The organism is Sphingomonas gei (genome assembly GCF_004792685.1).
Taxonomy (GTDB): domain Bacteria; phylum Pseudomonadota; class Alphaproteobacteria; order Sphingomonadales; family Sphingomonadaceae; genus Sphingomonas; species Sphingomonas gei.
On record NZ_SRXT01000001.1, the window covers coordinates 852,009 to 909,679 of the forward strand.

Below are 57,671 nucleotides of genomic sequence, written 5' to 3' on the forward strand. Positions count from 1 at the left end.
GATTGGCGTGGCTGGTCAGCAGGCCTTCCTGCTCGAGCCGGGCCAGTGCCTCCCGCAACGGAATCTTGCTCACGCCGAGTTCGGTCGCCAGCGCATCTTGGCGGATCGGCAGATTATTGGGCAATTGTCCGGTCACGATCTGCTCGCGCACGATTTCAAATACACGCTCGGCAAGCGTACGTACGACGATGCTCATGGCCGCTTCTCCCTATGGAAACGCCCGTGTTCGAATGAAATGCGCGAAATCGGAAGCATTATTTGACCTGAAACCCTTCCCAGAACGAGTCCGCGCGATCGATCCAGATCGTGTTGAACCCCGTTGCGATCGCCGATCCCTCCACTGAGGGAACGATCGCCGGCTGGTCGCCAAGGCGGGTTTCGGCCTCGACGCGGCCGATGAAGCGGCTGCCGATATAGCTCTCGTGGACGAAGCGCTCGCCGACCGCCAGCTTCCCCGCCGCCGCGAGGTGCGCGAGGCGGGCGGAGGTCCCGGTGCCGCAGGGACTGCGATCGATCGCCTTGTCGCCGTAGAACACGGCGTTGCGCCCGTCTGCCCCGCCCCCGCGCGGATTGTCGGCCCACAGGATATGGCTGACTCCGCGAATGGTGGGGTCGAGCGGGTGTACCGGCTCGAACTTCACGCAAACCGCGTCGCGTATGCGTCCGCTGAGATCGATCAGCCGCGACGCGCCGAGATCGTCGAGCCCGGTATAGCCGCCCTGCGGCTCGATGATCGCGTAGTAATTGCCGCCATAGGCGACATCGATCGATAGCGGGCCGATGCCCTCGACATCCACCTGGATCCCGCGCGCCGCGACATAGGCCGGCACGTTGGTGATGCGCACCGCGGTGATCTTGTCGCCCTCGCGCGTATAAACAACGTCGATTACGCCCGCCGGGACTTCGATCCGCAGCTTGCCCGGGTCCGCTGGCTGGATCAGGCCGTGCTCGAGCCCGAAGGTGACGATGCCGATCGTGCCATGGCCGCACATCGGCAGGCAGCCCGAAGTTTCGATGAACAGGATTCCCACATCCGCATCGGGCTGGGTCGGCGGATAGAGAAACCCGCCCGACATCATGTCGTGCCCGCGCGGCTCGAAGCACAGCCCGGTGCGGATCCAGTCGAAGCGCGCGAGAAAATCCTGCCGCCTCTCGGACATCGACGCGCCCTTGAGCAACGGTGCACCGCCGGCTACCAGCCGGACCGGATTGCCGGCGGTGTGGCCGTCGATGCAGAAGAAAGTGTGCCGCATCTTGCGCGTTAGGCGGCCTGGGCGACGGTCAGGCTGGGCCGCGTCGCCGCCGCCTTCTCGACCATGGCGATCACTTCGGCGCGGCGCGCGCCTTCGAGCGGATATCGCGGCGGCAGCACCCGCTCGGAGCCGCGCCCCATCACTTGCTCGGCGAGCTTGATCGACTGGACGAGGTCATGCTCGGCATCGAGATGGAGCAAGGGCATGAACCAGCGATAGATTTCGAGCGCCTTGGCGAAATCGCCGCGCTCAAACGCTGCGACGAGCTCGACCGATTCCTTGGGAAAGGCGTTGGTTAGACCGGAGACCCAGCCCTGCGCACCGAGGAAGAGCCCCTCCAGCGCGACATCGTCGAGGCCGGCGAACAGCACGTAACGATCGCCGAAGTCGTTGCGGAAATCGGTGAAGCGCCGCGTGTCCGGCGCCGATTCCTTGACCGCGACGATGTTCTGCACCGGCCTGAGCGCTTCGAGCACTTCGTTGTCGATCACCGAACGATAGGCCGGCGGATTGTTGTAGAGCATGATCGGCAGCCCCGTCCTGTCGGCAACACCCTTGAAATGCGCCACCATCTCGTGCGGCTTGGGCACATAGACCATCGGCGGCAGCAGCATCAGGCCATCGGCGCCGGCCTTTTCGGCGGCTTGGGCATAGCTGACAGCGCGGCGCGTGTCGTATTCGGAGACCCCGGTGATCACCGGGACCCGGCCATTCACCACCTCGACGATTGCGGTAAGCACGCTGACCTTCTCGTCATGCTCGAGCGAATTGTTCTCGCCCACCGTGCCGATCGCGATAACCCCAGTGACGCCGTCACGAATCAAATCGTCCACAACGCGTTGGGTATCGGCCAGGTCGATCGACAGATCCTCCCTCAGCTGAGTCGTCACTGCAGGAAAAACGCCCTTCCAACCGATCGTCATTTCATACCCCGTTCTTGAAGTCGAATAACGTATACGATACTGATTTTTGCGTTGCAATAGAGGATAAGCGGTTGAGCCGAGTAACGATCCTAGGCGGCGGCGTGATCGGGCTGAGCTGCGCGTCAGCGCTGTTGCGAGCCGGGCATACGGTCACGGTGCTTGAACCCAGCACGGCTCGGGACGCGGCATCATGGGGAAATGCCGGGCATATCGCGACCGAACAAGTGGCGCCGCTGGCGTCGATGGCAAGCCTGCGGTCGGCGTGGGGCCGGCGCTTCGCCGCGGGCGGCGCGCTCGATTTGCCGATCCGTGAAGTGCGCGCCTGGCTGCCGTTCGCATTGCGCTTCCTCGCCGCGGCGCGGCCCGATCGCTTCCAGCTCGGCAGAGATGCGCTGCGCGCGCTTCTGGCCAAGGCACTTCCCGCGTGGCAGCGTGCGCCTTGGGCGCCGGACTTGTTGAAGACGGCAGGGCATTTCCTAGTGTGGGGAGACTCGGCCAAGGCAGCAACCGGCAAGATCGCCTGGCAGACTGCCGACATCGGCACCGCGTGCGTCCACAACGCTGCGCCGCAAGACCTTGATCGGATCCGCGGAGTGACCCGCGCTCCGATCGCGGCGGCGTTGCGCTTCGGGGGGACTGGCCAGATCACCGATCTCAACCTGCTCGCTGCCGCGCTCGAGCGAGACATCGTCAAACGCGGGGGCCAAATCCTGCGTCAGGCCGGCACGCTGACCACGGACCGAGGCACGGCGCAGGTCCCCGGGCACGACGCCGATCTGGTACTCGTTACCGCGGGCGTGCAAAGCAAATCGATGGTCGAGCGCGCCGGCCACCGCGCGCCGATCATCGCCGAGCGCGGCTATCATATCCGCGCCGCTGCAGACGAATGGCCCGCCGACCTGCCGCCGATCGTGTTCGAAGACCGATCGATGATCGTCACCCGCTATGCCGACACGGTGCAGGCCGCGAGCTTCGTCGAGCTTGCCCGACCCGATGCGCCGCCCGACCCGCGCAAATGGGAACGGCTCGAACGCCATGTCGCCGAGCTCGGCCTGCCGATGCGGCCGCCGTTCACGCGGTGGATGGGCGCGCGCCCTACCCTCCCCGATTATCTGCCGGCGATCGGCCGCTCGCGCCGCGCGACCAACCTGCTCTACGCCTTCGGACACCAGCATCTCGGCCTCACGCTCGCGCCGATCACTGCCGAGCTGGTGACCGCGCTGGCAGAAGGCTCCACGCCCAATATCGATCTCACGCCGTTCGACCTCGAACGATTCGGCGGACAAGGAGGATTCGCATGACAATCGGCGGCTCGACCATCGCAGCGGAACTGGCTGCGCTGGCCCCATGGCACTCCCCCGAGCCCCCGATCGGCAAGGGCGAGCGCAATGCCCGGCTGGCGCGCGCCCGCGAACGGCTGGCGGCGACCGGCGCCGACGCCTTGCTGGTCAACGCCGGGCCGAGCCTGCGCTATTTCACCGGCATTTCGTGGTCGCCGACCGAGCGGCTGGTCGCGATGCTGCTCCCGGTAAGTGGCAAGCCGTGGATCGTCTGCCCCGCCTTCGAGCGCGGTTCGCTCGAAGCCGAGCTGGCGATCGACGCCGAGCTATTGCTGTGGGAGGAGGATGAGAGCCCGCTTGCGCTGATCGCCGACAGCCTCGCGGCGAACGCCGTGCTCGCGCTCGATCCGCTGCTGCCGTTCCATTGGTCCGAGCCGCTGCGCGCCTCGTTCCGGGCGGTCTCCGGCGCGCTGGTCATCGACGGACTACGCATGGTCAAATCGCCGGCCGAACTCGCGTTGATGCGGCAGGCCAAGCAGATGACGCTCGAAGTCCATCGCCGCGCCGCGCGCATCCTCGCCCCCGGCATCTGCGCGAGCACGGTCAAGCGCTTCATCGACGATGCTCACCGCGCGCTGGGAGCTGGCGGTTCTAGCTTCTGCGCAGTCCAGTTCGGAACCGCGACGGCCTATCCGCACGGCCTGCCGGTCGACCAGCATCTCGAGGAAGGTCAGCTCGTACTGATCGACACCGGATGTACCGTCGACGGCTATCATTCGGACATCACTCGAACCTATGCGTTCGGCTGCGTCGAGGACGACATCCGCGCAATCTGGGACCTGGAGAAGGAAGCCCAAACCGCCGCCTTCGATGCAGTGCAACCCGGCGTTCCATGCGAGAACGTCGACGCCGCCGCGCGCCGCGTGCTCGAACGCGCCGGCCTCGGCCCGGACTATCGCCTCCCCGGCCTGCCCCACCGGACCGGGCACGGCATCGGGCTCGCCATCCACGAGCCCGCTTATCTCGTTCGTGGGGATCGCACCCCACTGGCGCCCGGCATGTGCTTCTCGAACGAGCCGATGATCGTCGTGCCCGAGCGTTACGGCATCCGGTTGGAGGACCATATGTACGTCACCGAGACCGGTGCCGCATGGTTCACCGAGCCCCAGCATTCGCTCGACCGGCCCTTCGCATGAGGTGCGCTTTTCTGTCGCTGGCCGCGGCCACCGCGCTCAGTGCCTGCGCCGGCAAGCCCGCGCCGGTCGGCCCACCGCCGACGGCGCTCAAGCTCGACTCCTTCTACGTCAAATCGACCGACGCGAACGGCATTCCGATCTCTTCGTCACTGGCAGTGCCCGACGAGGCGCTGCGGAGCGCCCGGCGCATGATGGTGGCGATGCTCGCGCGCCGTGCCGACATCGCCCGCGAGTTGGTGCGCGCCGGGCAACGGGTGATGGTGATGGGCGTGGACGAGCAGACGCTCGACGTGCCCGAGCAGCGCGACTGGAAGAAGCCGGCGATCGACGATCCGCGGCTCACCCGCTGCGAGCGCAAGCACTATGACGAGCGGATCGGCCGCCTCACCGACGCCGAATATTGGGGTCGCCGCGCCCGCGGCATGGGCGGGCTGCTGACCAGCGCCGCCACCGAGAACCTCCTCGCGATTCCCGGGACCAAATATTATGGCGAGACGATCCTGGTCCACGAATTCTCGCATGCGATCCTCTACGCGGTGCAGGCGGTCGATCCGGCGCTCTACACGCGGGTCGAACGGGCCTATGCGGCCGCGCAGGACAAAGAGCTGTGGACCGGCGAATATGGCGCAACCACGGTCCAGGAATATTGGGCAGAGGGCACCCAATTCTGGTTCAATTCGAACAAGCTCGCGGTGATCGACGGGGTCCGTATCCTGTCCGACAAGGATCTTGCGCGGCGCGACCCCGCGCTCGCGGCAGTGCTCCGCGCGGTCTATGGCGAACGACACCGGCTACCGGGGGATCCCTTCTACAAGCACCCGGCACGCGTGCCTGCAGGCCCGATCCCGACGAGCACCGCAGAGGTCTGCTGAAATAGGAAAGCCCCTCCCATTTCGGGGGGACGGAGTGCGGTCTGTACGCGGGCGAGTCTCGGCAGAGAATACTCGCCTGGCGTCACTAGCCCGCTGCTATGGAGAGGTCATCGCGGTTAATTGGACTAACGCTCCACGCCTGATAGGCGACCCTCAATGGGGGCAGGAATGTCAAAGAGCCAGCGAACTAGCTAGTTAAGTATATAGGCCCAAAGAAATTCCCACGCCGAGCCTCGGTTCCAAGTCGCCGTCGATCCCGTCCTTGTAATGTAGGATTTCATCTGCTTGCCTCAGGCGGTCGGCCCTGCCGCCCGCTCTTTGACATTGTCGGATCGATCCACGGCGTCGAGTCAACGGATCGAGTCAACCGCATGACGCCCGTGCGGCGCATGACAAGAGCGTCGGTGTCGCGTCGCAGCGCGAAGAACCGGACCGAGTCAACTTCGCCACAATTTTTATCTATATATCATAGATACTTATAAGATATCACCGCCCACAAAAAACGCCAACCGAGTCAATCTTCAACGAGTCAAGCGTCAACCGCGGGCTAGTCCTTCCCACAGGCCGCAGCCGCCACGCCGGGCGCTGCCGCCGGCACGCGGGGCTGCGGCGCCAGCACTTCCCATTCCTGTACGCCCACCCCTGCGTAGGGCCCGCTGCCCGACGCGTCGAACACCGCGCGCAGACATCGCGTCGTCACCGGCGCGAAGCGGACCGCCTGCAAAGCGCCCGGCGCGGTGCCGGATCCGCTGGCCCCCCGCACCGGCTTCCAGCCTTTATCCCAATATTCGAGGTGCCACGCGGCGGGAGGCGCAACCCCGTTTCCCGATCCCGCCGGCTGGTCGGCGAAGAACTGGATCCGCGCGCCGTCGATCGTCACCGGCTTGTCCCAACGATATTCGACCCAAGGTTGCTTGGGATTGTTGCCGTTCCACGTGCCCCACATTTCGGGCGGCAACGGATTTTCTCGCACCTTGCCGTCGTTGAGCGCGGCGATCCAATATTGCACCGGGACGAGGTTCGACGAAGCCGCCGAGGCCGCGCCGGCGATGTTGCGCGTTGGCACCGGCACGGGTTGCGGCACGCGCGTGGGAACCACCGGCCGGATCGACGCAGGGGATACGCTGTCGTCCCATTCGAGCCGGTCGATCGCGACGCTGCGGCGGAAATGCCCGCCTCCGACGGCGTCGGCGGTGTGATAGGCGATGTACCATTTGCCCTTGAATTCGACGATTCCGGCGTGCGACGTGGTCGACGAAACCGGGCGCAGCGCAACGCCGCGATAGGTCCACGGGCCGAGCGGGGATGTCGCGGTGCCCCAAGCCTGGCACGCATGATAGACTGCGGGGGTGCAGTCGCTGTCGGGTCCGGCCTTGTTGCCGGCATAGAGCAGATAGTAAACGCCCTGGCGCTTGAAGATCCACGGCGCCTCGAAAAAGCCGGTCAGCCCCTCGATCCGCCTTTCGCCGCCTTTGGGCGTGATCATGTCGCGTTCGAGCTCCATCCCGCGCAACTGCCCGAACGTGCCCCAATAGATATACACCCGGCCATCATCGTCGAGCAGCACGGTCGGGTCGATGTTCTGAATGCCGTTCGCGACCGGCAGCTTCTGCGAAATGATCGGCCCGGCAGGATGCGCATCCCTCCACGGCCCGCGCACGCTCTCCGCCACTGCGACCCCGATTGCGAACTTGTCCTTTGCGTCGCTGTTGCGCTCGATCACGGGGGCGTAGAAATAGAAGCAGCCGTCGGCGCCCTTGACGATCTGCCCGGCATAGGCCCGCGTGGGCTCGGCCCAGGCGAAGACATCTTCGGGGTGGATGAAGCCGGGAATGTGCTCCCATTTGCGCGACGCCGGATCCTTGGTCGCGAGCAGCTGCCATTCTGGCATGATGAAGTCGTTGACCTCGGGCGCCGCCTCGTCGCGTCCGGTCAGGATGTAGAGCGTTTCGCCGTCGACCAAAGGCGCCGGATCGGTGGTGTAGCTGCGGCCGTCGGCGAGGATCGGATTGCCTTGCGACGTCACCGTCTCGGGCGCCGTCTGGGCGCAGGCGGCGCCCGGCAGCATCGCTAGCGCAGCGGCGAAGGCAGGCAGTCGTTTCACGTCATTCCTCGTCGGGATAGGGACCCTTGCCGCCATCGGCGATGAGCTGGTCGACGCGGCGGTCGATCTCGGGAATGGGCACCGATCCCAATGCGAGCACCGCATCGTGAAAGGCGCGGATGTTGAACTTCGCCCCCAGCGCCTTTTCGGCACGGGCACGGGCGCGCAGGATCGCGAGCTCGCCGGTATAGTAGCTCAGCGCCTGTCCCGGCCAGGCGATGTAGCGATCGACTTCGGTCTCGATCTCATGGTCGGCCAGCGCAGTGTTGTCGTGGAAATATTGCTGCGCTTGCTCGCGGGTCCAGCCCTGCGCATGAATGCCGGTATCGACCACCAGCCGCGCCGCGCGCCACATCTGGTAGGAAAGCATGCCGAACACCTCATAAGGCGTCTGGTACATGCCCATTTCCTCGCCCAGCGCCTCGCAATAGAGCGCCCAGCCCTCGCCATAGACCGAGAGATAGGTGTCGCGGCGGAAGGCGGGAAGATCCTTGTTCTCGCCGGCGAGCGGCATCTGGAAGGCGTGGCCCGGCGCGCTTTCGTGCAGCGTCAGCGCGGGCAGCGAATATAGCGGCCGTGCGGACAGATTGTAGGTGTTGATCAGATACACGCCCGGCCCCCCCCGCCCGCCGGTGTAGAAGGGCGCGATGTCGTCGGGCACCGGGATGATCGCGAAGCGGCTGCGCGGCAGTCGGCCGAAATATTTCGAGGCCTTGCCGTCGAAGGTCTTGGCGATCCACGCGCCGCGGTCGAGCAACGCCTGGGGTGTCTTCGCATAGAATTGCGGATCGGTGCGCAGAAATTTCAGGAAGGCGGGAAGATCGCCCTTGAACCCGACCTGCTGCATCACCTCGTGCATCCGCGCGAGAATCTTGCCGACTTCGGCAAGGCCGATCGCGTGTACCTGCTCGGGAGTCTGGTTCAGCGTGGTATATTCGGCGACCTTCGATTGGTAATAAGCCCGGCCATCGGGAAGGTCGTAAGCCGCAAGATCGGTCCGCGCGCCCGGGATATATTCCTCGCGCAGGAAGCGCAGCAGCTTCGCATGCGCGGGCACCACTGCCTCGCGGATCGCCGCCTCGCCCTCGGCGCGCAGCCGAGTCCGGGTCTCCGCCAGCATACCAGCAGGAAATTTGGCGAAGGGCGCAAAGAATGGCGAGTCCGACACGGAATTCGCCTCGACAACCCTGGCAACCCCGACGTCACGGCCCTGCAGCGTGATCCGCGACGGCGTGAAGCCGCGCTTCAGCCCGGCGCGCATGTTTTCGATCTGCTGATCGAAATAGCGCGGGATATCCCGCAGCGTCGCGAGGTAGCGACGATAATCCTCCTCGCGCACGAAATCGCCGCGCGCGGATCCGGCAAGGTCGCCCCAGAAGCTCGAGTCCGCATTCAGCGGCTTCTCATAGTCGCGATATTTCTGCTCTGCGAGCAAAGCCTCGATCTGGCCTTTGTAGACCGCATAGTTGACCTGCTCGACGGGGGAGAGCGTGGTTTGCCTGATCTTCGCAAGCGCGGCGAGCGTCGCGGTCCAGCGCGCGAGCCGTTCGGCCTGTGCGGCGGGGCCGACATCGGGCAGGCCGAGCTTCTGGTCCTTGGGGCTGTCCTCGTTCGGCGCCTGCTGGCGCTGCCGCCACGCATATTCCTCAGTATAAAGCTTGCGAAACTGCGCATCCGGGCCGGGCACCGGAGCCGCAGCGGTCAACATCGCAGCGCCTGCAAACAAAACCATCGCTTTGGGCCATGCCGCCATGCTCAAACTCCGATCGCCATGATGTCTGCATACAATGCCGCAGGGATTGTCACCCCCTCCGCAAGGCTGCGCGCCCGCGCGGCATAGCGCCGCTGCGATGGCAGCCGCGCACTCTGCCCCTCGATTGCCGCGAACATCGCCTCGGCACGTTCAAGATGCGCCCGCACGGCGTCGCCAAGGAATCCCGCCGGATCGATCGCGAGGATCAGCTCGCCGCCGATCGGCGAGCCGCCGCGGCCCTTGTCGGCCGCGATCGATTCCGCGCTGGTCATGTCGGCGATCAGCGGCCCGGCGAGCAATTCGACCATCGCCGCCAGCGCCGAACCCTTATGCCCGCCAAAGGTGCGCATCGCGCCGTCCAGCACGGCTGTCGCGTCATTGGTGCTGCGGCCGTCGGCATCGTAACCCCAGTCGTCGGGGATCGCCCTGCCCTCGCGGCGGTGCAATTCGATCTCGCCGCGCGCCACGGCGCTGGTTGCAAAGTCGAACACGAACGGCTCGCGTCCCGGCCGCGGCCAGCCGAATGCGATCGGATTGGTGCCGAACACCGGCTTGGTGCCGCCCGCAGGCGCGACCCAGGCATGGCTGGGGGTGAAGGCCAGTGCGACAAGCCCCTGCTCCGCCAGCGCCTCGACTTCGGGCCATAGCGCGGCGAAGTGGACGACGTTATTGAGCGCGAGCGCCGCGATCCCGTTGGCGCGCGCCTTGTCGACCAGCAACGGCATGCCGCGTTCGAAGGCGAGTTGGGCAAACCCGCCGCCGCCATCGACGCGGACGAGCCCGGCCTTCGGCTCCGAAACCTGCGGCACCGCATCGGGCACCACCACCCCGGCACGGATGCTGCGATCGGCGACGAGCAGACGGTAGATGCCATGGCTGGCGCAACCGTCACGCTCGCCGGCAACCATCGTCTCGGCGACCGCATCGGCATGATCCCCCGCGAGCCCCGCCGCGCGCAATTTGGCCCGGGCGAGTTCGCGCAGCGCGTCGAGCGTCATAGCGACGGGGCTCAAATCGCAGCGCCCACTTTGGCGGTGAACAGGCGCACGCCGAATATCGGCCCCGCGGTGCTGCGATCGTGCGGCACGATCCGCACCTGCACCGATTTCTTGCCTTTGGTCAGTGCCTCGGCGAGCGGATATTCCATATCGAAGAACTTGCCGGGTTTGTCGTTGTCGAGCGTCTGTGTGGCGACCTTCACATTATCCACCAGGATGTCGAAGCCGCGCTTGCGCTCGCCGCCCCAATAGGTCGCCTGGAGGATCAGCGGGCCGGGCTTGGTCTTGAGCGTGAACTCAACGAACCCGCCCGACCGCACGTCGCGCCCCTGTCGGCCGCGATAGGTGACCGGGTAGGAGATGTCGGAAGTGAGGTTGTGGTCGCGCTCGGGCTGCATCTCGCCGAGGAACATTACGTCGACCGAACGCGCCGCAATGTCCTTGAGCCGCGCCTGCTCGGTTAGGAACGCCTTTTCCTCGGCCGCCCAGGCACTCTCCGAGAAGCGCTTGAAATAGATCGCGCTACGCCGGTTATACTGGCGGTAGAAAGGCACGAACTGGAGGTCGGCGGGACGGACCACGCCGCGGGTATTGAAGATGCCCCTGGCTGCATCGGCAGGGCTAAAGGCCGCGAGCAGGTCGGCCCCGACGAGCGCCGGATCGGCCCGCTCCCATTTGACGTCCTTCGGCCCCAGATCGGCGGCGAGCACCATCGGCCCGCTGAGCAACGCGATCATATTCTCGTCGCCCGGCGCGGATTCGATGCGAAGCTCGAGCGGCAGGCTGATCGAGACCGTGTCCCCCGCCTTCCAGCGCCGGTCAACCACCGCATAGCCCCGCTCGAATACTGGCTGCGCCGGCTTACCGTTGACCGCGACCACCGCCTTGCCCGCTGCCCAGCCCGGCACGCGCAAAGCGACCGGGAAGCGGCCTGCCTTGACTTTGGTGAAGGTCAGCGTGCTTTCGGGCGCGAACGGATAATTGGTCTCCAAGGTCAACGCGGCGTTGCGCTTCGCCCAATTGACGTCGGCCGGGATGTAGAGATTGACGATCAGCCCGCCGGCATCGTCTTCCCAGAAGATCGACTCGCCGTGCTTGGAATGGACCTCCATGCCGCTGCCGACGCAGCACCAGAAGGCGTCGTCGTCCACCGTCGAATAGCCGCGCTCGCTGCCGGTCATCAGCGGGGTCATGTAGGTGAAGCCGCCGGTCGCCGGGTCCTGCGCCGACATCACATGATTGAGATGCGCGCGCTCATAATAATCGAACAGCGCGCCGTCGGGCTGCCAGCCATAGAGGTGCCGGGTCAGCTTGAGCATGTTGTAGGTATTGCAATGCTCGCAGGTCTGCTCGGTGATGTGGTCGGCGACCGTGTCAGGGGTGAAGAAATATTCGCGGTCGGCATTGCCGCCGATCACGAAGCTGTGATGCCCGGTGACGCGCTCCCAGAAGAAGGTCGCCGCGGTCCGGCGCTTCTCGTCGCCGGTGATGTCGTAGATCCGCGCCAGCCCGATCAGCTTGGGCACCTGGGTGTTGGCGTGGAAATTGGCGAGCTTGTCCTCGCGGTTGCTCAAGGGATCGAGCACGCGATTGTCATACAGCGTTTCCGCCATCTTGAGCCAGCGCGGGTCGCCGGTGCGCTGATGCATCTCGGCATAGCTCTCGTTAAGCCCGCCATATTCGCACCCCAACACTTCCTGCGTCTGCGCAGGGGTGAGGGCGGCGAACACGCGCTCGAAATAGCCACCCAGCCCCTCGACGACGCTCAGCGCCTTCTTGTTGCCCCAGCCGGCATGGACGTCGAGCAGCCCGGCGAACAATTTGTGCACCGTGTAGAGCGGCGACCATGAACCGTTGAGATCGAACCCGCCGGACTTGATCTCGCCCTTCATCACTTCGCCGAAAATCTCTTCGCCGTCGACGACGCTGCCGTCCTTTCGCTTGCGGCCCAGCGCGCCGACATAGCCGGTGCCGCGCTTGGCCTGCGCCTCGGCAAGTTCGTCGACGATATAGTCAGCGCGGCGGCGCATCTCGGCATCGCCGGTCTGCTGCCAGGTCAGCACCAACGCGGTCAGATAATGGCCGAGCGTATGGCCGGCGATCGTATCGCTCTCCCACCCGCCATAGATCGGCGCCTTGGGCTCCAGCCCGGCATATTTGCGGAAATTGTGGAGCAGCCGATCGGGGCTCAGCCGATGGAGGTATTTGCGGTTCACTTCCACCGCCGTGGCATAGTCCGACGGACGCAGGCGCACCGCGGCGAGCGGCAGCGGCTTGACGCCCTTCGGCGCAAACACCCCGGCCGTAGCGGCGCGCGCGATCCCGGTCTGCGCCGTCACCGCCAGCACTGCGGCTCCGAACATCAGTTCCCGACGGGAAGGGCGCATCGTCTGCATCTCATTCTCCTGAATACCGTATACGATTAACACGGGGATCGAGAGCGTCAATCCTCGAATGACCTCTTCAGAAGTCGATCAGCAAGATCTGGTATCTGAGAGATCGAGGCGGACAAGCAGTCGTTGCCGCGCTTGCCGCTTCGACGTCGCCGGCGCGACGGGTTCGAAAAGTGCGCGATGGCGGGATCGGGTGCGCGTAATGCAATCGGCATACATTATACCGTATAATTTTATTGAGCTGGCTCTTCGGCATGGATATGCACTGCTGGGGAGGTGCTGATGCGACGCAATCAAGATTTCAGGGCGACCAAAGCCACCGTGCTGGTATTGGCCGGCGTCCTGCTGCTGGCAAACGCAGGGCCCACGCCCGCACCGACGATCGCCGATCGCTATGCCCACGCAGACCTTTATCTGCGTCGGGAACTCGACAAGTTGATCGCCAACGCAGATCTGCGTGCGACGGTGGCGAAAAACCTCCGGGGCAAATTGCTGCCGAGCCACGGTGACATCGACGACAACGTGCCCCTCACCGAGAGCATGCGGCTCGCCAACGCGCTAATCACCGCCGCGCGCGATGTCGATTGGGTGATTCTGCCCGACACCACCCATCGTGTCGCCCAGCCCTTATTCTGGCACAAGCAGCGCGACTATTTCACGCAGCATCTGCTTGATGAGAAGCCGCCGGTGCTCCCGCTATCCGCACCCACCGCTGCCATGCCCACGATCGGCGCAACCACGAAATGAAAGACATCATGCGCACTGCTCGCTTCTTCGGACCCGCGGCCCTCCTTCTCGCGGGCGCCTCATCGGCGGTCTGCGTTCCCGCTCTGAAGGCGCAGGAGCAACCCAAGCCGGTCTATCCGCCGGTCCACACGACTCCGTACAAGGTCGGCAACTTCGAAGTCGCATTGCGCAGCGACACCCAAACGCTCGCACGCCTCTCGCCCGTCGCCGAGCCCGCATTCAGCTTCGTGCCGACCGCGCGCGAACCCGAGCGCGCCGGCGACGGCTACAACCATATCGGCGACCTCAACCTCCGTGTGCGCACGCCCGGCGGCGAATGGCGCGACTTCGCTTCGGCGCACGCCCGCAAGCCGATCCGCCTGTTGCCCGCCGGCGGCAAGGTCCTCGCTGCGGCCGACATCAGCGCGAGCATGGGCGTCGACGCGCCGGTAAGGGTCGAACGCCGCTGGGTGAACGAGGCCGGGCTGCTCGGTTTGCGCTTCCGCATCACCAACAGCTCGAAACAGCCGCTCGAGATCGGCGCGCTCGGCATGCCGATGGTGTTCGACAACGTCATCAGCGATCGCAATCTCGATCAGGCGCATGCCGAGGCGAGCTTCGTCGATCCCTATATCGGCCGCGACGCCGGTTATCTGCAGGTCACCCGCCTTAACGGCCAGGGACCTGCGCTGTTGGTGCTCCCAGAAAAAGGCAGCCCGCTCGAGGCCTATGCCCCGCTCAAGAACCCGCGCGAGGCCAAAGAGTCGATCTTCACCGACAAGAGCCCGCGCGGCCAGACCTCGGAGGGCTTTTACGACTGGACCGTCCACAGCATCGGCTATGCCGATCGCGAGTGGAAGGACGCCGGCGAGCAGTGGAATGCGCCGACCGGCCGCACGCTGGCGCCCGGCCAGACGATCGAAGTCGGCGTGCGGATGACGCAGACGCCGTCGATCCGGGGAATCGAAGACACACTGATCGCCAGCAAGCGCCCGGTTGCGGTGGGTATCCCCGGCTATGTCGTCCCGGCGGACCAGAATGCGACTCTGTTCGTCAAGGCACCGAGCGCAATCCGCAAGATCGAGAGCTTCCCCGCGGGAGCGGTGGAGGCCACGCCTGCGGGCAGCCAGAAGGGCTGGGCCAAGCTCAACGTCCGCGGCAAGCAATGGGGACAGGCGCGCCTGACGCTTACCTATACCGACGGGCAGGTGCAGACGGTGAGCTATTTCGTCACCAAGCCGCTCGAGCAGACCATGGCCGATCTCGGGCGCTTCTCGACCACCAAGCAATGGTATGAAGGCAAGGGCGACCCGTTCGGCCGCTCGCCGGCGATCCTGACCTACGACAACGAGCTCAGGAAGATCGTCGATCAGGATCCGCGCGTCTGGGTCGCCGGGATGAGCGACGAAGGTGGCGGCGGCTCCTGGGTCGCAGCGATGATGAAGCAGCTCGACAATCCCGAGGCGGGCGAAGTCGCAAGGCTCGAGCGCATGGTGACCGAGACCGTGGTCGGCAATCTCCAGGTCGCCGACGGGCCGCAAGCCGGCGCGGTCAAGAAGAGCCTGTTCTACTACGATCCGGTCAAGTTTCCGAACTTCTACAAGGATCCCGACAAGTGGAAGTCGTGGACCTCGTGGAAGGAGAAGGACGCCAACGACCTCGGCCGCGCCTATAACTACCCGCATGTCGCGATCGGACATTGGGTGCTCTATCGCACCGCGCGCAACCACCCCGGCATGGTCAAGACGCACGACTGGCGCTGGTATCTCGACAAGGCCTATATCACCACCGTCGCGATGATGCGCGACGCGCCTTATTATGCCGAGTTCGGGCTGATGGAGGGCGACGTGTTCGTCGACATCCTCAAAGACCTCAAGCGCGAGGGGCTCACCGCCGAAGCCACCGAGATGGAGCGGCTGATGAAGAAGCGCGCCGATCACTGGCGGACGCTCAAATTCCCGTTCGGATCGGAGATGCCGTGGGACTCCACCGGCCAGCCCGAAGTCTATGCGTGGATGCGCTATTTCGATTACCAGCCGCAGGCCGACGTGACCCGCGAAGTAATCCTGGGCTATGACCCGACGATCCCGAGCTGGGGCTATAACGGCAATGCCCGCCGCTATTGGGACTTTCTGTACGGCGGCAAATATTCGCGGATCGAGCGCCAGATCCATCATTACGGCTCCGCGCTCAACGCCGTTCCCTTGTTCGATGCCTATCGCCAGAACCCCAAGGACCTGCACTTGCTGCGCGTCGCTTATGGCGGGCTAATGGGCGGGATCACCAATATCGATCAGGCCGGCTTCTCGTCGGCGGCGTTCCACGCCTGGCCCGACATGATGAAATGGGATCCGCTCAGCGGCGATTACGGCATGGGCTTTTACGGCCATGCCCTCACCGCAGCGACCTACCTCGTCAACGATCCGACGTTCGGCTGGCTCGGCTTCGGTGGTGATGTGACGATGGGCAAGGACGGCGTCCAGATCCAGCCGAAGGATGGCGCACGGTCGCGCGTCTTCGTTGCGCCAGCAGGCGCATGGATCACGCTCGACGCTGGCAAGATCGCCAATCTGGTCTACACGCCCGTAAACGGTGCGATCATGCTGATGCTCGATCCGGCGACCGCGACGACGCCCATTGCCCGCCTGCGGATCGAGACGACCCTTCCCGGCGCAAAGGCGCTGACGCCTTCGACCGGCACGTTGGAGCGCGGCGGCTACACCATCCCGCTCGGCAACGCGCCGACCTTCGTTAAGCTCAGCCCGAATTGATGCGCCTGCGCACCCTCGCTTTGGGCTCGCGCTGGTGGTAAGCGGCGGCAGCGCGCGTGCCGCGCCCGCTGGCGTCCCGGGCCAGTGGTCGCCGGTCGCCACCGGCCCCGCCGATCCCAAACACGGCGCCGACCTGACAAGCGCGTCGCCCGAAGTCACTTCCACCCCCGAACATGTGTGGCGCAAATGACCAACCTAGCCGCAACGCGCAGCAGCCGCGGCGCCCACCCGACAGGGCTCGCTTTTCTCGCTGCGACCGAGCTGGCGGAACGCTTCTCCTACTATGGGATGACGGGGCTTCTGGCGCTCTACCTCGTCAAGCAATTGCTCCTCCCCGATCACGCCGGGCAAGTACTCGGCCTCGCGACGCTGCGTGACATTTTCGAATTTCGCGGGCCGCTTTCGAACCAGGCTTTCGCCTCGCTGATCTTCGGCTGGTATAGCGGCCTCGTCTATTTCACGCCGATCCTCGGCGGGCTGCTTGCCGACCGCTGGCTCGGCGCGCGGCGAACCGTGATCCTCGGCGCCCTGCTGATGAGCGCCGGCCATCTGGCAATGTCGTTCGACACGACCTTCCTCGCCGCGTTGGTGATGCTGATCCTCGGATCGGGCTGCCTCAAGGGCAATGTCGCGGCGCAGGTCGGCGCGCTCTATCCGCCCGACGCCGAATCGCTGCGCGCCCGGGGCTTCACGCTGTACGCGACCGGAATCAACATCGGCGCGGTACTCGGCCCGATCGCGACGGGGAGCGTCGCGGCCCTGTACGGATGGCATGCGGGCTTCGCGCTGGCTGCAGCGGTGATGCTGGTCGCGTTCGGAATCTATCTCGCCGGGCAGCGCCACTTCCCTGACGCCGGGCCGCGCGCCGGCCGCGTCGCTTTGCCCCCGCTGACCGCAGAGGAGCGGCGCAGGACCTGGGCGCTGATCGGGCTGATAGCGCTGACCATCCCGGCCAACATCGCATATCCGATGATCTGGAATATCGGCATCGTCTGGATCGACCAGCATGTCGACCTGGTCTCGCCCCTCGGCGCGGTCCCGGCGAGCTGGTTCAATTCGGTCGAGAGCTTTTCCAGCATCGCGATCGCGGCGCCGCTGGTGGCATTCTGGACTTGGCAGGCGCGGCGCGGGCGCGAGCCCGGCAGCATCGCCAAGATCGCTATCGGATCGGCGATCGTTGGCGTCGCGGCCTTGCTGTTCGCTTTGGGCTGCCTGGCCGCAACGGAGGGCCGGGTTTCGGTGCTCTGGGCGCTTGCCGGGTTCGTCGGCATGGGCACGGCGTTCATGTGGTTCTGGCCGATCCTGCTCGCGCTGATCTCCCAAACTGCACCCGTCAAGGTCAATGCAACATTGATGGGCGGCGCCTATCTGTCGCTTTTCGCGGGCTCGACGCTCATGGGCTGGGTGGGCAGCTTCTATGATCGGATGAGCAACACTGCCTTCTGGACGCTCGACGCGGCGATTGCCTTTGGCGGTGCGCTGCTGATCCTGCTCCTCCGCAAGCCGCTGCAGCGCGTGCTGGATCCGCACCGACCGGCTTAGATCTCATCGTCCGAGTGCGTTGGCTGGCGCGCCGTCATTCGATCTCCCTGCGCGGCGCCAACGCTCGAAAGATCGATATGCGGCCCGCCGTTATCGGCGGCCGTTTAGCGGACCCTGCCTGGCGATCAGGCGCGCTTCGTCCCGCTCTCTCCACAACTCGCGGTCCGCCGCATCGATCGCGCGCAGCAGCTCGCCGAAGCACGGCGTCTCGTCCACTGGATAGGCGCGGCTGAATCCTGCGCCGAGCCGATCCAGATCGCGGGCAGTGAGGAGCCCGATCGCAATGACCCTGTCTTCCATCTGCGCTTCCTAACCTGGATTAGGTTCAACCCGCGAAGCGCCGAGAAGTGCCCATTTATTTTCGCGCGAAAGCCTCAGCCGCGTCATGCCCTCCGCAGCTGTTTCACGGCGTGATCGGCCGCACGAGCGGTCAACGCCATGAAAGTGAGCGAAGGATTGACGCACGACACCGACGCCATTTGCGCACCGTCGGTGACGTACAGGTTTGACGCGCTATGCGCCTGGCTCCAGCCGTTGAGCACCGACTTGGTCGGATCCTTGCCCATCCGAGCGCCACCCATCTCGTGGATGGCATCGCCCGGTACGTGCTCGTCCTCCGAACTCGTCACGTTGACCAGCCCTGCGGCCTTGAGCATCGCCTCGCCCTGAATTCGGGCGTCGGCCATCATCTTCAGCTCGTTCTCGCGGAAACGCACGTCGAAGCGCAGCAGCGGCACCCCGAACCGGTCGACCTTGCTCGCATGCAGCGAGACGTGGTTGTCCTTGTATGGCAGGCATTCGCCGAACGCGCCCATCCCGAACCGCCACGGCCCGTATTTGCGCATGCCGTGCTTCATCGAGGCGCCGAAGCCGACCGGTGGCGCCGGGTTGCGCCGCGCGCCGCCCTGATAGCCATAGCCGCGCTTGAACCCGACACCCTCGTCGCCGCCGATGTTGCGGAAGCGCGGGATGTAGACCCCGCCCGGACGCCGGCCGAATTCGATATATTCCTGCATGCCCGGAATTTCGCCGTCGATGCCGACGCGGAAGATGTGATCCATCACGTACTTACCCAGCGTGCCGCTGGTGTCGAAATGGCTGCGGTCGCTGCCGGGCGCGCGCGAGTTCATCAGAATCTGAGTCGACGCCATCGCCGATGCGCACAGGAAAACCAGATCGGCGTTGATCACTTGCGCCTGCCCGGTCTTGGCATCGACGAAACGCACGCCTGTCACGCGCTTCTTGGCGGCATCATATTCGAGGTTGGTGACCACCGCGTCCGATTGCAGCGTCAGCCGTCCGGTTGCCCGCGCCGCCGGCAGCGTCACCGCCTGAGTCGAGAAATAGGCGCCGAAAGAGCAGCCATTGCTGCACTGGTTGCGGAACTGGCATTTCGTCCGGTTCTGGTCGGGCTTGTCCTCGGTCATGTTCGACAGCCGGGTGTTGATCAGCTTGCGCCCGGGGAACTTGCTTTCGAGCCGTTCCTTGACCCACTTCTCGGCGACATTCATCGGAATCGGCGGCTGGAATTCGCTGTCGGGCAGATAGGGCAGATTCTCGCGCGAGCCCGACACGCCGATATATTTCTCGACGTAGCTATACCAGGGCGCAACGTCGTCATAGCCGATCGGCCATTCGCCATCGATTCCGTCGCGCTTGTTCGCCTCGAAATCCTCGGGCGCCCAGCGGAAGCTCCAGCGTCCCCAGATCAGCGACTTGCCGCCGACCGCGCCGGGGCGGATCCAATAGAATTTCTCACCCTCGTCGAAGGCATAGGGGTTCAGCCGGTCGTCATTGTAGAAGCTCTGGTTGCTCGGCGCGACATAGCCGTGCTCGGCAATGAAATAGTCGCTCTTGACCAAAGGCTCGGGCATGATGTTGCGCGCCGGAACCTCGAAGGCGGGCTTGCCGTCATAGGGATAGCCCTCGCCATGCTCGACCATCCTGCCGCGGTCGAGCATGAGGACGCGCAGTCCCTTTTCGGTGAGTTCCTTCGCGGCGAAGCCGCCGCTGACGCCCGATCCGATGACGATCGCGTCGAACCTGTTGGTCGAAGCCATGTTCTACTCTCCCAATTCGGATCAGAAACGCAGCGCGCGCAGCGTCTGGAAGCTGGTGGTGATGTCGGGAAGATAGGGCGCGGGCGCCTGATCGTTCTCGACGTAGAAATGCCGGACGCCCGCGCCGCCCTTGCGCTTGAAGAGCGAAGCGAAGTCGATCGTCCCCGCGCCCACCGCAGTCATGCTGCGATCGGGACGCATGTCCTTGACGTGATAGGCATAGAGCCGTGATCCGAGCCGATCGATCAGCGTCGCCGGGTTCTCGCCGGCGAAGGCGGCCCAATAGATGTCAAGTTCGGCCTTGACGAGCGCCGGATCGGTTTCCTTGAGGAAGCGATCGTAGAGGCTGACACCACCGGGCTTGGTGGTGAACTCGAAATCGTGATTGTGGTATGCGAAGCCGAGCCCGGCTTTCTTCAGATCCGCGGCGAAGCGGTTGAAGTTCGGCAGAGCCGCCGCCCAGCCCGCCTCGGTACGGTGCTCGTCGGTCATGTACGGCAGCACGATGGTATCGGCGCCGAGCGTCTTGGCCATCGTCACCGATTGCTCGAACTTCCCGAGCAGCGCGTCATAGCTGATATGCACCGACGGCGATGTCAGCCCGAGCCGGTCCGTCGTCTTGCGCAGCATGGCGTGGTCCATCGCGTCATAGCCGCCGCCGCCATATTCGACTTCGCGATAGCCGATCCGCGCGATCTGCTCGAGCGTTCCCACCGGATCCTTCGCGAAGAGGTCGCGCACCGTATAAAGCTGGATTCCGACCTTGTTGAGCTGCGCCGCCGACGCCGCTTTGAGATCGATGAGCGAAAGCGCGGCGATGCCGCCGGCACCCGCGAGCACATTTCTGCGGCTGATCATCATGCGCTGTACACCTTGTTGACCTGGGAATAGGGGAATTGGCCATTATACTCGCCCGGCACCGGCAGATATTCGCGCTCCTGCGTGATGCCGATCTCGGAGGTGTAGTAGCCGGTAATCACGAGCTGGCGGAACGCCTCGAAGAACTTGCCCCCCGACGGCAATTGGTCGTTCATCGCCAAGGTCAGCAACGCATCCTGCTGCACCGGGGTCGCCTGCGCCGCCGCGAGCTTATAGTCCTGCTGGCTGCGCGCTTCGATCGCTGCGAGACCGGCGAGGATCGGCACCCGATCCTCGGGCATCGACCAATCGGCGAGCAATTTCTCGATATAGGCCGGCACGCCCGCGGCGATCGCGCCGGGCGTATCGGTCGTCGGGATGACGCGTTCGCTGAGCGCCGACACCAACGCCCGCTGTGCCGTGGTGAACACCGCCGCGCTCGGCGGGCCGTCGCTGATTACGGGTATCTTCGATGCCTGTGCGGCGCGCGCGATCGGCGCGAACAGCCCAGCGCCGAACATGCCGACGACGCCGGCCAGCGCAGTTCTCCGATCAATCACTTGCCTTCTCCCCCAGAGAGATTGCCGCCGCGCTCGGCGGACGAACCCAGATATTACCCATGCGGATGTCGCGCATCCCCGTTCCTCTCACTGGTCAATCTGCCGATAGGCGGCGATCAGGCGGTCCTCGCCCGCGCGGCCCTCGATCGAATTGCCATGTTCCATGCCGATGACGCCGGGATAATGCCGCGAACGGAGCCATTTGACGATATTGGAATAGTTGATCTCGCCGGTCCCGGGCTCGTTGCGGCCCGGATTGTCGCCGAACTGGATATAGCCGATTTCGCTCCAGCACATCTCCAGCGCAGGGATCAGATTCCCCGACTGGATCTGCTCGTGATAAAGATCTGCGAGGATCTTGACCGCAGAGCTGTTCACGCCCCGCGCGACGGCAAAACCCTGCGCGATCGACTGCATATACACGCCGGGATGGTTGGTCCGCGTGTTGAGTGGCTCCATCACCATCGTGATCCCGTGCGGCGCGACGATGTCGCCGGCGCGGCGCATCACGTCGATCACCCGCGCGGTCTGGATGTCGACCGGTACCTTGGGGTCCATGAACCCAGTGACCACGGTCATCCACTTGGCGTCGAGCCGCTTGGCGATTTCGATCGAACTGCGGACGTCTGCGAGGAAAGCCTCACGCTCGGCCCCGTCATTGGCGCCGAGCAACGGCCGCGACTGGGCCCATTTGGGCATGCTCGCCACGAACACGCCCATCGTCATGCTGCGGTCGCGCAGCGCCTTGGCCATCCGCTTCTGTTCGGCGACCGGACGGCTGGGCGCTTCGTTATCTTCCCACGCAGTGAAGCCCTGATCCGCCGCGAAGGCGATCTGCTCGATCAGCCCGCCGCGGCTGGCAAAGCTGCCCTCGTGCGGCGCGAAACCTAGCGAGAAGCGGGCAGCATTCGAGCCCCCGTTTTGCGCGCCTGCCACGACCGGCGCTAGCGCAGACGCGGCGCCCGCAGCGAGCAAAGTCCGGCGCGATACCCTCATGCGCTGACCACGCTCACTGCGCGCCCTTGAGATAGGCGATGATCGCCGCGCGCTTGGCCGGATCGGCCATGCCGATCGGCATGCGGGTGCCGGGCACCTTCTTGGTCGGCGCGGCGATGAACTGGTCGAGCGTCGCCGGATCCCAGCGCAGCTTAGAAGCCTTGAGCGCGGCAGAGTAATTGAACCCCGGCAACGAGGCCGCCGGACGCCCGACGACGCCGTTGAGATTGGGCCCGACGCCGCTCTTGGCGCCCTTCTGGACGGTATGGCAGGCCTTGCATGCGGCGAAGGCCGGCGGTGGCGCGGTCTGCGCGGCGGTAGGCGCTGTGGTGACGATAAAAGCCGTCGCCGCTCCCAGGCACATGAGAAGCTTCACTCTGTTTCTCCCGAATCAACCAAGGTCCATTTCTGGTCCAACGCCGCATTCGCTATCACCGCTTCGATGAACCGCATCGTACGCAATCCATCGGTTACGCACGGATACCAGCCATTGCCCTCGCCGCGAATCGCCGCCGCGAGGCTGCGATAAAGATTCGCGAAGGCCTCAATATAGCCCTCCGGATGTCCCGAAGGGGTTCGAAGCAACGCGGTCGTCGAATCTTGCAATCCTGGCCCGCCGGCGCGGACGATCTCGGCCGGGCGATCGAGCCAGCGCAGGATCAGCGTATTCGGCTCCATCTGCGCCCATTCGAGCCCACCGCGCTCACCGTGGATGCGAAGCCTGAGCCCGTTCTCCTCGCCCGCCGCGACCTGGCTGGCCTTGAGCACGCCGCGCGCGCCGCCAGACAGGCGGAGCAAGGCGCTGACATCGTCGTCGAGCCGCCGCCCCGCGACATGCGTCGTGAGCTCCGCCGATACCGCCTCGACGCGCAGGCCGGAGACATGCTCGGCCAGTTGAAACGCGTGCGTGCCGATGTCGCCGAGGCACCCGCCGAGCCCGGCCCGCGCCGGATCGGTGCGCCATTCGGCCTGCTTGTTACCTTCGCTATCGATCGGCAGGCTGAGCCACCCCTGGAGATACTCGACCTGCACCAGCCGGATCGCCCCGAAATCGCCGTGCGCGACCCTTGCGCGCCCCTCTTCGACCAGCGGATAGCCACTATAGGTGAAAGCGAGCGCGAATAGCCGTCGGCTGGCTTTGGCGGCCGCGGCGATGGCTTCGGCTTCCACAACGCTCATCGCCATCGGCTTTTCGCAGAAGACGTGGAAACCGGCATTGAGCGCCGCAATCGCCATCGGCGCGTGCAAATGGTTGGGCGTGACGATCGCCACTGCATCGATGCGCTGGTCTTCCGGCAATGCGGCTTCGCCGGCAGTCATCGCCTGGAGCGAAGCATATACCCGCTGCGGCGCCAGCCCGAGCGCTTCGCCGGTCCGCGTGTTGCGCCCTTCGTCGGTGCTGAACGCCCCAGCTACCAGCCGCCAATCGCCATCCAGCGCCGCCGCCATGCGGTGGACCGCGCCGATGAACGCGCCTTCGCCGCCGCCCACCATTCCCAGCCGAAGTGCCTGTCGAGACATGCGACTCAATCCTGCCGCGAAAGCCCGAGCAGCGAACGGATCGCCGCCTGGTCGACTCCGCTCGCGGCGAAATCGTCGAACGCACGCTCGGTGCGCCGGATGATGTGGTCGCGGATGAAGGGGGCACCTTCGCGCGCGCCGTCCTCCGAATTCTTCAGCGCGCACTCCCATTCGAGCACGGCCCACCCCGCATAGCCATATTGTGCCATCTTACTGAAGATGGCGGAGAAATCCACCTGCCCGTCGCCCAGCGAACGGAACCGCCCAGCGCGATCGACCCAGCTCTCATAGCCGCCATAGACCCCGGACCGCCCGGTCGGGTTGAACTCGGCATCCTTGACGTGGAAGCACGAGATCCGGTCGTGATAGCGATCGATGAAGTCGAGATAGTCGAGCTGCTGCAGCACATAATGCGACGGATCGAACAGGATCCGCGCCCGCGGATGATTGTCCACCGCCGCCAGGAATCGCTCCCATGTCGCGCCGTCGTGGATATCCTCGCCCGGATGGATTTCAAAGGCGCAGTCGACCCCGGCTTCCTCGAACACGTCGAGGATCGGCACCCAGCGCCGCGCGAGTTCGGCGAATGCCTCCTCGACCAGCCCCGCCGGCCGCTGCGGCCACGGATAGACATAAGGCCAGGCCAGCGCGCCGGAAAAGGTCGCATGCGCCGACAGCCCCAGCCGGGAGCTCGCCCGCGCGGCGAGCTTGACCTGCTCGACTGCCCAGGCCTGGCGCTCCGCAGGCTTGCCGTGCACTTCCGCCGGGGCGAATCCGTCGAACAGCGTATCGTAGGCCGGATGCACCGCGACCAGCTGGCCCTGGAGATGCGTCGAAAGCTCGGTCGGCTCGATGCCGTGCTTGGCAAGCGCACCCTTGAGATCGTCGCAATAATCCTGGCTCTCAGCGGCCACCGACAAATCGATTAGCCGCGGATCGCACGGGATCTGGACACCGACATAGCCAAGCCCCGCCGCCCACCGGGCTAGGTTCTCGAGCGTGTCGAACGGCGCCGCGTCGCCCATGAACTGCGCGAGGAAGATCCCCGGCCCCTTCATCGCATTCATGCTGCGGCTCCCTCGCGCTCACCCCGGAAGGTGATCTGGAAGATCAGCGCAATCACCGCAGCCGCCGCGGCCGGATACCACCACATCTGATGCCAGTCTGCGATGCTCGGCTGCGCGGGAAGCTGCGCATAGAGCAGCCCGCCGATCTGCGAACCGAGCAGCATCCCGACGCCGTAGGTGAACAGCGTCAACATCCCCTGCGCCTGCGCGTTGACGCCCTTGGGCTGCGCGATCGTCTGGGTGTAGATCGCCCCGGCGACGAAGAAAAAGTCGTAGCATACGCCGTGGAGCGCGACGCCGAGATAGACGGCCCAAAGCGAGCTGCCGCCGTCGCCGATCGCGAACAAGGCATAGCGCAGCGCCCAGGCGGCCATGCCGACCAGCAGCAGCGGCTTGACCCCGAAGCGGCGGTACAGCCACGGCATCGCGAACATGAAGCCGAGCTCGGACATCTGCCCGATCGCGAGCGTGCCGCTGACATTTTCGATGCCGGTCGCGCCGACATAGGGCGAGGCATAGGCATAATACATCGCCAGCGGGATAGAGATCAACGTCGCGCAAACGATGAATACCAGGAACGAACGCTGCCGCATCAGGCCGAATGCCTCGACGCAGAACACCTGGCGCAGCACGCTGTCATCGCTCGGCGCGTCGGGCGCGACATTGGGCAAGGTGAAGCTGTAGAGCCCGAGCGCGATCGAGACGATCGCCGCGGCAGTGAAGATCTGCGGGCTGGCGGACAGGCCGAGCCAGCCGATGATCAAGCCGGCGGCAATCCAGCCGAGCGTGCCGAACGCGCGCACGAACGGGAAATTGTCGACGCGCTCGCCGAAGCTCTTGAGCGCGATCGTGTTGGCGAGCCCGACCGTGGGCATGTAGAGGATCAGATAGCCGAGCAGCACCCAGACCATGGTCTCGCCATGCTCGGGCGTTACAAGCGAGGGCAGTACGAACAGGATCGCACCGCCCACCAGATGAAGGATCACCATCAACATCTTCGGGCTGAGATAACGCGTGGCGACCATGCCGAGCAGGAAGGAACCCGCGATCGAGGCGATCGGGCCGACCGAAAAGGCGTTGGCGATCAAATTGCCGATGCCGACGGTCTGCATCACCAGACCGAGCGTGACCTGCCACGCGCCCCAGACGAAGAACTGCATGAACATCAACGCACTCAGGCGCCCGGTCAGCAGGCCCGAAGGCGATCCCCCGGCAATCTTCGACGCACCTTCCGCAACGGCCATGCGCAGCCCTCCCCTTTTGGCAGTTTTCTTGCCTGTCGAATCGCAGGCTAGGCAGGTCGAAAGCTGATGTAAAGGATTACATCGGATATCGGTCGACACGCTGCGCAACACCATACCATAAGGGTTGGATGCCGACGATCATCGAAGTCGCCGCGATGGCCGGCGTGTCCACCGCCACCGTCTCGCGGGTGCTGAGCCGGCCCGAGCGCGTAGCCGAGCAGACCCGCCAGCGCGTGCTCGAAGTGGTGCAGTCGCTCGGCTATGCGCCCAATGTCGCGGCCCGCACGCTGCGCACGCTGCGCGCCGCCAAGATCCTGCTGACCGTGCCCGACATTTCGAACCCCTTCTTCGCCAGCGTGATCCGCGGCGCGGAGGAAGCCGCGCGGGACGCAGGCTATGCCGTCGTGGTCGGCGACACCCGCCACGACCCGCAGGTCGAGGACCAATATGCCGAGATGCTGTCGCGCCGCGAAGTCGACGGGCTGATCTTCCTCGGGCACCGCCTGCCCGAAAGCCTCGCGCCTTTGCTGTCGCGGCAGGGCGCCGCCGCGCCGATCGTCAACGGCTGCGAATACAGCCCCGAGCTCGGCGTCCCCAGCGTTCATATCGACAACGCCGCGGCGAGTTGCGACGCTGTCGAGCATCTGATCGGGCTCGGCCATCGCCGCATCGGGCTGATCACCGGCCCGCCGATCAGCCCGATCAGCCGCGATCGCCTGTCCGGCGCGATACAGGCCGCCGAGCGCCACGGCCTGCGCGATAGTCTCGCCGTACGCACCGGCGATTACTCGGCAAGCTCCGCCTTCGAGCAGACCCAGGTCCTGCTCGCGCTAGGCGTGACCGCGATCTTTTGCTTCAGCGACGAAATGGCGATGGGAACGCTCAGCGCGATCAGCGAGGCGGGCCTATCCTGCCCCGCCGACATCTCGGTGATCGGCTTCGACGACTTGCCGCTTGCCCGCTTTTTCCAGCCCGCGCTCACCACGATCTCGCAACCCAAGGGCATGATCGGTCGGCGCACCGTCGAATTGCTGGTCGATATCCTACGCGACGTCGAAAGCCCGGCGAGCCAGTTGACGCTGCCGCACGAACTGATCGTCCGCAACAGTACCGGGCCAGTCCGCGGATGATGCCGGATCGAGTTTGAATCTGTTCCCCGGCGAAGGCCGGGGCCTAGTTGCAAGCAGTTGGCGACGGCGGGATGCCTGCGCCTGCGCGCCGATACTGGGCGCCGGCCTTCGCCGGGGAACAGGAAAGATCCGCAGCTGAAGCTCAGCGCGTCGCGCGCTCTCCGCTCAACCGCGTGATCAATATCGCCGCGCGCTTGGCCTGGCGGCGGATGCTGTCGAGGTCGACGGTTTCGCCCGGCGCGTGATCGCCGACACTGTAGGTGCCGAGCCCGGCGAGGCTGTCGACGTCCGAAGCCACGAACGAGATGTCGCCGGCCCCCCGCTTCAACGGGTCGAGCGCCGCCATCTCGGCGAGCCCAAGGTCGCGATTGACTTCATTGAGCTTGACCAGCAACGCCTTGTTGCCCGCTGTCGGCGCCATTGCGGGATAGCCTTCGCCGAAGCGGATCCTGGCATCGGTGCCCGGCGCGTGCGCGGCAACGATCGCCTCCATCTTCGCACGCACTCTCAAGGTCTGCTCCTCGCTCAGCGTGCGAAAATCGCCCATCGCGATCGCGGTCTCGGCGATGATGTTGGTCTTGCCCGCCACGGTCGCGTTGCCGCTGGCGTCGATCGCCGCCCGCGCGCCGCCGGCGATCACGCCGGGGTTGAAGGTAAGATTGGGCTCGGGCAGCTCTGTCCGGAACGCCGCGAGGATGCGGGCGAGCTCGTTGACTGCGCCGTCGCCCTGCGCGGCAGTGAAGATCAGCGAAGAATGGCCGGTCTTGCCGGTCGCGGTCAGCGTCCAGTCGGTCACCGAGCGGCGCGCGATCGAGCCCATGTCGCGGCCGTCCTGCTGGACCAGCCCTTCGAAATCTAGCGCAACATCGGCGCGCTTGCCCGCGGCGATCAGGTCGGCGCGCGAGATCGTCGCAGGGCTGCCGGCATCCTCCTCGTCCCCGGTCAGCACGATTTCGATATTGGCCTTGCCGAGCGTCCCCGCCGCCTTCATCGCGTGCAAAGCCGCGAGGATCACCACCATCCCGCCTTTGTCGTCCCCCGCACCGGGACCCTCGGCCAGATTGCCCTTGCGGACGAACTTCTGAAACGGCGAGCTCGGCTCGAACACGGTATCGAGATGCCCGATCAGCAGGATGCGCTTGCGCCCCGCCGCGCCGCGGTGGACCGCGATCAGGTGCCCGGCGCGGCCGACCTCCGCCATCGGCTTCCAGGTCACAGCCAAGCCCAGTGCTTCGAGCTCCGCACGCATCATCGCGCCGACCCTGGTCACGCCTTCCAGGTTGAGCGTGCCGCTATTCTGGTCGACCAGCCGGCCGAGCAAAGCCACCGACTCCTCATATCGCGCGTCTACGGTCCGCCCCATCGCCTTCTCGGCAGGCGATAATTGCGCCAGCGCAGGCGCCGCTGCGGTCAGCAGCATCGCGACCGCCGGGATCAGCCGCATCACAGCTTGGCCCCGCCCATCTTGTAGGTCAGCTGGAGGTAGAAGCTACGCCCGACGCCATCGAACCACGAAGTGTCATAATAGGGATAGCCGCTATACGTCCGATCCTTGATCGGGTTTTGGTCGAACAGATTGTTGACCGTGCCCGACAGCCGGATCCGGTCGTTGAGATCGACCTGCGCCGACAGATTGAACAGATAGCTCGCTTTGATATAACCCTCTTCGGCATAATTGGGCAGCTTGCTCAGCCGCTGGCCATTGAGCGTCGTCGAGAAGCGGCCGAGATCCCAGGTCAGGCTCGCGGTGCCCTTGTCGCGCGGGATGTAGTAACCGCTGTCGAACGCCAATTTGTCGATCACCGGATCGCCCGGATATTGGCGCATCGTGTGGTTGAGCACATAGGTGTAGCTCGCCGCGAGCGCGAAGGTGCCGATTCCCGCGGTGGGCAGTCGCAGATGCGCCGCGATGTCGATCCCGTCGGTGGTCTCTTCGGCGATGTTGATCGGATTGATCGACACCGACTGGATCTCGCCGGCCAGCGCGCCGCCGGCATAACGCTGGACCCGCGCGATCGCATCCATGCAGGTCGGCGTCGTCGGATCGGCTTCGGGTGCGGCCCCGCCCGCGCCTGGGCGGCACGACGCCTCGTCGCGCAGGATCGTGTCGATCCGCATGTTGAGCACCTGGTTCTTCATCTTCACGCGGAAATAGTCCGCCGAGAAGTCGAAGTTGCGGCTCGGCTGGAACACCAATCCGGCGTTGATCGAAGTCGAAGTCTCCGGCCGCAGCCGGCGATTGCCGTTCTGCCGCGCGATGAAGTCGACATCGTCGAACTGGCAGTCGCCGATATCTTCCCCCACTTGCCCGCAGCCATAATAATCGGTGCCGCCGGTATGGGTGTTGCCCGGCCCCTTGAAGACATAGTGCAGGTCGGGCGCGCGGAAGCCGGTGCCATAGGCGCCGCGGATCAGCAGGCTCTTCATCGGGCGCAGCTCCGCGCCCAGATTATAAGTGAACTTGCCGAAGCCGTTCCCGGCGAAGCTGTAATGATCGTAGCGACCCGCACCGCTCAGCTGGAGGAACTCGAACGCGGGCACGCGAAGCTCGCCGCCCGCTCCCCAATGCTGGCGCGTGCCCTTGCCGTCCGAATCGATCAGCCCGACATAATATTGGGTGAGCGCCAGCGGATCCGGGTTGATCTCATACCCCTGGTCGCCGACCTCCGCGACCGCCGCGAAGCCGACCGGGCCGGCGGGCAGCTGGAACAGCTCGGTGCTGTTGATCGTCGCCGAGAAATTATTGACCCAGGTCTTCGGGCGATAGGTCGAAATCGCCGTGATCGACGCATATTCGGCCGGCGTCAGCGGCTTGTAGAGCCGCGCGATATCGGCGTCGAACGCTGGATAGCCATTCTCCTCGCCGATCTGCGGCCCGAGGAAGAAGTCGTTCGACTTGCCGATCACCACCTGCGGGAAGTCGATCTTCGAGCTGTATTCGGCGTGGTTGTAGGTGACTTCATAGCCCCAGGCGCCATCGCCCAACTTCCCGCGGATGCCCGGCGTGATGTTGTAGGTGAACGAGCGGTTGCGGGTCATGCCCTTGTCGAGCCCGCCCATTTCCTCGGGGGTGAACAGGCGATACCAATTGTCGAGCTGGTCGCCGCTAAACGTGAGGTTGGCGGGCATGTTGGGATTGAAGAAGGTGCCTTCCTCATTGCCGTCTGGCGTAACATATTGCCAGTCGAGCACGTCGCGGAACAGCCTTAGCCTCGAATAGCTCGCCTGCACATCGACGAAGAGCTCGGCCTTGTCGCTCAGGTTGTAGCCCATCGACCCGTAAAGGCTGGCGGCCCGGCGCTGGCTGATCGTCGTGCCATAGCCGATCGCTTCGTTGCTGCCGCAATAGCGGCCATCGACATATTCGTCGTTGGCGATGTCATAACCATATCCGGGGCGGCTGGCATAATAGGTTGTGCCGCCGTTGAGGCTGGCGAGCGAGGCGCAGACCGCGGCGCCCGGATCGAGATAGTCGTTATCTTCGTCGGTGCGCAGGAAGTTGCGGCGCGCGATCGGATAGTCGGTGGTCGGGCTGTCCGCCGACGAATCCTGGAGGCGGCGCTGATAGGCCCAGAGCGGCCGCTGATCGAGCAATTCGACGCCCACCACCCCGTGGAAGCCGCCGGTCTCCCAGCCGGTGGTCAGCGACAGGCGCTGCGAGCTGCCGCCGCCATGTTCGGTGAAGCCGGCGCGGTAATCGATCCGGGTTCCGTCGGGCTTGGACTTGAGTTGGAAATTGACCACGCCCGAAATTGCGTCCGAGCCGTAGATCGCCGAGGCGCTGCCGCTCAGCACTTCGACTCGCTCGATCAGCCCGACCGGGATGTTCGAAATGTCGGTGAAGTTGCTGTTGCCGCCGAAGGGCAATGGAAAGTCTGCGATGCGCCGGCCGTTGACCAAAACGAGCGTATGATTGGGCCCGAGCCCGCGCAGATCGACCTGCTGCGCGCCGGGAGTGAAGTCGGCGCCCGAGAAGCTCTGCTGGCTCTGCGTCTCGCCGCCATTCTGGGTGATCGCGCGCAGCACGTCGGGGACGCTCTGATAGCCGTTGCGGAGGATGTCCTCGGACGTGATCGTCGTCACCGGCGCCGGACCCTCGGCCTGCACCCGCGGGATGCGTGAGCCGAGCACCAGTATCTCGGGGCTGGCTTCCTCCGCCGCAACGTCCTGCGGCGGTGCTTGACCGTCCACGGCGGTCTGCGCCAAGGCCTGCCCCGCCAGCGCGCACACTGCCGTACCGGCCAATGCCGACGCGATGATCCTCCGATGACGCATACCCGATCCCCTTTTGCTATGTTGACATATTGATAGCGTTGGGCTGCAAATTGAAACAATAAAAATGCAGATTGAGCCTGCATTTGGAACGATTTGAAGGGGGCTATGGCCATGAAGACACTGTTGCGGCTGTGGGCAACCTTCGCCACGTTGCTGCTGGCGGTGCCCGCGCTGGCGCAGGCCCCGGCGGGCTATGCTTATTATGAGATCGGCGACGTCGCCGCGCCGACCCCTGCCCCCACCGCACAGGCGATGATGCTGATGGGCGGCGGCGAATGGGACGTCGGCGCCTTTCGCTGGTTCGCCGAGCGCGCCGGGCACGGCCATATCGTCGTGCTGCGCGCCTCGGGCGCAGGCGAGGCGGGCGAGGAAATCTATCGCGACATCGGCGGCGTCCTGTCGGTCCAGACGATCGTGTTCACCGATCGCGCCGCGGCGAGCGACCCGCGCGTGCTCGCGATATTGGAGCATGCCGACGGCATCTTCCTCGCTGGCGGCGATCAGTCCAACTATGTCCGCTACTGGAAGAACACCCCCGTCGCCCGGCTGCTGGATGCGCATGTCCGCAAGGACCGGCCGATCGGCGGAACCAGTGCCGGCCTCGCGATCCTCGGCGGCACCGCCTATGGCGCGATGGACGGCGGCAGCATCGATAGCCCCACTGCGCTCGCCGACCCGGCAGGGCCGGCGGTGACTTTGGTGACCGACTTCCTCCACATGCCCCGCCTCGCGCATGTCGTCACCGACACCCATTTCAACGCGCGCGACCGGCTCGGGCGGCTGATCGCCTTCCTTGCCGCGGCACGCCAGAAGGACGCCGTTGCGATCGGAATCGGCGTCGACGAGCAAAGCGCGCTCTGCGTCGAGGCCGACGGCACCGCCAGGCTACGTACCCGCAATGGCGGCTTCGCCTGGCTCGTCCAGCCCAAAAACAGGCCCGCGCTCAAGCCCGGCAAACCCCTCGACTGGGCAAGCGTCCGAGTCACCGGCATCGGCCCCGACAGCCGATTCGACCTGAACAGCTTGCGAATCATCGCGCCTGTCTTTGCGGGCACAGCGCGTGTTGCGGGTGGGCGCCTGCTCGATGCCCCAGCGACGCCCGGCGCAGTGTTACCGCAATGACCACGCGTGCGCCAGAAGAGATCGACCTGCAGCTGCTCGCGCTGCTGCGCGAAGATTCCCGGCGCAACGTCTCCGAGCTCGCAACGGCGCTCGGCGTATCGCGCACGACGATCTACAGCAGCATCGAGCGGCTCGAGCGCCACGAGACGATCGTCGGCTACACCGTCCGTCTCGGCGAGGAGTATGACCGCCGCCAGGTCCGCGCGCATGTCATGATCAAGCTATATCCAAAAGCGACGCAGGCGACCCAGGACCAGTTGGTAACGATGCCTGAAGTCGCCGGGCTCTACGCGATATCGGGCGAGTATGATCTGATCGCGATCGTCGAGGCACCGCACGTCAACCGGCTCAACGACCTGCTCGACCTGATCGGCGCGATGGAAGGCGTCGAGCGGACGACCTCTTCGGTCATCCTCGCGACCAAGTTGCAACGCTGAGGCAAGCTCCCAGTTTCCGCGTCGCCCACGGCATATCGCACAGAACAATGCCGTATAAATCCGCAATTCAGACTTAGGCTCTATGTTACGATTCTGACGCAAACCAGGGGCCATGCTGGTTTGAGGCAAAGGACGTGAGATGCGTGAGCAATGGACGGCGGAGGCGGCCAATCGCTGGTGGGCGGCGCAGCCTTGGCTGATGGGATGCAATTTCACGCCTTCAAACGCAATCAACCAGCTCGAAATGTGGCAGTCGGAGAGCTTCGACTTGCCGGTGATCGAGGAGGAATTGGCGCTCGCCGCGTCGGTCGGGATGAACGCAGTCCGCGTCTATCTGCACGACCTGCTCTGGCTCGAGGATCCTACCGGGTTCGTCGCGCGCATCCATAGCTTCCTCGCCGCGGCGGATCGGCACGGCATCCGCACGATGCTGGTATTGTTCGATTCGTGCTGGCACCCCGAACCCGCGCTCGGCCCCCAGCCCCAGCCCAAGCCCGGCGTCCATAATTCGGGCTGGGTCCAATCGCCCGGGATCCCGGCGCTGCGCGACTCCACGCAACGCGGCCGGCTCGAAGCCTATGTCCGCGGCATCGTCGCCCATTTCGGCCAGGATCCGCGCGTGCTCGCCTGGGACATCTGGAACGAGCCCGATAACGGCCCCGAGGTGTCGTTGTGCGATGCGAACGAACTCGCCGCCAAGGCCGATCTGGTCCTGCCCTTGCTGCGCGACGCCTTCGGCTGGGCGCGCGAGATGGATCCGATCCAGCCGCTGACCAGCGCGATCTGGCTCGGCGACTGGTCGTCGCCCGAACGGCTGTCGCCGCTGCAGCACGCGCAGACCACGCTCTCGGACGTGGTCTCCTTCCACAATTATGGCGACGCGGCCGACTTCACCCAGCGCGCCGATTGGCTGCGCGCCTTCGATCGGCCTCTGGTCTGCACCGAGTTCATGGCGCGTCCGGCCGGAAGCACGTTCGAAGCGATCCTGCCAGTGGCCAAGGCAAGCGGCATCGGCGCGTTCTGCTGGGGCCTGGTGCGCGGCAAGACGCAGACGCATCTGCCGTGGGAATCGTGGGAGAACCCCAATCTCGCGGGTCTCCAGGAAAAATGGTTCCACGACATATTCGACGCCGGCGGCGTGGCGCATGACCCCGAGGAGGTCGAACTCCTCCGTCTGTTGAGCGCGATCGACGCGCGCACGCCGCACTGGCCGCTGCTCGAGGTTGCGGGCGGACGGCGCCGTGCGTCATCATCAGCCAAGGCGCAGCGCAACGCCAAGGCAGCGTAAACAGCCTCGTTCGGATGCTCAGTGCATCGCGCAAGGCGCTGCTCTGAAACGAAATAAGCCGACCGCAGTGATCGAGGTCGATTCAGCCACTGAGCGTGCGTTATCCCGGAACGCGGCATCAATCCCGTCGTTTAGCAGAGACGGCACCGGTCCTCGGCGCCGCCGAAGAGGCCGAGCATGACAGCGATTGAGCGGGGAGCGGGAGCGCCCCGTCCCGAGACTGCGGGTGCACCGATGCGGGTGCTGGAGCGCAGCATATATCGCGGGCCCCACCTCTACAGCGCGTCCCCTATGATCAGGATCCAGCTCGACCTCGGCACGCTCGAGCAATGGCCCACGGACCGCCTGCCTTATTTCGCCGAGCGGCTGCTCGCGCTGCTGCCCGGGCTCGCCGACCATGGCTGCAGCTACAAGCAGCCCGGCGGCTTTGTCCGGCGGTTGCAGGACGGCACCTGGCTTGGCCATGTCATCGAGCATGTCGCACTCGAGCTCCAGATACGCGCCGGATCGCCAGTGACTCGCGGCAAGACACGCTCGGTCAAGGACCGGCCGGGCGTCTACAACATCCTCTACACCTATCGCGAGGAAGACGCGGCACTCGCTGCCGGCGCCGGCGCGCTCCGCCTCGTCGCGTCCTTGCTCCCGCAGGAATTCCGCGCGGTCGAAGGCCTCGAGATGCTCGGCGTGGCGCCTTCCGACGATCCGCAGAACGTCGCCGCGATCATCGCCGCGCTCGAACAACTGCTTCGCCCAAGGGCACTGGGCCCGACGACCCGCGCGCTGGTCGACGCGGCGGAGCGGCGCGGCATCCCGGTGATGCGGCTCAACCAGCAGAGCCTGATCCAGTTCGGCACCGGCAGCCGGCAGAAACGCATCCGCGCCAGCATCACCGGCGAAACCTCGCAAATCGCCGTCGACGTGGCCGGCGACAAGAACCTGACCAAGCAGTTGCTCGCCGAAGCAGGGCTGCCGGTGCCACGCGGCACCGTAGTGCGCGAGGAAGAGGATTGCGTTCGCGAGGCGCGCCGGCTGCGCTGGCCGGTCGTGGTCAAGCCGCTTGACGGCAATCACGGCCGCGGGGTGACCACCGATCTGTTCGACGAGGAAGCGGTGCGCACGGCGTTCCGCCTCGCCGCGCAGCACAGCCGGCGGGTGATCGTCGAGCAGCAGGTGCGGGGCAACGATCACCGCATCCTGGTCGTCGCCGGCAAGGTCGTGGCGGTGGCCGAGCGCATGCCCGCGCAAGTCGTCGGCGATGGCTTTCATGCGATCCGGCAGCTGATCGACTTTCTCAACCAGGACCCCCGCCGCGGCACCGGGCATGCGAACATGCTGACTCGCATCCAGGTCGACGAAGCGATGCTGGCGCTGCTCGCCAAGACTGGCACGTCGCCAGCGACGGTGCCGATGGCGGGCGAGATCGTCCGGCTGCGCCACACTGCCAATTTGTCGACGGGTGGAACCGCGGTCGATCGTACCGATGTGATCCATCCGTACAATGTCTCGGTCGCCGAACAGGCGGCGGCGGTGGTCGGGCTCGACGTCTGCGGCATCGACTTCCTTTCGCCCGACATCACCCGGCCCGTGCGCGAGACCGGCGGCGGGATCGTCGAAGTCAATGCGGCACCCGGCTTTCGCATGCATCTCGATCCGTCGAGCGGTAAACCGCGCGACGTCGCCAGGCCGGTGATTGACGCGCTGTTCCCGCGCGGCCGCCGCAGCCGCATCCCGATCTTCGCGATCACCGGCACCAACGGCAAGTCGACCACCGTACGCATGGTCTCGCGCATCCTCTGCCAGGACGGGCGCAATGTCGGCATGACGACGACCAACGGCATCTATTTCAACGACCATCTGATGACCGAGGCCGATGCGAGCGGCCCGAAGAGCGCGCGCATGGTGCTGCGCAACCCGAGCGTCGATGTCGCGGTGCTCGAAACGGCACGCGGCGGCATTTTGCGCGAAGGGCTGGGTTTCCCGGCGGCGGATATCGGCGCGGTGCTCAACGTCACTGCCGACCATCTCGGGCTGCGGGGCATCGACACGGTGGAGCAACTCGCCACGGTCAAAAGCGTCGTGGTGGAAAGCGTCGCCCGGCGCGGTCACTCGATCCTCAATGCCGACGATCCGATGTGCCTGCGCATCGCGCGGCATGCCCGTGGCACGATCGTCTGGTTCTCGCTGGAAGGCGAAGCGACGATGTCCCCGATGCTGCGTGCCCACATCGCCGGCCGCGGCATGGCGGTGCTCCGCGAGCCGGGGCGCGACGGCGGAATGATCGTTCTTCATCGCGACGGCGAGCGCAGCGAAGTCATGCATGCGGCGGAGATTCCCGCGACGCTCGGCGGGATCGCCGAGTTCAACATCGCCAATGCGCTGGCCGCGGTCGCGATGTGCGCGGCGCAAAAGGTGGCGCTCGACGTCATCGCCGATGGACTTCGCGCGTTCAGCTCGTCCTTCGCCGATTCGCCGGGACGGCTCAATGTCCACGACGCGCACGGGATTCGCTTCATCCTCGATTACGCGCACAACCCCGCGGGGCTCGCCGCGCTCGGCCAGGTGATCGACAGTCTGCGCGGCGACTATAAGCGCGTGCTCGGCATGGTCAGCATCCCGGGGGATCGTCGCGACGAGGACATCCTGGAAATGGGCCGGCTCGCCGGTGTCATCTTCGACGAGATCATGTTCCGCGAAGCGCCTGACGGACGCGGACGCCCCCGCGGCGAAACCAACGGCCTGATGTCCCAAGGCGCCATGCTGGCGGGCATGCCGGCGGATCGGGTGCGTCGCATCCTCGAGGAAGAGGAGGCAGTCGAGACGACCTTGCGCATGGGCGAGCCGGGCGACCTGATCGTGGTGATGCCCAGCGCGATCGATAAGGTGTGGCAGCAGATCCTCGACTTTCGGCCCGAGCCCAGGCGCGAAGCGGGGACAAGTACCGCGATATCGCAATCGACGCGACCGGGCGAATTGGAGGCGTTGCTGGATGGCTGAAAGTGCCGGCCCGTTGATCATCATCGGCGGCCATGAGGACAAGGACGGCGACAAGCTGATCCTCAAGGAAGTGGCCGACCGAGTTGCCGGCGGAAAATTGGTGATCGCCACCGTCGCCAGCCATGAGCCCGAAGGCTATTTCGAAACCTATCGGAAGGCGTTCGCCTCGCTGGGAGCCACCACTCTCGTCGAGCTCTATGTCAACGAACGCAGCGAAACGCTGGACGAGAAGGTCGCGGCGATCTTCGCGGATGCCGCCGGCATCTTCTTCACCGGCGGCGATCAGCTGCGCATCTCCAGCCAGATCGGGGATACCCCCGTCGAGAAGATGATCCGCGAGATTCACCGGCGCGGCGGCGTCATCGCCGGCACCTCGGCAGGCGCGTCGGTGATGAGCGAAACGATGCTGGTCAAGGGCGCTAGCCAGGAGTCGCTCCGGATCGGCGACCTCCACATGGCACCGGGACTGGGCCTCGTGCGCGACGTAATCATCGACCAGCATTTCGCCGAACGCGGGCGCATCGGCCGGCTGCTCGGCGCCGTCGCCCAAAATCCGCGGGTACTCGGCATCGGCATCGACGAGGATACTGCGATCGTGCTCGAGAATTGCCATTTCCGCGTGATCGGCGCGGGCGCGGTCTATATCGTCGACGGCTCCGGGGTCACCCATTCGAACATCGCCGAGGCGAGCCCCGAGCGTACCCTGTCGATGCATGAGGTCCGGCTGCACGTATTGAGCGACGGAGATGGCTTTGATCTCGAACGCCGCGCCCCCGCGGGAAGCAATCAGAAGACGTCGCCTCAGCCACGAAGTGATGAGCGGCGGCCTGCCCCCGCTCAGCCTGTCGGCAGCGTTCCCTCGGGCGCGAACTGCGTCGCCCATTCGACAACCTGATACGCGCCGAACGGCTTTCGCAGCACGGATATTCCCGTCAGGTCGGGCTCCTCCTCCCAGGGAGGGCCGATCAGAAGCAGATGCGCGATATCGCGTCCGCGCAGCGTCTCCACCAACTCCCACACCGGCCCGTCGGAAAGGTGGTTGCCAAGGATCACCGCGCGGGGTGCCGGTCCATGGTCAAGCAGCGCGCGAACCTCGCCGCCCGATTGCAGCGGGCCGATAACGCTCGACCCCGCCGCTTGCAGGGCCGAGACGACGTAGCCGCTTTCGAAGCTGTCCGCGTCTGCGAGGAGGATGGCATTGCTTAAGATCGTCGCCGAGCCTCCTTGGTTCTGGGTCAAGCCGCCTGCGTCGCTGGAAGCTCGAGCGCATCCTGCTCCGCCCAGCGCGCGGCAAGCCGGCGATAGGTTGCGAGCGCCTGCCCCACCACCTGGTCCATATTGTAATAGCGATAGGTCGCGAGCCGCCCGACGAAGCTCACGTCTCCCTGGGCGAGAGCAAGCGCTTCGTAGCGCTTGAACAGCGCCTGATTCTCCGGGCGCGGGATCGGGTAATAGGGATCGCCCTCGGCGCTCGGATATTCGTAGGTGATGCTGGTCCGGTCGCTGACCTGTCCGGTCAGATGCTTATACTCGGTGATCCGCGTGTAGGGCGTGCTCTCCGAGGGATAGTTGATCACCGCGACGGGCTGGTGCTGCTCGACATCCTTGATCTCGTGGCGGAACTCGAGCGAGCGGTAGGGCAGCTTGCCGTAGCAATAGCCGAAATATTCATCGATCGGCCCGGTGAAGACCAAGTGCTTGTGCGGATACGCCTCACGCGCCTCGCAGAAATCGACTCCGAGCAGCAGGTCGATATTCGGGTGATCGAGCATCCGCTCGAACATCTTGGTATAGCCTTCCGCCGGCATCGCCTGGAATGTATCGGTGAAATAGCGATCGTCGGTGTTGGTCCGCGTCGGCACGCGCGAGGTGACCGACTTGTCGAGTTCCGACGGATCCATCCCCCATTGCTTGCGCGTATACCCCTGGAAGAAGGTCTCGTAGAGCTCGCGGCCGACGGCCGAGATCACCACGTCCGCCGAAGTGCGCACGACATCAACCGGTTCCGCGCGCGAGGCAAGAAACGCAGCCGCTTCCTCCTCGGTCTCGAGGTTCAGCCCATAGAGCAGGTTAAGCGTATTGCGGTTGATCGGCATCGGCACCAGTTTGCCGTCGACGTCGGCAAGTACGCGGTGCTCGTACTGCCGCCACTCGGTGAATTGCGACAGATAGTCGAAAACATCGGCCGAATTGGTGTGAAAGATGTGCGGGCCATATTGGTGGATCAGCACGCCCGCGTCATCGAGCCGGTCGAAGGCATTACCTGCCACGTGCGGCCGGCGATCGACGACCAGCACGCGCTTGCCGGCATCATTGGCGAGCCGCTCGGCCATTACCGCGCCGGCAAAGCCAGCGCCGACGATCATCACGTCGTAAGCCTGCGGCCGCTCGGAGGGCCAGACGACCGGCGACACTACCGGCTGGACATGCTCGCTCGTGGCGATCGCTTCCTCGATCAAATTGGCCATCGCCCGGAAGCTGAGGTCCCAGCTGATCGTCTTGAGCATCACGTCGACAGGGCGGAGCCACTCGGGATCCTTCCGCAGCGCCAGCGCAGCCTCGCAGCCGGCAATGAACTCGGCGGGTGTCCCGGCGATCTTCACCGCTTCCAGGTCGCCATAATGGCGGATCACGTCGGTGATCGGAGTCGACACCACCGGGCAGCCCGCGGCGAGATATTCGGGGGTCTTGGTCGGGCTGATGAAGCGGGTCGCCTCGTTGATCGCGAACGGCATCAGCGCGACGTCCCAGCCGCGCAGATAATCGGGAAGCTCGGCATATTGCTTGCCGCCGAGATAGTGAATGTTTGCGCGGCGCGGCAGATCGGCTTCGCTGATCTTGACCACCGGCCCGACGATGACGAGCGACCATTCCGGCCGCGCATCGGCGATCTCGGCAAGCAGTGCGAGATCCATGCGCTCGTCGACGACGCCATAGAAACCCAGCCGCGGACCCAGGATGTTCGCCTGATCCGCCGGCTCGACGCCGACGGTGCGGGCCACGGCAAAATGGGCCGCATCGACGCTCGACGGGAACGGATGAACTGCAGGATGACGATCGCGTTTTGCTTCGTAGAGGCTGTAGCCACCCGTGAAAACCAAGTCGGCTTGCTCGATCAGCCGTTGCTCCAGCGGTAGCAGCTCAGGGGGCGCGCCCTTGAAGTTGGCAAGCTCGTCCATGCAGTCATACACCACGCAATCCGCAGCGACATGCTCCGAAAAGGGCAGCATCATCGGCGTGTAGTACCACCGAACCACCGGCTTGCCAGGCGAACCGACCGCCTCGTCGACCAGTAACTTGAGTGCCGCGGCCTCCTCGGCGCGGCTCAGCCCGTGCGGCAATTGCGGAGTGGCGACGCTCACCCCGGTTTCCTGACACATCGTCGTCACGAGGTGCGGCTCGGCAGCGCCGTAATCCGGCTCTTCCCAGAACAATACCTGCCAGCTGCGAGCGAACCGGCTCATCAGATGCTGCGGGCGCTGAAACACGAAATTCCATCGAAGATGACTGAAGCAGAGCAGCGTGCCATTCTCGCGCTCGGCGATCTCGGTAAAGAAAACTGGAGTATCGGCGCGCTGGTCGCTCATGCGTGAAACCTTGCTCGAGGATGAACAGGAGCAGAACCCCGAACCCCCTGCCAAGTTCCCGTAAACACAACCAAATTGCAGAATTGACCTATGTTAATCGGTAGTTTTAACGCGGGCTCGGCAACTCGCTGGGCGCGAGAGTGTTTGTGCGCCATTGGAGATCGTTGGATGGCGCGCGAACTGGAATTATGGGGCGGGCCGGAATGTACGGTCAATCGCATAGGCGATAGTTTCGCAGATCAGTTTGAGCGCTGCGGACACACGCAACGGCTCGAAGATCTCGAACTGTTCGCGGATCTCGGAATAAAAGCGATCCGCTATCCGGTACTGTGGGAACGCATCGCGCCCGATCGCGCCGATCAGTGCGACTGGAGCTGGATCGATCCGCGCCTTCGCCGCTTGCGCGAATTGGGCATCGACGTGATCGCCGGGCTCGTCCATCATGGAAGTGGCCCCGTTTACACAGATCTGCTCGACGATGCGGGTTTTGCGCGCGGCCTCGCCGAACATGCCCGGCGCGTTGCCGAACGCTATCCGTGGATCGACCGCTACACGCCGGTCAACGAGCCGCTGACCACCGCGCGTTTCTCGGCGCTGTATGGCCATTGGTACCCGCATCGCCGCGACGAGCGCTCCTTCTGGCGTGCGTTGCTCAACCAGATCGATGGCGTGCGGCTGTCGATGGCGGCGATCCGGCAGATCAATCCGCGCGCGCAACTCGTTCAGACCGACGATGTCGGCCGCACCTTCTCGACGGCGGAAGTCCGCGGCCAGGCGGGGTTCGACAATATCCGGCGCTGGGCCGGCTGGGACCTATTGTGCGGCCATGTGACGCGCCATCACCCGCTTTGGGACCATATCGCCGCCTTCGGTCTGGCAGCGCGGCTCGAGGCGATCGCCGATGCGCCGTGCCCGCCGGACGTGATCGGGGTGAACCATTACCTTACGAGCGATCGATTCCTCGACCACCGTCTGCATCGCTATCCCGCCAAAGTGCACGGCGGCAACGGGCGGCAGCTTTACGCCGATGTGGAGGCGATCCGCGTGCTCGAGCCCCCTCCGCCCGGTTTGGAAGGCGTGCTTCGCGAGACCTGGGACCGCTACGGGATTCCGATTGCGATCACCGAGGTTCATAACGGTTCCACGCGCGACGAGCAGATGCGCTGGATGGCGGAGGCGTGGGACACCGCCGCCAAATTGCGCCGCCAGGGCATCGACATGCGCGCCGTGACGATCTGGTCGCTGCTTGGAAGCAGCGATTGGAACACGCTGCTGACCGCTCCGGGCAAATACGAGCCCGGCGTATTGGACGTGAGTGGCGGCAGCCCGCGGACAACGGCGTTGGTCGGGTTGATGCGCGCCCTGCCCGATGACCAACCCCGCCACCCCACTGCCCAGAGCGCAGGCTGGTGGCGGCGGCCGATCCGGCTGCACTATCCGACCGTGCACCGCCCGGCACCGCTGGAGGCGCACCGGCGGGAGGCGAGCACTCAGCCCCAATCGCCTCCCATCCTGATCCTCGGCGCGACCGGAACGCTGGGCCAGGCATTCGCCGGCGGCTGTCGGCATCGCAATCTTGCTCATGTCCTCACTGACCGGCACGGAATCGATCTTCGCAATCCCGACAGCATTGCCCGCGCACTCGATCGCCATCAGCCCTGGGCAGTGATCAACGCCGCAGGCTGGGTTCGCGTCGATGACGCGGAGGTCACGCCGCAGGAATGCTACGAGGCCAATGCCGATGGCGCGATCCGCCTCAGCGCCGCGGCCGCCGAGCGGAATATTCCAACGCTTAACTTCTCCAGCGATCTGGTATTCGATGGCCAGGCGGCGGCGCCCTATGTCGAGACCGACACGCCCTCCCCGCTTGGGGTCTACGGGCATAGCAAGCTGCGCATGGAAGACGGCATTTCAGCCTTGCCGGGAGCGCATCTGATAGCCCGTACCGCGGCGTTCTTCTCACCGTTCGACGTGCATAATTTCGCGGTCGCGGTCTCCACTGCGCTCGCCCGCGGCGAACGATTCCGTGCGGCCAGCGACCTGGTGGTGAGCCCGACCTATGTGCCGCACCTTGTCGATACTGCGCTGGATTTACTGATCGATGGCGAGACCGGGCTGTGGCACCTGACCAACGATACGGCTCTATCCTGGGCGGAGTTCGCCATCGCCATCGCGGACGCGCTCGGGCTTTCCGGGGAATTGATCGAACCGGTTCCGGCAGAGGCGCTGGGCTTTCGCGCACCGCGGCCGGCGTTCGCGCCGCTGGCGACGGCAAGAGGCGCGCGACTGCCCTCGATCCAGGCTGCGATCGTCGCGTTCGCCCTTCATTTGCCGCTGTTGAAGTCCCAGCGTTCACAAGCCGCGTAAGAGTGGCTAGGCGCCGGGTGCAGCGCGGGCGGGGTTCTTCGCTTCGGCCGCATTGGCCGGGCAGCGAATGATCGCGGCATGCTCGGCCTTACCCCCGGCAACGCTGACGCGCTGCACCTTGCAGCCGCGCTGCAGCGCCCCGGACACATCGTGCGAGCGATATTGAACTTCGGCCGCGGGAGCGGCTTGAACGGAAATGGCAGCGGCGACTAATGTCACGAACATTGGTAATTCCTTTTCGACAATGATTGTTCGCTACGGTGCTCGCGTTGCTGCTCGCTGCCGTTTCCGTAAGGAAATGTTGCTGCGCCGTGTTTTGTGCAATGCAGCGCGCCGCGCGCGTTGACCGACCTGTGACAGCTTCCTAGGTCCGGCGGCGATGTTGCAGTATACGACGATGACAATGACCAACGCCCCCACCATCATCCTGGTGGAAGACGATCCGCCGCTGCGGACCCTCACTTCCCGAGCGCTCCAGGAGAACGGCTTCGTCGTGCGCCCCGCTGCGACCGGCGCAGAAATGTGGGTCGCGCTGGAAAGCGGCCCGGTCGACCTGATCATCCTGGACATCATGCTGCCGGGGACCAGCGGCATCGATCTCTGCCGGATGCTGCGCGAGCAGAGCCAAGTTCCGATCATATTCATCTCGGCGCGCGGCAGCGAGACCGATCGCGTAGTCGGCCTCGAACTCGGCGCCGACGATTATCTGACCAAACCGTTCAGCACCCGCGAGCTGATCGCACGGATTCGCGCCGTGCTGCGCCGCGAAGGCGGCAAGGCCGAAGGCAAGCCGCGCAGCCTTGGGCTGCTGCGTTTCGATGGCTGGACGATCAATCTGCCGCGCCGCGAATTGCTGTCGCCCACCGGTGCCGTGGTCGAACTGACCGGGGCGGAGTTCGACCTGCTCGTCAGCCTGTGCGACCATTCGGGGCGGGTGATCGCGCGCGAGCGGCTGATCGAGCTCTCGCGCACGCGGCTGGGTGACAGTTCGGACCGCAGCGTCGACGTGCTGGTCAGTCGGCTGCGGCGCAAGCTGACGGTCGGGAGCAAGCCGCCGATCGTCACGGTCCGCGGCGTCGGCTATATGTTCAACGCGCCCGTGACTCGCGAGTGAAGCCGCTGGTCAGGGCGCCGCTCGGGCTGATCGGGCGGATCTTCGCGATCCTCTTGCTGGCGATCCTGATCGAATTCGGCGCCAGCACCTTCTTCTACGAGCGCGCGAGCCAACTCTCGGTCCGCGACGACGAAGCGCGCCGGCTTGCCGAGCATCTCGTCATAGCGCGCAAGTTACTTGCGGAACATCCCGCGATCGAGCGTCCGGCGCTCGCCGCCGACCTCACGACGACTCGATACAAGATTACGTGGAGCAAGGAACTGCCCTCGGCGATGCGCGTCACCCCATCGCTCGACCGTATCCATCGCCAGGTAATCGCCTGGGAGCCGAGCCTTCGCCCGGCGAACCTGCGGCTGCGGCTGGTGGGGCCGGCCCGCGACGCCGTGATCGTCGGCAGCACAACCTTGCCCGACGGCAGCTGGATGAAGTTTGCCACCCGCGAACCGGTCCACGATCTTAGCTTCTCGCCCGAGCGCATCCTGCTCGCGCTCGCGCCCGCGGTGGCGATCATCCTGATCGGCGGCGTGCTCGTACGCCAGACCCTGCTGCCGCTGCGCCGCCTCGCGCTCGCCACCGAGCGCGTTGGCGCGGGCACGACGCAGGAAGTGGCCGAAGGAGGCCCACGCGAAGTGCGCCGGGTGATTCACGCCTTCAACCGGATGCAGGCGCGCATCCATCTCCTGCTGACCGACCGGACGCAGGCGCTCGCCGCGGTCGGCCATGACCTGCGCACGCCGCTCGCGCGGCTGCGGCTGCGCGCCGATGCGATCGATGACGCGGAAATGCGCGACGAGATGGAGACCGATATCGTCGAGATGCAGACGATGATCGATTCGCTGCTGACCTATCTCGCCGGCGAGGGCAATGGCGAGCCGCGTCAGATAGCCGATCTCGCGGTGATCTGTTCGACGATCGCCGACGCGGCGCGCGATCTGGGGCACCATGTCGATTATGCCGGCCCCGATCACTGCGAACGCCAGCTTCACCCGATCGCAATCAAGCGCGCGCTGAGCAATCTCGTCGAGAACGGGCTGCATTACGGCGACCGTGTCCGGCTCACTCTCGAAGATCGGGGCGGCACCACGATCGTCCGCGTCGAGGATGACGGGCCCGGCATTCCCGAAGAGTCGATCGAACAGGCGCTCCAGCCGTTCGTCCGGCTGGATAGCGCGCGCGCGCGCGACACGGTTGGGTTCGGGCTGGGGCTTTCGATCGTCAGCCGCGCCGTCGAAGCCGAAGGTGGCACGCTCAGGCTCACCAACCGCGCCGAAGGCGGATTACGCGCAGAGATCCATCTTCCGGCCTAAGCGCGCTGCAGCAATAATTCGTTACACCGGCGCTGCGCCGCAGCAAAACTGCATGGCTATCTGTCCCCTGCCCGCATTCCCCCGCGGGCCGGTGACGGAGCAAGCACAGTGAATGAGCTGATCGGACGAGTCTATGGCTTCTCGAAACAAGTGTTTCCGAACCAGAGCGCCCTTTATTCCAAACTCGCGGCGGACGGGCAGAGCCCCAAGGCGCTGATGATCGCCTGCGCCGATTCGCGCGTCGCCCCCGAACACATCATGCAGGCCGCCCCCGGCGACCTGTTCGTCTGCCGCAACGCCGGCAACATCGTCCCGCCTTATGCGATGCAGAATGGCGGCGTCACGTCGACGGTCGAATATGCAGTGATGGTGCTCGGCATCCGCGACATCATCATCTGCGGCCATTCGGACTGCGGCGCGATGAAGGCAGTCGCCGATCCCACGGGGCTCGAAAAGATGCCGAATGTCGCTGCCTGGCTGAAGCATAGCTGCGCGGCCGAGCAGGTGGTCAACGAAGCCTATCCCGAAATGGAGAATGGCGACCGCGTCCACGCCATCTGCCTCGAGAACGTCGTCGCGCAGCTCAACCATCTGCGCACGCACCCGTCGGTCGCCGCCGGCGTCGCGCGCGGCGAGATCGCGCTCCACGGCTGGTTCTTCGACATCGGCGCGGGACAGGTGCTCGCGCTCGACGGCCGTACCGGACGTTTCCTGCCGATCACCGAAGGCGAGGATCTGCCCGTGGCCCAGGCCGCGACGCAGCGCCTCGCCGGCGAAATCCAGCTCGAGGCTGCGGAATGAGCAGCGCCACTACAGCCGACGGCGAGACGCGCGCGAGCGGATGGTTCGCGCGCGATCTCACTGCCTCGGTCGTCGTCTTCCTCGTCGCGATGCCCTTGTGCATGGGCATCGCCATCGCCTCGGGCGTTCCCCCGGAGAAAGGCCTGATCACCGGCATCATCGGCGGCATCGTCGTCGGCGCGCTGGCGGGTTCGCCGTTGCAGGTCAGCGGTCCTGCCGCGGGGCTTGCCGTCATCGTCTTCGAGCTGGTCCGCGATCAGGGCCTGTCGGCGCTCGGCCCGATCCTGATGCTTGCCGGGCTGATCCAGGTCGTCGCGGGCATCTTCCGCCTCGGCGGCTGGTTCCGCGCGATCTCGCCGGCGGTGGTCCACGGCATGCTCGCCGGCATCGGCGTGCTGATCGTCATCGGCCAGTTCCACGTCCTGTTCGACGAGAAGCCGCTGTCGAGCGGACTCGAGAATTTGATGGCGATGCCCGGTCGGCTGCTCGGCCTGTCTCCGGACCTTCGCGCCGCCGAACTGGCCCTGATCCTCGGCCTCACCACGATCGCCGTGATGATCGGCTGGGAGAAACTACGCCCCGCCTCGCTCAAGCTGGTGCCGGGCGCTTTGCTAGGCGTGGTGGCAGCCACCATGGTCGCATGGCTGCTCGGTCTCGACGTCACCAAGGTCACGGTGCCGGAGAACATCGCCGCGGCGGTGTCGCTGCCCCAGAGCGGATTCCTCGCGCAGTTCGGCAATCCTGCCGTGCTAACCGCGGCACTGGCGATCGCTTTCATCGCCAGCGCCGAGACACTGCTTTCCGCGGCCGCGGTGGATCGAATGCACGACGGCACCCGCACCGATTACAACAAGGAGTTGCGCGCGCAGGGCGTCGGCAACCTGCTCTGCGGCGCGGCCGGTGCGCTGCCGATGACGGGCGTCATCGTGCGCAGCTCGGCCAACGTTCAGGCCGGCGCCACGACGCGGCTGTCGGCGATCCTCCACGGCGTGTGGATCCTCGGCTTCGTCGCATTGTTGCCCTGGCTGCTGCGCGAAATCCCCATGGCGGCGCTCGGCGCGGTGCTCGTCGTCACCGGCGCGCGGCTGGTCAATTTCAACCACGCGAAGCACTTGTTCAAGGATTACGGCATCCTTCCGGCGCTGATCTGGGCAGTGACGCTGACATTGGTCGTCGCGGAGGATCTGCTTACCGGCGTGCTGGTCGGCATCGCGCTGTCGCTGCTCGAATTGCTGCCGCATCTCCGTCGCCTCAAGCTCAAGGTCGACGCGCATGACGACGCCGATGGCCGGACGATCAGCCTGGTCGGCGCCGCGACATTCGTGGCCCTGCCCAAGCTGTCCGCCAAGCTCGACGCGGTCCCCGGCGGCGCGGCGGTCCGGCTCGACCTGACGCGCTGCTCGGCGGTCGATCACACCTGCGCCGAATTGCTTCGCGACTGGAGTGCGCGGCGTCGCGCGAGCGGCTCCGCCGTGGCATTCGACGGCGCCACCGGACGACTGGCGGCTTTGGCCGCCTGATCCGGGCGGGAGTGCGCGGCGCGCACTCCCGCTTGAATTGCCCGACGATTGGAGCCATTGCGGCGCCCCGGCCCGATGCGCCGGCAGTCCGGGACTCCGTCATCCGCCAGATCGCCGCCCTTCCCTATCGTACCGAAGACCCGGCAGTCGATGCCACGGTTCGCATCCTGCTGATCACCTCGCGCGGCACAGGCCGCTGGGTAATCCCCAAGGGCAATCCGATGTCGGGCATGGCGCCGCACGCCGCCGCTGCGCAGGAGGCCGAGGAAGAAGCCGGCGTGCTCGGCCCGGTATGCCCCACTCCCCTTGGCTCGTACCGCTATCGGAAACGCCGCGGCAGCGGCGCATCGCTGATGATGGACGTCGACGTCTTCCCGCTCGCGGTCTTGCGCGAACTCCCCGATTGGAAAGAAAAGCGCGAGCGCGAGCGCCGCTGGTTCACCCTTGCCGAAGCGGCGGACGCCGTGGAGGAACCCGACCTGCGCGATCTCATCCGCTCGTTCGGCGCATCCGAGTTCAAAGCTGCCACCCAGCGCACCGGCGTGCTAGGCGCCGTCGCCGAAAAATCGAGGTTAGGTCCGATGTTCGCCTGGTTTCAGCGCCTGTTGCCCCGCACAGGCAATTTCTTCGAGCTGTTCGAGGCGCATGCGACCACCGTCATGGCGGCGGGCGACGCGCTGGCGCGGCTGCTCGAGGGCGGCCCCGCCGGCAAGGAGCATATCCGCGAAGTGATCGAGCGCGAGCATGACGCTGACAATATCACTCGCGAAGTTCTCCAAACGGTACGCAAGACCTTCCTCACTCCGTTCGATCGCGGCGCGATCACCAGCCTGATCGGCGCGCTCGACGATTCGATCGACGAGATGCAGGCGACGGTCAACGCGATCGCGCTCTACGAAGTCGAAAGCTTCGAGCCCGAGATGAAGGACATGGCGGGGATCATCGTCGATGCCGCGCGCATCACCGCCGAAGCGATGCCCCTCCTCCGCAACGTCGCGCAGAATGCCGGCCGCCTGCACGAGCTGACCGAGCGCATCGTGCGGATGGAGGGCCATGCCGACGAAATCCACGCGGCGGGCCTCAAGCGCTCGCTCAAGCAATATGGCGCGACCGATACGCTCAAGTTCGTCGTCGAGCGCGAGCTCTATAAGCATCTCGAGCGGATCGTCGACGCGTTCGAGGATGTCGCGAACGAGATCGACGGCATCGTCATCGATCACGCCTGACGCCGGACATGCATGAACTTGCTCTACCCCTGCTGATCGGCCTCATCGCCGTCGCACTGGCGTTCGACTTTCTGAACGGCCTGCATGACGCGGCCAATTCGATCGCCACGGTGGTCGCCACCCGGCTGCTGTCGCCGGTGCAGGCAGTTCTCTTCGCCGCAGTGTTCAACTTCGCCGCCTATTTCCTGACCATCGCCTTCCCGGCGCTGCACGCAGTGGCAGAGACTATAGGCAAGGGTCTGGTCGACAAGGACGTCGTCACTCCGGCGGTCATCTTCGGCGCGCTCGGCGGGGCGATGTTCTGGAACGTGCTGACTTGGCTCAAGGGCATCCCGTCCTCGAGCAGCCATGCGCTGATCGGGGGCCTTATCGGGGCTGGCGTGGCGCATGCGGGGCTCACCGGGATCCATTGGGGCGGGCTCAACAAGACCCTGCTTGCGATCGTCTTGTCACCGACGCTCGGCATGTTCCTCGCGATGCTGGTGATGCTCGCCAGCTCGTGGCTGCTGATGCGCGCGTCGGCACGCGGTGCCGAGCGCAGCTTCCGCGCATTGCACCTCGTCTCCTCGGCTGCCTATTCGCTCAGCCATGGCCTGAACGACGCGCAGAAGACGATGGGGATCATCACCGTCCTGCTCTATTCCACCGGCCACCTCACTGGCGACTTCCACGTGCCGCATTGGGTCGCGATCAGCTGCTACGTCGCGATCGCATTGGGCACGATGACCGGCGGCTGGAAGATCATCGAGACGATGGGATCGCGGATCACAAAGCTTTCGCAGCATCAGGGTTTCAGCGCATCGCTGGCCGGGTCCGTGGTGCTGTTCAGCGCCTCCGCGCTCGGCATTCCGGTATCGACCACGCACACCATCACCGGCGCGATCATCGGCGCCGGAACCGCGCGCCGCGCCTCGGCGGTGCGCTGGGGCGTTGCGCAGAATGTCGTGATGGCGTGGATCATCACGATCCCGGCATCGGCCCTGGTCGGCGCTGGCTTTTATTGGCTGACCCGGCTCTTTTAGCCCTTTGGGCCCGCGCGGCACTGGCTCGGCGTCTCGCCGAAGCGTGCGCGAAACAGCCGACTGAGATGCGCCGCATCGCTGAAGCCAAGGCGCTCGGCCATCGCGCCGATGCGTTCGTCGTTATCGGCGTCGAGCAATGCAATGCGCGCGGCATTGAGCCGGCAGTTACGGATATAGGTCTGTACGCCGCCTTCCTTCTCGAACAGCCGGTGCAGCGTGCTGCGCGACACCTTCAGGCGGCGGCACAGGCTGGCGACGCCGAGCGACGGCGATTCCAGATTGGCGTGGATCTCGACCCGCGCCCGCGCCGCCATGCCCAACGCAGGCTCCGGCACCCGTCGGGCGCTTCCCGCCGAGGCGTGAACCGCGACGACCAGCAGATCTAGCAAGGTCCGTGCGAGCCGCGGCGCATCCCCAATCGGGATCAGATGAAGCGCTTCGCTGAGCTTGTGTAGGTGGGTGTGGAGCAACGCCGCTTCGGCGCGGCCGATGACGAGACCGTGGAGCTCCGCCACCGGCCCCAGCTCGGCCTCGGCAAGTGCCCGCGGAATGGCCATCTGAATCGATCGGGCGATCGACATCGTCATGGTGATCGGCTGGGCGATGTCGAACAACAATATCTCGCCGGCACGCGTCTCGAACTCGCGCTTGTCGGCCACGCCTTGCATCTCGCCTTCGAGCAACAGCCCGACGCCCAGGATGTCGATCCGGTCGGCGGCGATCCGCGCCGGCGTGCGCTCCAGCAGCCGCGCAGTCCCCGTCGAATAGGATACTGCGATCGCGTCGAGATGGACATTCTCGGCGGACGTCGAAAACGGCCCGATCGGCGTGGATTCGAACAACGCGGCGATGCTCGGCCAGCCGCGATCGGACCACGCCTCGTGACGCTCGCCAGGCGCAATGCCCGAGGTCGAGTAACGGACGGGCTCGATGCCCCGCCTGTCCCCCATAAAAATGCTCCGAATCTTTTAATATCACCGCAGGACGCAGTGATTCTGGTTAGTTAGCGGGCGGTTCTACATTAAATTATGATTCAGGAAATATGATAGACACACATCCTTCAAATTTCTCGGCATAGCGCGCTATTGCCAGGCGGACGGCACGATCCTAGGCTTCCGAAAACCTGTTTCATAAATGAAAAGGGGGAGGATATGGGGCTCACCCGCAGGCAGGCATTGGGCGGTTTGGCGGCCGCTAGCGCCGCCGATATCGTGCCATCCGCCGACGCGCAGCTTGCACCGGTCTGGTCGAGCCTGGCCGGCGCGTTCCGTGTCCCGGACTGGTTCCGCGACGCCAAGTTCGGGATCTGGGCGCATTGGAGCGCCCAGTGCGTGCCCGAATTTGGCGACTGGTACGGTCGGAAAATGTATGTCCAGGACGACCCGTTCTACGAGCATCACCTCAAGCATTACGGCCACCCCGCCGATCGCGGCTTCCTTGAGATCGAGAATGCGTGGAAGGCGGAGAATTGGGATCCCGAGGGTCTGATCAAGCGCTACAAGGCGGCAGGCGCGCTATTTCATGGCGCTCGCCAACCATCACGACAATCTCGATACTTTCGACAGTAAATATCACGCATGGAACACTCTGCGTGTCGGCCCGAAGCGCGACATCGTCGGCGCCTGGGAGAAGGTCGCCCGCGCACACGGCCTGCGCTTCGCAGTCAGCAACCACAGCGCCCACGCCTGGCACTGGTGGCAGACCGCCTATGGCTATGATGCCGAGGGCCCGCGCGCGGGCGAGCGTTATGACGCGTTCAAGCTCGTCGAGGCCGACGGCGCCGGCACCTGGTGGGAAGGCCTCGACCCGCAGCAGCTCTATACCGGTCCGGCGATGGTCCCGCCCGAGGGGATCATGAGCGCGAAGGCGATGCGCGAATGGCACGACGTGCACAGCGGCCGCTGGATGGAGTTCGCCCCGCCCCAAAACCCGCACCATGTCGCCAAATGGCTGCTCCGCCAGCAGGATCTGGTCGAGAAATACCGACCAGACATGGTCTATTTCGACGATTCGGGGCTCCCCTTCGGCAATGTCGGGCTCGAGGCACTGGCGCAGTACTACCGCCAGAGCATCGCCCGCGACGGCCGGGTGGAAGTGGTCGCCACCGCCAAGCTGCTCACTGCCTATCAGCGCACCGCCTTGGTCGAGGATGTCGAGCGCGGAGTCAGTGATCGGCTACGCGCGGAGCCTTGGCAGACGTGCACCTGTATCGGCGACTGGCACTATAATCGCGCCCGCTACCATCGGAAATCCTACGTCCCCGCCGCCAAAATCATCCAGCGCCTCTGCGACATCGTCTCGAAGAACGGCAATCTGTTGCTCTCGATCCCGCTGCGTGGCGACGGCACGATCGACAGTGAGGAAGACAGGATCCTAGCCGGAATCACGCGCTGGATGCAGCGCAACGGCGACGCTGCGATCTTCCGCTCGCGCCCGTGGCGGATCTATGGCGAGGGACCAACCAAGGTCGTCGGCGGCGGGTTCAACGAAGGCAAGGCCGAATTCACTGCCGAGGATGTGCGCTTCACTACGCGCAAAGGCGCGCTCTATGCCGCGCTGCTCGCCTGGCCCGAGAAGCCGGTGACGATCGCGGCGCTCGGCAAGGCGGCGTTGCCCGATGCCGCGATCGAGCGGGTGACGTTGGTCGGCGGCGGAAGAGTGAAGTTCGCACGCGGCGCGGCGGGGCTGACGGCGACGCTCCCGCGCGGTGGACCGGACGACTTCGTGCCGGTCCTTCGCATCGATGGCCGCGGCTTGGTCTGATCGCGGATGCCGTCGCTTATTCGAACTCCAGTATCGCCGCGTCGACCGCCAGGCTCTCGCCCGGCGCGAAATTGGCGGCCTTGACCACCCCCGTCCGCTCGGCGCGGAGGATATTCTCCATCTTCATCGCCTCGACCACCGCAAGCGCCTGGCCCGCCTCCACCTTGTCACCCGGCACGACATGGAGCTGGGTGAGCAGCCCCGGCATCGGTGCGAGCAGGAATTTGGAGAGGTCAGGCGGCAGCTTGTCGATCATGTGATGCCGATATTGCGCGATATGCGGGGGGAGCACCTCTACCCGATGGGTCGCGCCGTGCGTAGTCAGCCGCCATGCCGCGCCCTTGCGCTCGACTCCGACGGTCAGCGTCGCATCGTCGATCCGCACCACGAACAGCGGCTCGCCCGGGCGCCAATGCCCGATCAGTTCCATCGGCTCGCCGGCGCCGCGGATGAGCTGTACGCCGCCGAGGCTCTCGATCGTCAGCGCGAAGCGCTCGCCGTCCACCGTGACGACGCTTTCGCCGCTCGGCTGCACCGGCCCGTTGAGCTGGCCGCTGATCTGCGCCGCGCGGCCGGCGCGCTCGAGATCGATCACCGCCGCCGCAGCCGCCAGCTTGCGCCGCAGCTCGGGAGAAGCCGGCGCGCCTGCAAACCCCTCGGGATATTCCTCGGCGATGAACCCAGTGGTCAGTGCGCCGGCGCGGAAGCGCGGATGCTGCATGATCGCCGAAAGGAAGTCGATATTGTGGCCGATTCCGTCGATGCGGAAGCGGTCGAGCGCCGCCACCTGCCGGTCGGCAGCCTCGGCGCGGGTCGGCGCCCAGGTCACCAATTTGGCGATCATCGGGTCGTAGAACATCGAAATCTCACTGCCCTCGGCCACCCCGTCGTCGACGCGAGTAACGCCCTCGTCGTCGCGCGTCTCGGCAGGCGGGCGATAGCGTACCAGCCGCCCGGTCGAGGGCAGGAACCCGCGATAGGGATCCTCGGCATACACCCGGTTCTCGATCGCCCAGCCGGTCAGCGTCACGTCGTCCTGGGCGAAAGCGAGCGCTTCGCCCGCCGCCACCCGGATCATCTGCTCGACCAGATCGACTCCGGTGACTTCCTCGGTCACCGGATGCTCGACCTGCAGCCGGGTATTCATCTCGAGGAAGTAGAAGCCCTCGCCGGTGAAGTCGGCACCGCTGACGATCAGCTCGACCGTGCCGGCCGAATAATAGCCCACCGCCCGCGACAGCGCGACGGCCTGCTCGCCCATGCGCTTGCGCATATCGGGGGTCACGAACGGCGACGGCGCCTCCTCGACCACCTTCTGGTGGCGCCGCTGGATCGAGCATTCGCGCTCGCCGAGATAGACGATGTTGCCGTGCTGATCGCCGAGTATCTGGATTTCGATATGCCGCGGCTGTTCGATGAACTTCTCGATGAACACGCGGTCGTCGCCGAAGCTGGCCAGTCCCTCGCGCTTGGTCGCTTCGAAGCCCTCGCGAACGTCCCGCTCGCTAAACGCCAGCCGCATCCCCTTGCCGCCCCCCCCGGCCGAGGCCTTCATCATCACCGGGTAGCCAATCCCCGAGGCGATCCGCACCGCATGCTCGGTATCGTCGATCTCGCCGACAAAGCCGGGGACAACGTTCACCCCCGCCGCCTTGGCGAGCTTCTTGGACGCGATCTTGTCGCCCATCGCCGCGATCGCGTTGGGCGGCGGGCCGACGAACGCGATCCCCGCCTCGGCGCAGGCCCGCGCGAAGCTCTCGCGCTCGGATAGGAAGCCATAGCCCGGATGGATGCAGTCCGCCCCGGTTTCCTTCGCCGCGAGCAGGATCAATTCGGCCTTGAGGTAGCTGTCCGCCGCCGGCGCCGGCCCCAGCCGCACGCTCTCGTCAGCCATTAGTACATGCGGCGCACGCGCATCGGCATCCGAATAGACCGCAACGGTAGCGATCCCCATCTTCTTGGCGGTGCGCATCACCCGGCAGGCGATCTCGCCACGATTGGCGACCAGGATCTTCTTGAACATCAGAGGTCCAACTTCTTCCAGCAATGTCGCGCGTAGAGCCAGAAGCTCGATACGGATATGATAAGTATGGCCGTTTTCCATGGCCAAAAGGGCACTTTGCCCGGTGCGGAGTCGCTGCCCCAACTCACGAGGAAATAGACCAGGCCGGTCAGCATCACCCACCCAAGGAAAGCGGCAATAATATTGGCGAAGACATCAAATGGCTTCACGCCGCCGCCTCCAGCTCGGCCTTCCCCTCGGCTCGCATCGGCACGATCCCCAGTCGCGCGAACAGCGCAGCGTCCTTGTCGTCGCCGGCATTGCCCGTGGTCAGCAACTTGTCGCCAGTGAAGATCGAATTGGCGCCCGCCATGAAGCAGAGCGCCTGCGTCGCCTCGCCCATGCTCTCGCGCCCTGCCGAAAGCCGCACCATCGCCTCCGGCATCGTGATCCGCGCCACTGCCACCGTCCGCACGAACTCGATATCGTCGATCTTGGCGAGCGGCGTATCGGCGAGCATGTCGCCGAGCACCGTGCCCTTCACCGGGACCAAGGCATTGACCGGCACGCTCTCCGGATGCCGCGGCAGCGTGGCGAGCGCATGGACGAAGCCCACCCGGTCAGCGCGAGTCTCGCCCATCCCGACGATCCCGCCGCAGCACACGTTGATCCCCGCCTCACGGACATTTTCCAGCGTGTCCAGCCGATCATCGAAGCTGCGGGTGGTGATCACTTCGCCATAGCGCTCGGGCGACGTATCGATATTGTGGTTATAGTAGTCGAGCCCGGCATCGGCGAGCATCGCCGCCTGCGAAGGTGTCAGCATGCCCAAAGTCATGCACGTCTCCATCCCCATCTGGCGGACGCCGCGGACCATCTCGGCGATGGCGGGCATGTCGCGGTCCTTGGGGTTGCGCCATGCCGCGCCCATGCAGAAGCGGCTCGACCCATTGTCCTTGGCCTGCGCCGCCGCCTGGAGCACTGCGCGCACGTCCATCAGCTTGGTCGCCTTGAGCCCGGTTTCGGCATGCACCGATTGGTTGCAATAGCCGCAATCCTCGGGGCAGCCGCCCGTCTTGATCGACAGCAGGGTCGACATCTGGACCTGGTCGGGCGCATGATGCGCGCGGTGGACGGTCTGCGCACGGAACACGAGCTCGCCGAAGGGCAGGTCGAACAGCGCGGCGATCTCGTCGCGGGTCCAGTCGATACGCACGTCACTCATTCGGCAGCCTCTTCGATCGGGGGCAAATTATGTCCGAGCAGCTTGAGCACTTCCGCGGCGGCGCTGACAAGGTTGGTGCCGGGCCCAAATATCGCCTGCACTCCGTGCGCGCGGAGGAACTCGTAATCCTGCGGCGGGATCACGCCGCCCGCGACGACCTTGATGTCTGGCCGCCCGGCCTGCTTGAGCGCGTCAACCAGTTCGGGGATCAGGGTCTTGTGCCCCGCGGCGAGGCTCGACGCGCCGACCACGTCGACCTGCTTATCGACCGCCAGCGCGCAGGTCTCGGCCGGCGTCTGAAACAGCGGCCCCGAGATCACGTCAAACCCAAGATCGGCAAAGGCACTAGCCACCACGTTCGCCCCGCGATCATGTCCGTCCTGCCCCATCTTGGCGACGAGCACCCGCGGCTTGCGGCCGATCCGGCGCTCGAACGCGGCGATCCCTTCCTCGGCGCGCAACCAGCCTTTGTCCTCGGCATGCGCCGGGCCATAGACGCCCTTGATCGGCGTCACCCCCACCGCGTGACGGCCGAACGCGACCTCCATCGCGGCAGACATCTCCCCGAGCGTGCAGCGCGCCCGCGCGGCCTCCACGCACAATGCGAGCAAATTCTCGCTACCCATGGCGCCGCGCCGCAGATTGCCCAACGCTTCCTCGGCCTTCGCTGCATCGCGTTCCGCGCGGGTGGTGGCGATCCGCTTGATCTGGTCGGCGCGGACACGGGCGTTGTCGATGTCGAGGAAATCGAGCGGCGTCTCTTCAGCGAGCCGGAATTTGTTCACGCCGACGATGACATCCTCGCCGCGATCGACGCGTGCCTGCCGGGCGGCGGCAGCACTTTCGATATGCTGCTTGGGCATGCCGCTTTCGACCGCTTGGGTCATCCCCCCCAGCGCCTCGACCTGCTCGATCAGCGACCAGGCCTTGTCGGCGAGTTCCTGGGTCAGCGCCTCGACATAATAGCTGCCGCCGAGCGGATCGACGACGCGCGTCATCCCGGTCTCTTCCTGCAGGATCAGCTGGGTGTTGCGCGCGATCCGGGCGGAGAAATCGGTCGGCAGCGCCACGGCTTCGTCGAGGCTGTTGGTGTGGAGCGACTGGGTGCCGCCGAAGGTCGCCGCCATCGCCTCGATCGTGGTGCGGATGACGTTGTTGTAAGGGTCCTGCTCGGTCAGCGACACGCCCGACGTCTGGCAATGCGTGCGGAGCGTCTGCGAGCGTGGCGATCCGCCGAAGCCTTTGATGATCCGGCTCCACAGCATCCGCGCCGCGCGAAGCTTCGCGACTTCCATGAAGAAGTTCATGCCGATGCCGAAGAAGAACGACAGCCGCCCGGCGAATTCATCGATGCTCAAGCCCCGTGCGATCGCG

The 57,671-nt window shown here is 65.4% G+C and carries 47 protein-coding genes and 1 pseudogene (2 of these 48 cut by a window edge); 22 read left to right on the forward strand and 26 right to left on the reverse strand.

Annotated elements, in window-relative coordinates; all coding sequences use genetic code 11:
* The 3 genes in view from E5A73_RS03810 to E5A73_RS03820 are tightly spaced (at most 58 nt apart) and all read right to left on the reverse strand, a layout consistent with a single transcriptional unit that may run on beyond the window.
* Positions 1 to 196, reverse strand: partial view of a GntR family transcriptional regulator gene (locus E5A73_RS03810; protein WP_135962423.1) — the beginning only. The gene continues 455 nt to the left of window position 1, outside the view; the window shows 196 of its 651 coding nt (coding positions 1-196); its start codon is at positions 194 to 196; the stop codon falls past the left edge of the window.
* Between the two features lie 58 nt (positions 197 to 254).
* A complete protein-coding gene (locus tag E5A73_RS03815) occupies positions 255 to 1,253 on the reverse strand; it encodes a 4-hydroxyproline epimerase (RefSeq protein ID WP_135962424.1) in 999 nt (332 codons plus the stop codon).
* Between the two features lie 8 nt (positions 1,254 to 1,261).
* Positions 1,262 to 2,176 (reverse strand): dihydrodipicolinate synthase family protein, encoded by a 915-nt coding sequence (locus E5A73_RS03820; RefSeq protein ID WP_135962425.1) that lies wholly within the window; start codon positions 2,174 to 2,176, stop codon positions 1,262 to 1,264.
* Positions 2,177 to 2,247: 71 nt separating this feature from the next.
* On the opposite strand from E5A73_RS03820, the gene E5A73_RS03825 reads away from it, so the two are divergent.
* From E5A73_RS03825 to E5A73_RS03835, 3 genes are read left to right on the forward strand one after another with little or no spacing between them, the layout of a single operon-like run.
* Positions 2,248 to 3,477 (forward strand): NAD(P)/FAD-dependent oxidoreductase, encoded by a 1,230-nt coding sequence (locus tag E5A73_RS03825; RefSeq protein ID WP_135962426.1) that lies wholly within the window; start codon positions 2,248 to 2,250, stop codon positions 3,475 to 3,477.
* Positions 3,474 to 4,652 (forward strand): M24 family metallopeptidase, encoded by a 1,179-nt coding sequence (locus tag E5A73_RS03830; protein WP_135962427.1) that lies wholly within the window; start codon positions 3,474 to 3,476, stop codon positions 4,650 to 4,652. The genes E5A73_RS03825 and E5A73_RS03830 overlap by 4 nt, the downstream gene beginning before the upstream one ends.
* Positions 4,649 to 5,524, forward strand: a complete 876-nt coding sequence (locus tag E5A73_RS03835) for a glycoside hydrolase (RefSeq protein ID WP_168355791.1) — start codon at positions 4,649 to 4,651, stop codon at positions 5,522 to 5,524. The genes E5A73_RS03830 and E5A73_RS03835 overlap by 4 nt, the downstream gene beginning before the upstream one ends.
* A gap of 547 nt (positions 5,525 to 6,071) precedes the next feature.
* Here E5A73_RS03835 and E5A73_RS03840 read toward each other — a convergent pair.
* From E5A73_RS03840 to E5A73_RS03855, 4 genes are read right to left on the reverse strand one after another with little or no spacing between them, the layout of a single operon-like run.
* Entirely contained in the window at positions 6,072 to 7,628 is a 1,557-nt protein-coding gene (locus tag E5A73_RS03840) for a family 43 glycosylhydrolase (RefSeq protein ID WP_240699999.1), read from the reverse strand.
* Position 7,629: 1 nt separating this feature from the next.
* Positions 7,630 to 9,336: a DUF885 domain-containing protein gene (locus tag E5A73_RS03845; protein WP_240700000.1), complete on the reverse strand. Its 1,707-nt coding sequence runs from the start codon at positions 9,334 to 9,336 to the stop codon at positions 7,630 to 7,632.
* 47 nt (positions 9,337 to 9,383) lie between these two features.
* Positions 9,384 to 10,379: an Ldh family oxidoreductase gene (locus E5A73_RS03850; protein ID WP_135962556.1), complete on the reverse strand. Its 996-nt coding sequence runs from the start codon at positions 10,377 to 10,379 to the stop codon at positions 9,384 to 9,386.
* A gap of 11 nt (positions 10,380 to 10,390) precedes the next feature.
* Positions 10,391 to 12,742 carry a glycoside hydrolase family 127 protein gene (locus tag E5A73_RS03855; protein ID WP_135962557.1) on the reverse strand — a complete coding sequence of 784 codons (2,352 nt, stop codon included), beginning with the start codon at positions 12,740 to 12,742 and terminating at the stop codon, positions 10,391 to 10,393.
* Between the two features lie 312 nt (positions 12,743 to 13,054).
* On the opposite strand from E5A73_RS03855, the gene E5A73_RS03860 reads away from it, so the two are divergent.
* Genes E5A73_RS03860 through E5A73_RS03870 form a run of 4 tightly spaced genes read left to right on the forward strand, consistent with a single transcriptional unit; the run spans position 13,055 to position 17,811 of the window.
* The gene (locus tag E5A73_RS03860; protein WP_135962429.1) at positions 13,055 to 13,519 is read left to right on the forward strand and encodes an alpha/beta hydrolase family protein; all 465 of its coding nucleotides are present in this window, start codon (positions 13,055 to 13,057) and stop codon (positions 13,517 to 13,519) included.
* An 8-nt stretch (positions 13,520 to 13,527) separates the two neighbouring features.
* Positions 13,528 to 16,269 carry a DUF5695 domain-containing protein gene (locus E5A73_RS03865; RefSeq protein ID WP_135962430.1) on the forward strand — a complete coding sequence of 914 codons (2,742 nt, stop codon included), beginning with the start codon at positions 13,528 to 13,530 and terminating at the stop codon, positions 16,267 to 16,269.
* A gap of 34 nt (positions 16,270 to 16,303) precedes the next feature.
* Positions 16,304 to 16,459: a hypothetical protein gene (locus tag E5A73_RS21195; RefSeq protein WP_168355794.1), complete on the forward strand. Its 156-nt coding sequence runs from the start codon at positions 16,304 to 16,306 to the stop codon at positions 16,457 to 16,459.
* A complete protein-coding gene (locus E5A73_RS03870; RefSeq protein ID WP_135962431.1) occupies positions 16,456 to 17,811 on the forward strand; it encodes a peptide MFS transporter in 1,356 nt (451 codons plus the stop codon). The genes E5A73_RS21195 and E5A73_RS03870 overlap by 4 nt, the downstream gene beginning before the upstream one ends.
* Before the next feature lie 90 nt (positions 17,812 to 17,901).
* On the opposite strand, the gene E5A73_RS03875 is transcribed toward E5A73_RS03870, so the two are convergent.
* The 9 genes from E5A73_RS03875 to E5A73_RS03915 all read right to left on the reverse strand — a co-directional run bounded on the left by E5A73_RS03875 (position 17,902) and on the right by E5A73_RS03915 (position 26,117).
* Positions 17,902 to 18,111 (reverse strand): hypothetical protein, encoded by a 210-nt coding sequence (locus E5A73_RS03875; RefSeq protein WP_135962432.1) that lies wholly within the window; start codon positions 18,109 to 18,111, stop codon positions 17,902 to 17,904.
* A gap of 83 nt (positions 18,112 to 18,194) precedes the next feature.
* Complete coding sequence (locus E5A73_RS03880; protein ID WP_135962433.1) at positions 18,195 to 19,871, reverse strand: GMC family oxidoreductase; 1,677 nt, start codon at positions 19,869 to 19,871, stop codon at positions 18,195 to 18,197.
* Positions 19,872 to 19,892: 21 nt separating this feature from the next.
* Entirely contained in the window at positions 19,893 to 20,729 is an 837-nt protein-coding gene (locus tag E5A73_RS03885) for a sugar phosphate isomerase/epimerase family protein (RefSeq protein WP_240700001.1), read from the reverse strand.
* Positions 20,729 to 21,289, reverse strand: coding sequence for a gluconate 2-dehydrogenase subunit 3 family protein (locus E5A73_RS03890; RefSeq protein ID WP_135962435.1), 561 nt, complete (start codon positions 21,287 to 21,289; stop codon positions 20,729 to 20,731). The genes E5A73_RS03885 and E5A73_RS03890 overlap by 1 nt, the downstream gene beginning before the upstream one ends.
* Positions 21,290 to 21,376: 87 nt before the next feature.
* On the reverse strand, positions 21,377 to 22,225 hold the full coding sequence (locus E5A73_RS03895) for a hydroxypyruvate isomerase family protein (protein WP_240700002.1): 849 nt from the start codon (positions 22,223 to 22,225) through the stop codon (positions 21,377 to 21,379).
* A 73-nt stretch (positions 22,226 to 22,298) separates the two neighbouring features.
* Positions 22,299 to 22,661: a c-type cytochrome gene (locus E5A73_RS03900; RefSeq protein WP_420822555.1), complete on the reverse strand. Its 363-nt coding sequence runs from the start codon at positions 22,659 to 22,661 to the stop codon at positions 22,299 to 22,301.
* Positions 22,658 to 23,806: a Gfo/Idh/MocA family protein gene (locus tag E5A73_RS03905; protein WP_135962437.1), complete on the reverse strand. Its 1,149-nt coding sequence runs from the start codon at positions 23,804 to 23,806 to the stop codon at positions 22,658 to 22,660. Before E5A73_RS03905 ends, E5A73_RS03900 begins: the two co-directional genes overlap by 4 nt.
* 5 nt (positions 23,807 to 23,811) lie before the next feature.
* The gene (locus E5A73_RS03910) at positions 23,812 to 24,873 is read right to left on the reverse strand and encodes a sugar phosphate isomerase/epimerase family protein (RefSeq protein ID WP_135962438.1); all 1,062 of its coding nucleotides are present in this window, start codon (positions 24,871 to 24,873) and stop codon (positions 23,812 to 23,814) included.
* A complete protein-coding gene (locus E5A73_RS03915) occupies positions 24,870 to 26,117 on the reverse strand; it encodes an MFS transporter (RefSeq protein ID WP_135962439.1) in 1,248 nt (415 codons plus the stop codon). The genes E5A73_RS03910 and E5A73_RS03915 overlap by 4 nt, the downstream gene beginning before the upstream one ends.
* A gap of 128 nt (positions 26,118 to 26,245) precedes the next feature.
* Here E5A73_RS03915 and E5A73_RS03920 point away from each other — a divergent pair, with 128 nt between their 5' ends.
* Positions 26,246 to 27,247, forward strand: a complete 1,002-nt coding sequence (locus E5A73_RS03920) for a LacI family DNA-binding transcriptional regulator (protein ID WP_135962440.1) — start codon at positions 26,246 to 26,248, stop codon at positions 27,245 to 27,247.
* Positions 27,248 to 27,389: 142 nt separating this feature from the next.
* Here E5A73_RS03920 and E5A73_RS03925 read toward each other — a convergent pair whose 3' ends face one another.
* Both E5A73_RS03925 and E5A73_RS03930 read right to left on the reverse strand, forming a co-directional pair.
* On the reverse strand, positions 27,390 to 28,691 hold the full coding sequence (locus E5A73_RS03925) for a M20/M25/M40 family metallo-hydrolase (protein WP_135962441.1): 1,302 nt from the start codon (positions 28,689 to 28,691) through the stop codon (positions 27,390 to 27,392).
* Positions 28,691 to 31,522, reverse strand: coding sequence for a TonB-dependent receptor plug domain-containing protein (locus E5A73_RS03930; RefSeq protein ID WP_135962442.1), 2,832 nt, complete (start codon positions 31,520 to 31,522; stop codon positions 28,691 to 28,693). The genes E5A73_RS03925 and E5A73_RS03930 overlap by 1 nt, the downstream gene beginning before the upstream one ends.
* Positions 31,523 to 31,633: 111 nt before the next feature.
* Between E5A73_RS03930 and E5A73_RS03935 the strand changes: the two genes are divergently transcribed.
* The 5 genes from E5A73_RS03935 (at position 31,634) to E5A73_RS03955 (ending at position 38,258) form a co-directional block, all read left to right on the forward strand.
* A complete protein-coding gene (locus tag E5A73_RS03935) occupies positions 31,634 to 32,644 on the forward strand; it encodes a cyanophycinase (protein WP_206366368.1) in 1,011 nt (336 codons plus the stop codon).
* On the forward strand, positions 32,641 to 33,081 hold the full coding sequence (locus E5A73_RS03940; RefSeq protein WP_135962444.1) for an Lrp/AsnC family transcriptional regulator: 441 nt from the start codon (positions 32,641 to 32,643) through the stop codon (positions 33,079 to 33,081). The genes E5A73_RS03935 and E5A73_RS03940 overlap by 4 nt, the downstream gene beginning before the upstream one ends.
* A gap of 139 nt (positions 33,082 to 33,220) precedes the next feature.
* Complete coding sequence (locus E5A73_RS03945) at positions 33,221 to 34,369, forward strand: cellulase family glycosylhydrolase (protein WP_135962445.1); 1,149 nt, start codon at positions 33,221 to 33,223, stop codon at positions 34,367 to 34,369.
* A 234-nt stretch (positions 34,370 to 34,603) separates the two neighbouring features.
* A complete protein-coding gene (gene cphA / locus E5A73_RS03950; protein ID WP_276605801.1) occupies positions 34,604 to 37,363 on the forward strand; it encodes a cyanophycin synthetase in 2,760 nt (919 codons plus the stop codon).
* Entirely contained in the window at positions 37,356 to 38,258 is a 903-nt protein-coding gene (locus E5A73_RS03955) for a cyanophycinase (protein ID WP_135962447.1), read from the forward strand. Before cphA ends, E5A73_RS03955 begins: the two co-directional genes overlap by 8 nt.
* Here the strand turns inward: E5A73_RS03955 and E5A73_RS03960 are convergent.
* Together E5A73_RS03960 and glf are read right to left on the reverse strand one after the other, a co-directional pair.
* Complete coding sequence (locus E5A73_RS03960) at positions 38,201 to 38,602, reverse strand: response regulator (RefSeq protein ID WP_135962448.1); 402 nt, start codon at positions 38,600 to 38,602, stop codon at positions 38,201 to 38,203. The genes E5A73_RS03955 and E5A73_RS03960 overlap by 58 nt on opposite strands.
* Positions 38,599 to 40,827 (reverse strand): UDP-galactopyranose mutase, encoded by a 2,229-nt coding sequence (glf, locus tag E5A73_RS03965; protein WP_135962449.1) that lies wholly within the window; start codon positions 40,825 to 40,827, stop codon positions 38,599 to 38,601. Before glf ends, E5A73_RS03960 begins: the two co-directional genes overlap by 4 nt.
* Before the next feature lie 3 nt (positions 40,828 to 40,830).
* On the opposite strand from glf, the gene E5A73_RS21880 reads away from it, so the two are divergent.
* Both E5A73_RS21880 and E5A73_RS03970 read left to right on the forward strand, forming a co-directional pair.
* A complete protein-coding gene (locus tag E5A73_RS21880) occupies positions 40,831 to 40,956 on the forward strand; it encodes a hypothetical protein (RefSeq protein WP_276605800.1) in 126 nt (41 codons plus the stop codon).
* Between the two features lie 162 nt (positions 40,957 to 41,118).
* Positions 41,119 to 43,317 (forward strand): sugar nucleotide-binding protein, encoded by a 2,199-nt coding sequence (locus tag E5A73_RS03970; RefSeq protein WP_135962450.1) that lies wholly within the window; start codon positions 41,119 to 41,121, stop codon positions 43,315 to 43,317.
* 6 nt (positions 43,318 to 43,323) lie between these two features.
* Here the strand turns inward: E5A73_RS03970 and E5A73_RS03975 are convergent, their stop codons facing one another.
* Positions 43,324 to 43,542, reverse strand: coding sequence for a hypothetical protein (locus tag E5A73_RS03975; RefSeq protein ID WP_135962451.1), 219 nt, complete (start codon positions 43,540 to 43,542; stop codon positions 43,324 to 43,326).
* A gap of 178 nt (positions 43,543 to 43,720) precedes the next feature.
* Here E5A73_RS03975 and E5A73_RS03980 point away from each other — a divergent pair, with 178 nt between their 5' ends.
* From E5A73_RS03980 to E5A73_RS04005, 6 genes are all read left to right on the forward strand, one after another.
* The gene (locus tag E5A73_RS03980; RefSeq protein ID WP_135962452.1) at positions 43,721 to 44,431 is read left to right on the forward strand and encodes a response regulator transcription factor; all 711 of its coding nucleotides are present in this window, start codon (positions 43,721 to 43,723) and stop codon (positions 44,429 to 44,431) included.
* Positions 44,428 to 45,738, forward strand: a complete 1,311-nt coding sequence (locus tag E5A73_RS03985; RefSeq protein ID WP_135962453.1) for an ATP-binding protein — start codon at positions 44,428 to 44,430, stop codon at positions 45,736 to 45,738. Before E5A73_RS03980 ends, E5A73_RS03985 begins: the two co-directional genes overlap by 4 nt.
* A 108-nt stretch (positions 45,739 to 45,846) precedes the next feature.
* Positions 45,847 to 46,539 (forward strand): carbonic anhydrase, encoded by a 693-nt coding sequence (locus E5A73_RS03990; protein ID WP_135962454.1) that lies wholly within the window; start codon positions 45,847 to 45,849, stop codon positions 46,537 to 46,539.
* Positions 46,536 to 48,059, forward strand: a complete 1,524-nt coding sequence (locus tag E5A73_RS03995; RefSeq protein ID WP_135962455.1) for a SulP family inorganic anion transporter — start codon at positions 46,536 to 46,538, stop codon at positions 48,057 to 48,059. Before E5A73_RS03990 ends, E5A73_RS03995 begins: the two co-directional genes overlap by 4 nt.
* Before the next feature lie 164 nt (positions 48,060 to 48,223).
* A complete protein-coding gene (locus E5A73_RS04000) occupies positions 48,224 to 49,285 on the forward strand; it encodes a DUF47 family protein (protein ID WP_135962559.1) in 1,062 nt (353 codons plus the stop codon).
* A gap of 8 nt (positions 49,286 to 49,293) precedes the next feature.
* The gene (locus E5A73_RS04005; protein ID WP_135962456.1) at positions 49,294 to 50,307 is read left to right on the forward strand and encodes an inorganic phosphate transporter; all 1,014 of its coding nucleotides are present in this window, start codon (positions 49,294 to 49,296) and stop codon (positions 50,305 to 50,307) included.
* Here the strand turns inward: E5A73_RS04005 and E5A73_RS04010 are convergent.
* On the reverse strand, positions 50,304 to 51,257 hold the full coding sequence (locus tag E5A73_RS04010) for a helix-turn-helix domain-containing protein (RefSeq protein ID WP_135962457.1): 954 nt from the start codon (positions 51,255 to 51,257) through the stop codon (positions 50,304 to 50,306). The genes E5A73_RS04005 and E5A73_RS04010 overlap by 4 nt on opposite strands.
* A 201-nt stretch (positions 51,258 to 51,458) precedes the next feature.
* On the opposite strand from E5A73_RS04010, the pseudogene E5A73_RS04015 reads away from it, so the two are divergent.
* A pseudogene (locus E5A73_RS04015) lies at positions 51,459 to 53,070 on the forward strand (alpha-L-fucosidase).
* A gap of 16 nt (positions 53,071 to 53,086) precedes the next feature.
* Here E5A73_RS04015 and E5A73_RS04020 read toward each other — a convergent pair.
* The 4 genes in view from E5A73_RS04020 to scpA are tightly spaced (each overlapping or abutting the next) and all read right to left on the reverse strand, a layout consistent with a single transcriptional unit that may run on beyond the window.
* A complete protein-coding gene (locus E5A73_RS04020) occupies positions 53,087 to 55,093 on the reverse strand; it encodes an acetyl-CoA carboxylase biotin carboxylase subunit (RefSeq protein WP_135962458.1) in 2,007 nt (668 codons plus the stop codon).
* Positions 55,093 to 55,302 carry a hypothetical protein gene (locus E5A73_RS04025; RefSeq protein ID WP_135962459.1) on the reverse strand — a complete coding sequence of 70 codons (210 nt, stop codon included), beginning with the start codon at positions 55,300 to 55,302 and terminating at the stop codon, positions 55,093 to 55,095. The genes E5A73_RS04020 and E5A73_RS04025 overlap by 1 nt, the downstream gene beginning before the upstream one ends.
* The gene (bioB, locus tag E5A73_RS04030) at positions 55,299 to 56,297 is read right to left on the reverse strand and encodes a biotin synthase BioB (protein ID WP_135962460.1); all 999 of its coding nucleotides are present in this window, start codon (positions 56,295 to 56,297) and stop codon (positions 55,299 to 55,301) included. Before bioB ends, E5A73_RS04025 begins: the two co-directional genes overlap by 4 nt.
* Positions 56,294 to 57,671, reverse strand: the 3' portion of a protein-coding gene (gene scpA / locus E5A73_RS04035) for a methylmalonyl-CoA mutase (RefSeq protein ID WP_135962461.1). It continues 746 nt past the right edge of the window; 1,378 of the gene's 2,124 nt are visible here — the last part of the coding sequence; the start codon falls outside the window, past its right edge; its stop codon occupies positions 56,294 to 56,296. The genes bioB and scpA overlap by 4 nt, the downstream gene beginning before the upstream one ends.

Coding starts and splice junctions, on each gene's coding strand:
- E5A73_RS03815 (WP_135962424.1), bottom strand. CDS start 1,253: ATGCGGCACACTTTCTTCTGCATCGACGGCCACACCGCCGGCAATCCG.
- E5A73_RS03820 (WP_135962425.1), bottom strand. CDS start 2,176: ATGACGATCGGTTGGAAGGGCGTTTTTCCTGCAGTGACGACTCAGCTG.
- E5A73_RS03830 (WP_135962427.1), top strand. CDS start 3,474: ATGACAATCGGCGGCTCGACCATCGCAGCGGAACTGGCTGCGCTGGCC.
- E5A73_RS03835 (WP_168355791.1), top strand. CDS start 4,649: ATGAGGTGCGCTTTTCTGTCGCTGGCCGCGGCCACCGCGCTCAGTGCC.
- E5A73_RS03845 (WP_240700000.1), bottom strand. CDS start 9,336: ATGTTGACCGCTGCGGCTCCGGTGCCCGGCCCGGATGCGCAGTTTCGC.
- E5A73_RS03850 (WP_135962556.1), bottom strand. CDS start 10,379: ATGACGCTCGACGCGCTGCGCGAACTCGCCCGGGCCAAATTGCGCGCG.
- E5A73_RS03855 (WP_135962557.1), bottom strand. CDS start 12,742: ATGTTCGGAGCCGCAGTGCTGGCGGTGACGGCGCAGACCGGGATCGCG.
- E5A73_RS03860 (WP_135962429.1), top strand. CDS start 13,055: ATGCGACGCAATCAAGATTTCAGGGCGACCAAAGCCACCGTGCTGGTA.
- E5A73_RS03865 (WP_135962430.1), top strand. CDS start 13,528: ATGCGCACTGCTCGCTTCTTCGGACCCGCGGCCCTCCTTCTCGCGGGC.
- E5A73_RS03870 (WP_135962431.1), top strand. CDS start 16,456: ATGACCAACCTAGCCGCAACGCGCAGCAGCCGCGGCGCCCACCCGACA.
- E5A73_RS03875 (WP_135962432.1), bottom strand. CDS start 18,111: ATGGAAGACAGGGTCATTGCGATCGGGCTCCTCACTGCCCGCGATCTG.
- E5A73_RS03880 (WP_135962433.1), bottom strand. CDS start 19,871: ATGGCTTCGACCAACAGGTTCGACGCGATCGTCATCGGATCGGGCGTC.
- E5A73_RS03885 (WP_240700001.1), bottom strand. CDS start 20,729: ATGATCAGCCGCAGAAATGTGCTCGCGGGTGCCGGCGGCATCGCCGCG.
- E5A73_RS03905 (WP_135962437.1), bottom strand. CDS start 23,806: ATGTCTCGACAGGCACTTCGGCTGGGAATGGTGGGCGGCGGCGAAGGC.
- E5A73_RS03910 (WP_135962438.1), bottom strand. CDS start 24,873: ATGAATGCGATGAAGGGGCCGGGGATCTTCCTCGCGCAGTTCATGGGC.
- E5A73_RS03915 (WP_135962439.1), bottom strand. CDS start 26,117: ATGGCCGTTGCGGAAGGTGCGTCGAAGATTGCCGGGGGATCGCCTTCG.
- E5A73_RS03920 (WP_135962440.1), top strand. CDS start 26,246: ATGCCGACGATCATCGAAGTCGCCGCGATGGCCGGCGTGTCCACCGCC.
- E5A73_RS03925 (WP_135962441.1), bottom strand. CDS start 28,691: ATGCGGCTGATCCCGGCGGTCGCGATGCTGCTGACCGCAGCGGCGCCT.
- E5A73_RS03930 (WP_135962442.1), bottom strand. CDS start 31,522: ATGCGTCATCGGAGGATCATCGCGTCGGCATTGGCCGGTACGGCAGTG.
- E5A73_RS03935 (WP_206366368.1), top strand. CDS start 31,634: ATGAAGACACTGTTGCGGCTGTGGGCAACCTTCGCCACGTTGCTGCTG.
- E5A73_RS03940 (WP_135962444.1), top strand. CDS start 32,641: ATGACCACGCGTGCGCCAGAAGAGATCGACCTGCAGCTGCTCGCGCTG.
- E5A73_RS03945 (WP_135962445.1), top strand. CDS start 33,221: ATGCGTGAGCAATGGACGGCGGAGGCGGCCAATCGCTGGTGGGCGGCG.
- cphA (WP_276605801.1), top strand. CDS start 34,604: ATGCGGGTGCTGGAGCGCAGCATATATCGCGGGCCCCACCTCTACAGC.
- E5A73_RS03955 (WP_135962447.1), top strand. CDS start 37,356: ATGGCTGAAAGTGCCGGCCCGTTGATCATCATCGGCGGCCATGAGGAC.
- glf (WP_135962449.1), bottom strand. CDS start 40,827: ATGAGCCGGTTCGCTCGCAGCTGGCAGGTATTGTTCTGGGAAGAGCCG.
- E5A73_RS21880 (WP_276605800.1), top strand. CDS start 40,831: ATGCTGCGGGCGCTGAAACACGAAATTCCATCGAAGATGACTGAAGCA.
- E5A73_RS03970 (WP_135962450.1), top strand. CDS start 41,119: ATGGCGCGCGAACTGGAATTATGGGGCGGGCCGGAATGTACGGTCAAT.
- E5A73_RS03975 (WP_135962451.1), bottom strand. CDS start 43,542: ATGTTCGTGACATTAGTCGCCGCTGCCATTTCCGTTCAAGCCGCTCCC.
- E5A73_RS03980 (WP_135962452.1), top strand. CDS start 43,721: ATGACCAACGCCCCCACCATCATCCTGGTGGAAGACGATCCGCCGCTG.
- E5A73_RS03995 (WP_135962455.1), top strand. CDS start 46,536: ATGAGCAGCGCCACTACAGCCGACGGCGAGACGCGCGCGAGCGGATGG.
- E5A73_RS04005 (WP_135962456.1), top strand. CDS start 49,294: ATGCATGAACTTGCTCTACCCCTGCTGATCGGCCTCATCGCCGTCGCA.
- E5A73_RS04010 (WP_135962457.1), bottom strand. CDS start 51,257: ATGGGGGACAGGCGGGGCATCGAGCCCGTCCGTTACTCGACCTCGGGC.
- E5A73_RS04020 (WP_135962458.1), bottom strand. CDS start 55,093: ATGTTCAAGAAGATCCTGGTCGCCAATCGTGGCGAGATCGCCTGCCGG.
- bioB (WP_135962460.1), bottom strand. CDS start 56,297: ATGAGTGACGTGCGTATCGACTGGACCCGCGACGAGATCGCCGCGCTG.